The sequence below is a fragment of the Odoribacter sp. N54.MGS-14 genome (assembly GCF_000980295.1).
GTDB classification, from domain to species: Bacteria; Bacteroidota; Bacteroidia; order Bacteroidales; family Marinifilaceae; genus Odoribacter; species Odoribacter splanchnicus.
The window spans coordinates 1-57,671 of record NZ_LARL01000006.1; the positions used below are offsets into that span (position 1 = coordinate 1).

General features: G+C 39.7%; 47 protein-coding genes and 2 tRNA genes (1 of these 49 running past the window's edge). 27 read left to right on the top strand and 22 right to left on the bottom strand.

Annotated elements, in window-relative coordinates; genetic code table 11:
* Positions 1 to 182 precede the first annotated feature (182 nt).
* The 6 genes from WS42_RS02255 to WS42_RS02280 form a co-directional block, all read right to left on the bottom strand.
* Positions 183 to 1,163 carry an HlyD family secretion protein gene (locus WS42_RS02255; protein ID WP_022159799.1) on the bottom strand — a complete coding sequence of 327 codons (981 nt, stop codon included), beginning with the start codon at positions 1,161 to 1,163 and terminating at the stop codon, positions 183 to 185.
* Positions 1,164 to 1,185: 22 nt separating this feature from the next.
* Entirely contained in the window at positions 1,186 to 2,622 is a 1,437-nt protein-coding gene (locus WS42_RS02260) for a TolC family protein (RefSeq protein WP_046450707.1), read from the bottom strand.
* 82 nt (positions 2,623 to 2,704) lie between these two features.
* Positions 2,705 to 3,307: a TetR/AcrR family transcriptional regulator gene (locus WS42_RS02265; protein ID WP_013612959.1), complete on the bottom strand. Its 603-nt coding sequence runs from the start codon at positions 3,305 to 3,307 to the stop codon at positions 2,705 to 2,707.
* Positions 3,304 to 3,903 carry a TetR/AcrR family transcriptional regulator gene (locus WS42_RS02270; protein WP_041556879.1) on the bottom strand — a complete coding sequence of 200 codons (600 nt, stop codon included), beginning with the start codon at positions 3,901 to 3,903 and terminating at the stop codon, positions 3,304 to 3,306. Before WS42_RS02270 ends, WS42_RS02265 begins: the two co-directional genes overlap by 4 nt.
* Before the next feature lie 270 nt (positions 3,904 to 4,173).
* Positions 4,174 to 4,584 carry a hypothetical protein gene (locus WS42_RS02275; protein ID WP_013612957.1) on the bottom strand — a complete coding sequence of 137 codons (411 nt, stop codon included), beginning with the start codon at positions 4,582 to 4,584 and terminating at the stop codon, positions 4,174 to 4,176.
* 72 nt (positions 4,585 to 4,656) lie between these two features.
* Entirely contained in the window at positions 4,657 to 5,820 is a 1,164-nt protein-coding gene (locus WS42_RS02280; RefSeq protein ID WP_013612956.1) for a dicarboxylate/amino acid:cation symporter, read from the bottom strand.
* A gap of 189 nt (positions 5,821 to 6,009) precedes the next feature.
* Here WS42_RS02280 and WS42_RS02285 point away from each other — a divergent pair, with 189 nt between their 5' ends.
* A complete protein-coding gene (locus tag WS42_RS02285; protein WP_022159801.1) occupies positions 6,010 to 6,927 on the top strand; it encodes a DMT family transporter in 918 nt (305 codons plus the stop codon).
* Positions 6,928 to 6,991: 64 nt separating this feature from the next.
* Here the strand turns inward: WS42_RS02285 and WS42_RS02290 are convergent, their stop codons facing one another.
* Entirely contained in the window at positions 6,992 to 7,471 is a 480-nt protein-coding gene (locus tag WS42_RS02290) for a Dps family protein (RefSeq protein ID WP_013612943.1), read from the bottom strand.
* Between the two features lie 326 nt (positions 7,472 to 7,797).
* On the opposite strand from WS42_RS02290, the gene WS42_RS02295 reads away from it, so the two are divergent.
* From WS42_RS02295 to WS42_RS02310, 4 genes are all read left to right on the top strand, one after another.
* Positions 7,798 to 9,096 (top strand): M18 family aminopeptidase, encoded by a 1,299-nt coding sequence (locus tag WS42_RS02295; protein WP_013612942.1) that lies wholly within the window; start codon positions 7,798 to 7,800, stop codon positions 9,094 to 9,096.
* Positions 9,097 to 9,255: 159 nt separating this feature from the next.
* Entirely contained in the window at positions 9,256 to 10,026 is a 771-nt protein-coding gene (locus WS42_RS02300) for an exodeoxyribonuclease III (RefSeq protein ID WP_022159802.1), read from the top strand.
* 3 nt (positions 10,027 to 10,029) lie between these two features.
* Positions 10,030 to 11,019, top strand: a complete 990-nt coding sequence (locus WS42_RS02305) for a Gfo/Idh/MocA family protein (protein ID WP_022159803.1) — start codon at positions 10,030 to 10,032, stop codon at positions 11,017 to 11,019.
* Positions 11,020 to 11,024: 5 nt separating this feature from the next.
* Positions 11,025 to 12,143 carry a DUF362 domain-containing protein gene (locus WS42_RS02310; RefSeq protein ID WP_022159804.1) on the top strand — a complete coding sequence of 373 codons (1,119 nt, stop codon included), beginning with the start codon at positions 11,025 to 11,027 and terminating at the stop codon, positions 12,141 to 12,143.
* A gap of 147 nt (positions 12,144 to 12,290) precedes the next feature.
* Here the strand turns inward: WS42_RS02310 and WS42_RS02315 are convergent.
* Both WS42_RS02315 and WS42_RS02320 read right to left on the bottom strand, forming a co-directional pair.
* Positions 12,291 to 12,365, bottom strand: a tRNA-Val gene (locus WS42_RS02315).
* A gap of 79 nt (positions 12,366 to 12,444) precedes the next feature.
* Positions 12,445 to 12,849: an acyl-CoA thioesterase gene (locus WS42_RS02320; RefSeq protein WP_013612938.1), complete on the bottom strand. Its 405-nt coding sequence runs from the start codon at positions 12,847 to 12,849 to the stop codon at positions 12,445 to 12,447.
* A gap of 163 nt (positions 12,850 to 13,012) precedes the next feature.
* Between WS42_RS02320 and ahpC the strand changes: the two genes are divergently transcribed.
* Both ahpC and ahpF read left to right on the top strand, forming a co-directional pair.
* Entirely contained in the window at positions 13,013 to 13,579 is a 567-nt protein-coding gene (gene ahpC, locus WS42_RS02325) for an alkyl hydroperoxide reductase subunit C (RefSeq protein ID WP_022159805.1), read from the top strand.
* Between the two features lie 96 nt (positions 13,580 to 13,675).
* On the top strand, positions 13,676 to 15,229 hold the full coding sequence (ahpF, locus tag WS42_RS02330; RefSeq protein ID WP_022159806.1) for an alkyl hydroperoxide reductase subunit F: 1,554 nt from the start codon (positions 13,676 to 13,678) through the stop codon (positions 15,227 to 15,229).
* Positions 15,230 to 15,514: 285 nt separating this feature from the next.
* Here ahpF and WS42_RS02335 read toward each other — a convergent pair whose 3' ends face one another.
* Complete coding sequence (locus WS42_RS02335; protein WP_046450708.1) at positions 15,515 to 17,074, bottom strand: alpha-amylase family glycosyl hydrolase; 1,560 nt, start codon at positions 17,072 to 17,074, stop codon at positions 15,515 to 15,517.
* Between the two features lie 38 nt (positions 17,075 to 17,112).
* Positions 17,113 to 18,129, bottom strand: a complete 1,017-nt coding sequence (locus tag WS42_RS02340; protein ID WP_013612934.1) for a LacI family DNA-binding transcriptional regulator — start codon at positions 18,127 to 18,129, stop codon at positions 17,113 to 17,115.
* Positions 18,130 to 18,625: 496 nt separating this feature from the next.
* Here WS42_RS02340 and WS42_RS02345 point away from each other — a divergent pair, with 496 nt between their 5' ends.
* From WS42_RS02345 to WS42_RS02370, 6 genes are all read left to right on the top strand, one after another.
* On the top strand, positions 18,626 to 19,306 hold the full coding sequence (locus tag WS42_RS02345; RefSeq protein ID WP_013612933.1) for a leucine-rich repeat domain-containing protein: 681 nt from the start codon (positions 18,626 to 18,628) through the stop codon (positions 19,304 to 19,306).
* A gap of 99 nt (positions 19,307 to 19,405) precedes the next feature.
* A complete protein-coding gene (locus WS42_RS02350) occupies positions 19,406 to 20,125 on the top strand; it encodes a YebC/PmpR family DNA-binding transcriptional regulator (protein WP_013612932.1) in 720 nt (239 codons plus the stop codon).
* 83 nt (positions 20,126 to 20,208) lie between these two features.
* A tRNA-Lys gene (locus WS42_RS02355) sits at positions 20,209 to 20,281 on the top strand.
* A 249-nt stretch (positions 20,282 to 20,530) separates the two neighbouring features.
* Positions 20,531 to 21,196: a recombinase family protein gene (locus tag WS42_RS02360; protein WP_046450709.1), complete on the top strand. Its 666-nt coding sequence runs from the start codon at positions 20,531 to 20,533 to the stop codon at positions 21,194 to 21,196.
* A gap of 330 nt (positions 21,197 to 21,526) precedes the next feature.
* Entirely contained in the window at positions 21,527 to 22,834 is a 1,308-nt protein-coding gene (locus tag WS42_RS02365) for an outer membrane beta-barrel protein (protein ID WP_041556870.1), read from the top strand.
* A gap of 12 nt (positions 22,835 to 22,846) precedes the next feature.
* Complete coding sequence (locus WS42_RS02370; protein WP_046450710.1) at positions 22,847 to 24,844, top strand: leucine-rich repeat protein; 1,998 nt, start codon at positions 22,847 to 22,849, stop codon at positions 24,842 to 24,844.
* A 152-nt stretch (positions 24,845 to 24,996) separates the two neighbouring features.
* Here the strand turns inward: WS42_RS02370 and radA are convergent, their stop codons facing one another.
* The 4 genes from radA to carA form a co-directional block, all read right to left on the bottom strand.
* Complete coding sequence (radA, locus tag WS42_RS02375) at positions 24,997 to 26,358, bottom strand: DNA repair protein RadA (RefSeq protein WP_046450711.1); 1,362 nt, start codon at positions 26,356 to 26,358, stop codon at positions 24,997 to 24,999.
* Positions 26,359 to 26,375: 17 nt separating this feature from the next.
* Entirely contained in the window at positions 26,376 to 28,712 is a 2,337-nt protein-coding gene (locus WS42_RS02380) for a transglycosylase domain-containing protein (protein ID WP_046450712.1), read from the bottom strand.
* Positions 28,713 to 29,452: 740 nt separating this feature from the next.
* On the bottom strand, positions 29,453 to 32,668 hold the full coding sequence (carB, locus tag WS42_RS02395) for a carbamoyl-phosphate synthase (glutamine-hydrolyzing) large subunit (RefSeq protein WP_046450714.1): 3,216 nt from the start codon (positions 32,666 to 32,668) through the stop codon (positions 29,453 to 29,455).
* Positions 32,669 to 32,705: 37 nt separating this feature from the next.
* Positions 32,706 to 33,788, bottom strand: a complete 1,083-nt coding sequence (gene carA / locus WS42_RS02400; RefSeq protein WP_046450715.1) for a glutamine-hydrolyzing carbamoyl-phosphate synthase small subunit — start codon at positions 33,786 to 33,788, stop codon at positions 32,706 to 32,708.
* A 189-nt stretch (positions 33,789 to 33,977) separates the two neighbouring features.
* On the opposite strand from carA, the gene argR reads away from it, so the two are divergent.
* From argR to uvrC, 14 genes are all read left to right on the top strand, one after another.
* A complete protein-coding gene (gene argR / locus WS42_RS02405; protein WP_013612914.1) occupies positions 33,978 to 34,457 on the top strand; it encodes an arginine repressor in 480 nt (159 codons plus the stop codon).
* Between the two features lie 251 nt (positions 34,458 to 34,708).
* Positions 34,709 to 35,548: a pantoate--beta-alanine ligase gene (panC, locus tag WS42_RS02410; protein ID WP_046450716.1), complete on the top strand. Its 840-nt coding sequence runs from the start codon at positions 34,709 to 34,711 to the stop codon at positions 35,546 to 35,548.
* Positions 35,549 to 35,575: 27 nt separating this feature from the next.
* On the top strand, positions 35,576 to 35,926 hold the full coding sequence (gene panD, locus WS42_RS02415; protein WP_013612912.1) for an aspartate 1-decarboxylase: 351 nt from the start codon (positions 35,576 to 35,578) through the stop codon (positions 35,924 to 35,926).
* A gap of 34 nt (positions 35,927 to 35,960) precedes the next feature.
* Entirely contained in the window at positions 35,961 to 36,446 is a 486-nt protein-coding gene (gene rfaE2 / locus WS42_RS02420; RefSeq protein ID WP_013612911.1) for a D-glycero-beta-D-manno-heptose 1-phosphate adenylyltransferase, read from the top strand.
* Positions 36,447 to 37,034: 588 nt separating this feature from the next.
* Positions 37,035 to 37,469: a dUTP diphosphatase gene (gene dut / locus WS42_RS02425; RefSeq protein ID WP_013612910.1), complete on the top strand. Its 435-nt coding sequence runs from the start codon at positions 37,035 to 37,037 to the stop codon at positions 37,467 to 37,469.
* A gap of 25 nt (positions 37,470 to 37,494) precedes the next feature.
* Positions 37,495 to 39,219 carry a tetratricopeptide repeat protein gene (locus tag WS42_RS02430; protein ID WP_046404402.1) on the top strand — a complete coding sequence of 575 codons (1,725 nt, stop codon included), beginning with the start codon at positions 37,495 to 37,497 and terminating at the stop codon, positions 39,217 to 39,219.
* A 20-nt stretch (positions 39,220 to 39,239) separates the two neighbouring features.
* Positions 39,240 to 40,097: a lipoprotein insertase outer membrane protein LolB1 gene (gene lolB1, locus WS42_RS02435; protein ID WP_046404403.1), complete on the top strand. Its 858-nt coding sequence runs from the start codon at positions 39,240 to 39,242 to the stop codon at positions 40,095 to 40,097.
* A gap of 3 nt (positions 40,098 to 40,100) precedes the next feature.
* A complete protein-coding gene (locus WS42_RS02440) occupies positions 40,101 to 41,294 on the top strand; it encodes a murein hydrolase activator EnvC family protein (RefSeq protein WP_013612907.1) in 1,194 nt (397 codons plus the stop codon).
* 626 nt (positions 41,295 to 41,920) lie between these two features.
* Positions 41,921 to 44,614 (top strand): coiled-coil domain-containing protein, encoded by a 2,694-nt coding sequence (locus WS42_RS02445; protein WP_286728156.1) that lies wholly within the window; start codon positions 41,921 to 41,923, stop codon positions 44,612 to 44,614.
* Positions 44,607 to 45,005 carry an ATP-binding protein gene (locus WS42_RS02450; protein WP_013612905.1) on the top strand — a complete coding sequence of 133 codons (399 nt, stop codon included), beginning with the start codon at positions 44,607 to 44,609 and terminating at the stop codon, positions 45,003 to 45,005. Before WS42_RS02445 ends, WS42_RS02450 begins: the two co-directional genes overlap by 8 nt.
* A gap of 74 nt (positions 45,006 to 45,079) precedes the next feature.
* Positions 45,080 to 45,511, top strand: a complete 432-nt coding sequence (ybeY, locus tag WS42_RS02455) for an rRNA maturation RNase YbeY (RefSeq protein ID WP_087382079.1) — start codon at positions 45,080 to 45,082, stop codon at positions 45,509 to 45,511.
* Between the two features lies 1 nt (position 45,512).
* Positions 45,513 to 47,396, top strand: a complete 1,884-nt coding sequence (gene mnmG / locus WS42_RS02460) for a tRNA uridine-5-carboxymethylaminomethyl(34) synthesis enzyme MnmG (RefSeq protein WP_013612903.1) — start codon at positions 45,513 to 45,515, stop codon at positions 47,394 to 47,396.
* 91 nt (positions 47,397 to 47,487) lie between these two features.
* Complete coding sequence (gene ade / locus WS42_RS02465; protein WP_046404481.1) at positions 47,488 to 49,116, top strand: adenine deaminase; 1,629 nt, start codon at positions 47,488 to 47,490, stop codon at positions 49,114 to 49,116.
* A 7-nt stretch (positions 49,117 to 49,123) separates the two neighbouring features.
* Positions 49,124 to 50,929 (top strand): excinuclease ABC subunit UvrC, encoded by a 1,806-nt coding sequence (uvrC, locus tag WS42_RS02470; RefSeq protein ID WP_013612901.1) that lies wholly within the window; start codon positions 49,124 to 49,126, stop codon positions 50,927 to 50,929.
* Positions 50,930 to 51,118: 189 nt separating this feature from the next.
* On the opposite strand, the gene WS42_RS02475 is transcribed toward uvrC, so the two are convergent.
* The 7 genes from WS42_RS02475 to polA all read right to left on the bottom strand — a co-directional run.
* Complete coding sequence (locus WS42_RS02475) at positions 51,119 to 52,774, bottom strand: S41 family peptidase (RefSeq protein ID WP_013612900.1); 1,656 nt, start codon at positions 52,772 to 52,774, stop codon at positions 51,119 to 51,121.
* 125 nt (positions 52,775 to 52,899) lie between these two features.
* Positions 52,900 to 53,130, bottom strand: a complete 231-nt coding sequence (gene yidD, locus WS42_RS15245; RefSeq protein WP_013612899.1) for a membrane protein insertion efficiency factor YidD — start codon at positions 53,128 to 53,130, stop codon at positions 52,900 to 52,902.
* Between the two features lie 18 nt (positions 53,131 to 53,148).
* Positions 53,149 to 53,532 carry a ribonuclease P protein component gene (gene rnpA, locus WS42_RS02480; protein ID WP_022160858.1) on the bottom strand — a complete coding sequence of 128 codons (384 nt, stop codon included), beginning with the start codon at positions 53,530 to 53,532 and terminating at the stop codon, positions 53,149 to 53,151.
* A 74-nt stretch (positions 53,533 to 53,606) separates the two neighbouring features.
* Positions 53,607 to 54,368, bottom strand: coding sequence for a uroporphyrinogen-III synthase (locus WS42_RS02485; RefSeq protein WP_013612897.1), 762 nt, complete (start codon positions 54,366 to 54,368; stop codon positions 53,607 to 53,609).
* A gap of 31 nt (positions 54,369 to 54,399) precedes the next feature.
* A complete protein-coding gene (locus WS42_RS02490; protein ID WP_118102599.1) occupies positions 54,400 to 55,188 on the bottom strand; it encodes a DUF4271 domain-containing protein in 789 nt (262 codons plus the stop codon).
* Entirely contained in the window at positions 55,121 to 56,185 is a 1,065-nt protein-coding gene (locus WS42_RS02495; RefSeq protein WP_046404407.1) for a PorP/SprF family type IX secretion system membrane protein, read from the bottom strand. The genes WS42_RS02490 and WS42_RS02495 overlap by 68 nt, the downstream gene beginning before the upstream one ends.
* An 86-nt stretch (positions 56,186 to 56,271) precedes the next feature.
* Positions 56,272 to 57,671, bottom strand: the 3' portion of a protein-coding gene (polA, locus tag WS42_RS02500; RefSeq protein WP_022160853.1) for a DNA polymerase I. It continues 1,291 nt past the right edge of the window; 1,400 of the gene's 2,691 nt are visible here — the last part of the coding sequence; its start codon lies beyond the right edge, outside the window; it ends in the stop codon at positions 56,272 to 56,274.

A 57,671-nucleotide genomic window follows, 5' to 3' on the forward strand; every position in this document is an offset into this window, starting at 1 on the left:
TCTTATTTTCTGCAAATTTACGCTCTTGGAACCATATAAACAACTGTACTACAATATTTTAATTTATAGAACTCCTCTAAAACAAAATGCCGGAGCTAAAATCAGAATAAACCAATAAATCCGCCGGGAAGCCAGACGTCTGAATTCCCGTTTCATTAAAGCCGATAACAAACCGAGCGTACTCATAATTTTTTCAAAACACTCATTCCCGGACGCAGTCCATCTACTTTGTCCACCGGTTTTGCCTTTACCCGGAAAGTTTTTACATCATACTGCCCTGTCGTTTTGGTAGCCCGCCAGGCAGCGTAACTTCCCATATCCTTCAGATAAGTGACTTTCAATTCCACTTCGCGATTATCCAAAGCAGGCACAAAAGCTTTAAATGTTTCTCCTACCCTGAAATCGTTCAGCTGGTCTTCACGCACATTAAAAGATACCCACATGTCCGATAAATCCAAAATATCCATCACCGGTGCCCCTGTACCGACCAATTCTCCGACCTTCGGATACCGCTCGGAAATTTCTCCGTCTATCGGAGAGATCAAATAAGTCTCTTTGACATAAGCCTCCACTTCTGCGACAGCCCCTTTCGCCCGGTTCAGTTGAGCCTCTGCAGCTTGTTTATCTTCTCTTTGTGCACCATTGCGTGCCATCTCGTATTGGGCTTTAGCAGCCTGTTCGGTAGCCATCATAGCTTTGTAATTAGCTTCGGCCTCATCTTTCTTCTGGGCCGGCACAACCTCACTCTCATAAAGTTTCAGGATCCGGTCGTATGTTTTTTTCGCTACCTCGGCAGCGGCTTTTGCTTTTTGCCAGGTTTGGTAAGTCATTACGATCTGTTCGGAGCGGGTACCTCTTTCAGCCTTTTCGTTCAGAGCCTGGGCAGCAGCCTCCGCCGCTTCGGCCTGACTATATTTGGCCAGCACCTCAGGACTATCCAGGATAGCCACCGTATCCCCCCGGCTCACCTGTTCTCCTTCATTAAAACGGAATATTTCGATCCGCCCCGGCACTTTTCCGGAAATACGTACTTCCGTTGCCTCAGCCTCTCCCTGAATATACTCAGGTTTCGGCTCCCAAAACAGAAAACCGAAAATTGCCACCAAAAGCACCAAAACAATGATTCCGGTAAAAGTCACCAATTTTCCATTCATCTTTTCCATACTATCTTTTCGTTTATAATTTCTATTCTTTGCCTAATATACCATACGCTTTTTGCAAATACACTTCACACAATTTCATTTCTATCTGTGTATCGATCAAATCGGTATGAGCAGCCAACCAAGCCGTTTGGGCTTCCAACACATTGGATACCGGGATCGTCCCTTCCTGAAATCCCAGGTTGGCATACTTCAAATTCTCATCGGCCTTCACCTGATTTTTTTCAGCCACTTCCATCTTCCGGGCAGCTTCTTTGACCTTCAACCGGGCCTGGCTTACCTGTAACTCTATCTTTTCGCGGGCTTCCTGTAATTTAAAATTCATCAGACTGGTCTCCGCCCTGGCACTACGCACCGTTTTCCGGGAAGCCCCCCAATGGAATATAGGTGCTTTAACGCCGATACCGACACTCCACATCCCGTCGAATCCGGTACTTATCCCATCGAAGAAAGAAGGGGTCATGGCAAAATAATTAGCCATAAAAGCCACTGTCGGCAGATAAGCCGAACGGGCAATCTTTTCTTTCTTCCGGTAAATATCCGTTGCCAGCGTCAGGCTACTGATCTCCGGACGGTTATCATATACCTGCTCGATATTCAACCACTTCGGTTCGGCCTGAGGCAAAACATTCAATAATTCTTCTTGCAGGGTATAAACCGAATCTACAGCTAATCCACAGATTTGGTTCAGATTCATACGAGCCAGACTCAAACCGTCCTCCACCCGCAACAGAGCCATCTCTGCCTGGTTCAGTTTTACCTTCACCGAGAGCATATCCGCCTTAGTCGATACGCCGGTTCGGTACATCACTTCGATATCATGTTCGAATTTCTGTAAAGTCTCGACAAATTTAACGGCTAATTTCTGTCGGTTGACCAGAGATACGATTTGCCAATAAGCTTCGTCGGTTTCCTGGATAATATTTTGCAATTCCTGTTCTCTCCCGCTCTCGGCCAATTTCTCGGACAACCCTGCCAGTTGGTTATAGGCTCTGATCTTACCCCCCATATAAATCGGTTGTGTCAGTCCTACCTGCAAAAGAGCCATATTTCTATCATCCACGGTCATCGCCTCTTTGGGCAACAGAGCATAATCTTTAGGGACATATTGGCCGTTATTCATCACAGGTTTTCCGTCTGCTCCGATCATAATCTGATCTTTACCGAGCGTCCATTTACCGTCTTGTCCGATCGTACCGACAGGCAAATGGGCATCTTCGGATAATAAATTGATCTCTTTCTGATTGCGCATATAAGTCCCCATCGCATCCAAAGCAGGCAAATATTTGGTAAAAGCCTCTTCTTTTTTAGCTTTTGCTGCGTTTATCTGCTCATCGGCCATTTTCAACTTTTTGTTATTTTCCAGAGCCAACAGCCTGCACTCTTCCAAGCTCATCACTTTTTGCCCATATACACCGGCAATCGTTCCTAACATTAATATTCCACAAATCAACTTCTTCATACGATCGGTTATTGAATAATAAATTCTATCTATTATAACGTAATTTGTTTTATACTTTTCGGTATGTATTTCAATAAAAAAATTATTCTCCGACAGCCAGAGAATAAAGTTGTTCATATTGTGATCTCACCGCCGACAATGCATAAGATATATCCTGATGCATGATCAGATAGTTTATCACACCGACGCTAATATTCAGCAAATTCTTTGCCAAAATAGAGGTATCCACATCATTTCTCAATTCTCCGGCCCGTTTGGCATTCAATATCAACTGTTCTAACTTAGAAAGTCGCAACATTTTCGAAGCCAAAACCACTTTTTTAAATTCGGGGAATAGGGCGATCACTTCCACGATCAACGAAAGGCAAAGAATTTCAGGAATTTCACTACTGAATGTCCGTGCTGAATAATTATGTATCCCGGTCAATTTCTGAATAGTGAGGTCGACATATTCCCGCAATGTCGAAATATGCCCGAATTCTTCGGTTCTTTTTGAGTTCAGCAAGGCATAATAAGAATACAATCCCTCCTTCAGTACTTCTTCTTTATTGGTGAAATGATAATAAAAAGTACCGCGGGTAATTTTCGCAGCCCGTTCTATATCACTCAGCCGCACAGCCTTAAACCCTTTTTTCAAGAAGAGCAGAAAAGCGGTTTCTATGATTTGCCGACGGGTATTATTCATTTTTTTATCAATAAATAATATTGTTCAAACTGCATACGCATATCCGAAAACATAAAGTGCAAATTATCGGTACCCAACTCGATATTCAACATACTGGTCGACACCGACATCAGGTTACGCGCCAATACCGAGGTATCGAGCGAACCTTTGATCTCTCCCTGCTGTTTCGCCTTCAAGATCATATATTCCCAACGGGACAAACGATCTTTAGACAACTCGTCAATCCATTTACGATATTCCGGGAAGAGAGGGGCTACTTCCAAAACCAACTGAAAAAAAGCGATATCTATAATAAAAAAGTCGAACATCTGTTGTAATTGTTCAGCTCTTCGTTCTTTCCGGGCCACTACGATATCTATGTAGGCCTTCAATGAACCGACTTCCAAAAACTCTTCTTCGCTTATCTCACTGACTACGGACAAATACTTTTCGATACCGGCTTTCAGTATTTCTTCTTTATTCCGAAAATAATAATAAAACGCACCTTTCGTCAAACCGGTAGCTTTCTCCAAATCTTTCAGCGAACAAGCTTTATATCCTCTGTTCAGAAATTGGAAAAAAGATTTATTCACTATTTCATCTTTCAAATCCGGCATATTTTTATACTTTTCGGTATGCAAAAATAGTAAATAATTAACAAAATTACAACAATAAATATCAGGATTAATATTTATTTTCAAAATCGACCGATTGAAGGTTCAACTACGGAATGTAGTTTATAAAAAAATTCGAAGCGGTTTTTCTGAATGGTACAGGCCGTCGTGTTTATCTGCTTGGGATTATACAGGTAGTTACGAAGATTCGGTATACGTTGTACAACAATTATTTACCGACAGAACCATTGGATACGGACAATAATCCGTTCCCTACAACGCGATAGCCTCATCTAAGGTTATTTCTTCCTCTTCGAGCACATCTTTTCCGCGTTTCAACAGATAATCAAAAGTTACCATGACCCTTTCTCCGGGTAGAAGCTGTAACAAACGGGCGGGTTTGATATTTTTGATATTTTCCAGTTTCTCTGCAAACTTTTCTTCAGCCAAACGGTCGTTTTCGGCCCGGGTTTCTTCAGAGAAACTAACTTCACCTACAAATCCCTGTTGTTGCAAAGAATCCAATAAAATAGTATTCATCTCGACAACACTTCCTTTGTCATTTGTCACAGTAGCTTTCAGCCCGGCCACATCGAACGAGTAGCTGGAATCCACATCATCTTCACTACACCCCACACAAAATAGCATCGCTCCCCATACGATCAGTATATACTTCAAGTTCATATTATTTTGATTTTCCGCTGCAAAGATATAGAAATAATTCAGAGGCAAAAAATCCGGTATTCACAAAGGTATCTATTTCCCGGAATTAATCCGGTCTACAATAACTGCAATAGCCCCGTCACCGGTAACATTAGTCGCCGTACCGAAACTATCCATAGCAATATAAAGTGCGATCATCAATCCCTGGGCAGTTTCATCGAATCCCAACATCGACTGTAACAATCCCAAGGCTGCCATAATAGCACCTCCCGGCACACCCGGTGCTGCCACCATAGCAATCCCGAGCATCATAATAAATCCGGCGAATTGGGCAAAATTTATTTCCATACCACTCATCAACATGATGGCCATCGAACAAGCGACGATTTTCATGGTACTCCCCGACAGATGAATCGTAGCACACAACGGGATAACGAAACCGGCCAAGTCAGGACGTACGCCATTCCGTATCGTTTGCTCCAGGGTTACAGGAATCGTTGCCGCCGAAGATTGGGTGCCTAAAGCAGTCATATAAGCAGGTAACATATTGCGGAACAAACGGAGGGGATTCTTTTTACCGACCATACCGGCGATAAAAAACTGAATAAACAACAAGACTACGGTCATCACAAAAATAACGACAATAATCTTCAGAAATACATTCATCACTCCGGCAACCTGCCCGGAATTGGTCATATTCAGGAAAATACCGAAAATATAGAGAGGTAAAACAGGGATAATCACGGCAGTAATCACCTGATTGATAATGTCTTTAAAATCATCCATAACCGACTTCAACCGGTTGCCGTCGATCACCGACATTCCTAAACCTAACGTAAAAGCCAATATCAGAGCCGACATAACTCCCATGACAGCAGGCATTTCAACAGTGAAATACGGTTGTAAGGCAACGGTATTATCCGCCACAGCCGACAGCTTATCGGAGGTATTTAACAACCAGGGATAAGAAAGATCACAGGTAAAATAAGTAAAAAAGCCTGAAAACAAAGTAAAACCATAAGCCAGCAAAGCGGTTATCAGCAACAAACGTCCGGCTCCTTTCCCCAGATCGGCGATTCCGGGAGCCACCAAGCCTAATATCAATAACGGAATAATAAAATTCAGGAAATTACCGAACAAAGAATTAACAGTCAAAAAAATCCGGACAATCCAACCGGGAAAGAAAAGTCCGCACACAATACCTAAAGCAATAGCAATAATAATACGAGGCAATAGACCTAATTTCATCTTTTTCATAGACAATCATTTTCTAATATTAGTATTTACCCACAATAATTCAAACGTTTCCGGAACCACAATGTTACAACAAAAAAATGAGTCTGTAAAGTTTAAGAACTTTATTAAGTCAGTAAAATTACTAATAGCGAGAAATAAGATTATTCGGCCGATTTATCTTATATTTACCGCAGAAAACAAAAAAACAAGATGACAAAAGACAAATGGCTGGGACATGGAGCAATACTGGCTACGAATCTGATTTTCGGCTTAAATACGCCCATAGCGAAAACCATTGTCCCGGAATGGATCAGTCCGTATGCTCTTACCTTTGTAAGGATGGTTTTTGCTACCCTTGTTTTTTGGGGTATCGGCTTACTGGCTCCGAAAGAAGAAGTCGGAAAACGGGATCTATGGACGATCTTTTGGGGTGCCTTATTCGGTCTGGTAGGGGCACAAGTATCTTTTGCCAATGCCCTTCTGTACACCTCCCCGGTCAATATTACCATCATTGCAGCCATGACCCCGCTCGCGGTTATGCTGATCGCAGCCCTGATATTAAAAGAGCCCGTCACATTCAAAAAAGCTGCCGGAGTTTTGATCGGAGCATCGGGTGCCTTACTGATCATTTTTCAATCGTCGGCTATAAATACCGATTCATCCGGCAATTGGATAGGTAACCTACTTTGCATCGTTAATGTAATCACTTATGCCATCTATTTAGTCATCACCCGTCCTATCTCACAACGTTATTCCGCCATCACTCTGATGAAATGGATGTTTTTATTTTCAGCCCTTATCTCTTTTCCTCCCGGTATTTCCGATCTGCCGGAAGCTAAAGTCTTCGGCACAGAAAGCAACCCATTCGTTATCCTGAAACTGAGTTATATAGTCATTATGGCAACCGGCATCGCTTACTTCCTGGTTCCTATGGCTTTGAAACGAATTCGTCCCACTACAGCCAGTATGTACAACAATTTACAGCCGATCATCGCTTCCATTATAGCGATTCTTATCGGACAAGATGTATTCAGCTGGGACAAACCGATCGCCGCTTTACTGGTATTTACAGGTGTGTACCTTGTGACACAAAGCAAAGCGAAAGAAGAAGTAAAAGGTATAAAATAAAAAGTAAAAGGTGGAAAATCGATCTCTCCACCTTTTACTTTTTATTTTATACCTTTTACCTTACTCATTTCTGATTCAGATAGGCATCGAGCATCCACAACAGCTTTTCCTGACTTGAAACATAAGAAGAAAACACATCCTGAGTCCCATCGTCCCCAATCTCTGCAGCGACACTCAAAATTTCACGTTCCTGTTTCAACAATACCTGCACATCCTCTACAACAGCCCGCAAACAAGCATCTCCGTCAGTAACATTTTCTTTAGCTTTCAAAGTAGCCACTTTAGTATAAGCTGCATAAGAATGCAAAGGTACACCACCTAAAGTAAGAATACGTTCAGCAATTTCATCTACCTTTTCGATAGCATCGTTGTACAACTCTTCAAATTTAGCATGCAGAACGAAGAAACGGTTACCTCTGACGTTCCAATGAAATCCACGCAGATTCTGATAATAAATCTGATAGTTGGCTAACAACTCATTTAAAAGGTTTACTACTTGTTGAGCATTCTCTGAATCCAATCCGATTAAATTTTTCGTTTTCATAATTCTTATTTTTAATTGATTTCTACTATTTCTTATTTCTTCGATACAAATATATAACCGCTTAAATTATAAATCAAATCAATAATATTTACAGTATAATTTAAATAATCTATAATTATTCATAATCAATACATTAAACACAATAAAACCACTAAAACAAATCCATTTTTTTCAAACCACAAAAAAATCGGCGTTTCCATTCAAAATGTTTCCCGGAAGGAGCAGGTTATTTAAAATATTCTTTCTAATTTAAGGTCGGTAAAAAATGATCATCCACCGATGGTATATTTGTCGCTAATAAATTGTTATAAATAAATCTATAAATTATGGAAAAACAAGCCGCTTTGGATCTGCTCGAATTTATACACGAGAGTCCGACCAACTTCCATGCTGTCCTCAGCATCAAACAACGCCTTCAGGCTCATGGTTTCAAACAGCTTTTTTCAGGAGAAGCCTGGCATATCGAACACGGGGGTAAATATTTCGTGACCAAGAATCATTCTTCTTTATATGCTTTTATTCCGGGCAACGGTAATTTGGCAGAAGAAGGCTTTAAACTGATTTGTGCACATAGTGATTCTCCGACTTTCCGGATCAAACCCCATGCAGAAATGCCGGTGGAAGGGAAATACCTGAAACTGAACACAGAAGTTTACGGAGGCCCGATCATGTATACCTGGTTCGACCGGCCTCTGTCTATGGCCGGACGGGTCATGGTCAAGAGTGACAAACCCCTTAAACCGGCCACTCAATTCATCAATTTCGACCGGCCGTTGCTTGAAATACCCCATATCGCCATCCATTTCAACCGGGCAGTAAACGATCAGGGTAATCCGCTCAGCAAGCAAAGAGATATGCTTCCTGTCATAGCCATGATCAACGAGACTTTCGAAAAAGACAATTTCCTTCTGAAGCTTATTGCTCAGGAAATGAATATTCCGGCAGAAGATATCCTGGATTTCGACCTCACCTTATATGAATATGGTAAAGGAACTTTATTCGGACTAAACAACGAATTTATCTCTTCCGGCCGGTTGGACGACCTGGCTATGGTTCATGCAGGCCTGACGGCTCTTCTCGATTCCAAGCCATGTAATAAGACCAAAGTGTTAGCCATCTTCGACAACGAAGAAGTAGGCAGCGGCACCAAACAAGGTGCAGCATCACCGATACTGCGGACTATTCTGGAACGGGTAGCTTTCAACCAAGGTTATAAAATCGAAGAGCTCTACCGGGCCATACACAATTCTTTTATGATCTCGGCCGATATGGCTCATGCCTTGCATCCTAATTATCCCGAAAAACACGATCCGACCAACCATCCGATCATGAACCAGGGACCGGTAATCAAAATCAACGCAAACCAAAAATATATAACTGACGGTGATTCGGCAGCTGTATTCGCTACAATTTGTAAGATGGCCGGTGTACCTTATCAGACTTTTGTCAATCATTCGGATATGGCAGGAGGTTCTACCTTAGGAAATATCCTCCTGACGCAAATGGAAATGCGCGGAGTAGATATAGGTAACCCCATGTGGGCCATGCACTCTGTTCGTGAAACAGCCGGTGTGCTCGATCAGGATTATGTGATCAAAGCGTTTACGACTTTCTATAACATTTAAAATCAGGGACTACCTGAGGAGCTATCCCCACAAATCAAAAAGTCTGATTTGTGGGGATCAGTGTTTTAACCGGCAAGATCAAATTTTAATTTCACAATTGATTCTTCGGACGATTCTATTACCAATATTTTTTTAATTTTGTAATAAAGAAAATCAATTATGAAAATTATCACTTATAACGTCAATGGCCTGCGTAGTGCTTTATCGAAAGGATTTACGGACTGGCTGGCAGAAGAGCTACCGGATATTGTCTGTTTACAGGAAACGAAAGCCCAACCGGATCAAATCCCCACACTTGAATTCGAAGCTTTAGGTTATCGTTCTTTCTTTTTCTCAGCCGAGAAAAAAGGCTACAGTGGGGTAGCCATCCTGACCAAAATCACCCCCGATCATCTGGAATACGGAATGGGGATGCAGGAATACGATCGGGAAGGACGTTTCTTGCGGGCCGATTACGGCGACCTTTCTATTGTCAGTGTCTACCATCCTTCAGGCACCACCGGAGAGGAAAGACAAGCTTTTAAAATGAAATGGCTCGAAGACTTCCGGCATTATGTTATGAAACTCAGCAAAACCCGTAAAAAACTGATCCTTTGCGGGGATTATAACATCTGCCATCGTCCGATCGACATTCACGATCCGGTACGGAATGCCAACAGTAGTGGTTTCCTACCCGAAGAACGGGAATGGATGAGCCTGTTCCTGGAATCAGGATTTACCGATACTTTCCGGTATTTTCATCCCGAAGAACCTCATCAATACACCTGGTGGAGTTTCCGGGCGAATGCGCGGAACAACAATAAAGGCTGGCGTATCGACTACTGCATGGTCAGCCCGGAAGTCATCCCTCTGCTAAAAGATGCCCATATTCTACCCCAGGTAAAACACTCGGATCACTGTCCGGCAGTCGTTGAATTGAAAGTACTCTAAAGTATGAGAAAAGTACGTTTCGGAATAATAGGTACCAATTTTATTACCGACTGGATTCTTGAAGCAGCCCGCGAAGAGTTGCGTTTCGAAGCCACGGCCGTTTGTTCGCGAAGCAGGGAAACGGGCCAGGCTTTTGCCCTTAAGCACAGCATACCACACCTCTTCACTTCGCCCGAAGAAATGGCAGCCAGTTCTTTGATCGATGCCGTATATATCGCTGTCCCTAATTCTTTACATGCGGCTTTAAGTATTCTTTTCATGCAACAAGGGAAACACGTCCTTTGCGAAAAGCCCCTGGCTTCTAATGCAAAAGAAGCCAGGGAAATGATCCGGGTAGCCCGGCAAAATGGCGTTACTTTGATGGAAGCCATGAAATCGACTCTTACCCCTAACTTCCGGCAACTTCGCCGGCATTTAGCGGAAGCAGGATGCTTAAGACGCTATTTTGCCAGCTATTGTCAATATTCTTCGCGTTATGACAAATTAAAAGCGGGAATTGTATTGAATGCTTTTAATCCCGAACTTTCGAACGGGGCTATGATGGATTTAGGAGTTTACACCGTATATCCCCTGGTCGTCCTTTTCGGCCGCCCTAAACGTATTAGCGCCACAGGATTGAAACTTTCGACAGGAGTAGACGGCCAAGGGGCTGTAAACTTCGAATACGAAAACCTGAATGCTACCGTTCTGTATTCAAAGATTGCAGATTCCTTTTTACCTGCAGAAATCCAGGGAGAAAAAGGAACTTTTATTTTAGATCGTATTCAAACCATCCGTGAAGTAAAATTTATCCCCAAAGGGGGACAAATCCAGGATCTTTCGGTCCTGGCCTCACACAACGAATATTATTATGAAATAGCGGAATTTATCGATCTGATAGAAAGAAGGCTATGCGAATCGACGATCAATAGTCATGATCATTCGCTCGCCACGCTTGAAATCATCGATGAAGTACGCAAACAATCAGGGATCATTTATCCTGCCGACAAATAACCATCATGAACAAAGCCAAAGTATATTTCACCAACCTGAGGACCACCCCCAACAGCAATCTGTTGGATAAAATGGAGCGTTTGGTCAGAAAAGCAGGTATTGCCGATATTTCATTCGAACAGCAGTTTACAGCAATAAAGATTCATTTCGGAGAACCCGGAAATCTAGCCTACATACGGCCCAATTATGCCGCCCGCCTGGTACAAGTTTTACGTTCTTTAGGTGCCAAACCTTTCCTGACAGATTGTAACACGCTTTATTCCGGACGCCGGGCCAACGCCGTAGACCATCTGCAAAGTGCTATGGAAAACGGTTTCAATCCGATTTCCGCTCAATGCCAGGTAATCATTGCCGACGGACTTAAAGGGACGGAGTACAGGGAAATAGAAATCGGGGGAGAATATTGTCAGGCTCCGAAAATCGGAGCAGCGATTGCCGACGCGGATATCATCGTCACGATGAACCATTTTAAAGGACATGAACAGGCTGGATTCGGCGGAGCATTGAAAAACCTCGGCATGGGATGTGCCAGTGTAGGAGGGAAACTCGAACTTCATTCTGCTTCCCAACCCGTTATCGATAGCCAAAACTGTAAGAAATGCGGTATCTGCATCAAACATTGTGCCCACGAAGCCATCCACTTCGATGCACAACATATTGCAGAAATAGATTATTCACGTTGTGTCGGTTGTGGTCAATGCGTGGCACTTTGTCAATACGATGCCGCCGTGATGGGCGAAAGCGACACTTCCGAACGCCTGAATTATAAAATAGCAGAATACACACAGGCCGTACTAAAGGACAAACCTCATTTCCACATCAGCTTTATCATGAACGTATCCCCCGAATGTGATTGCTGGAATCACAATGATGCTGCTATTATTCCGGATCTGGGAATTTTGGCTTCGTTCGATCCGGTTGCGCTCGATAAAGCCTGTGCCGACCTGGTCATTGCAGCCCCTGTCATCGGAGGGAATAAACTCTCGGAAGCTCATCCCCATGAACACCTGCAAGGGACGGATAAATTCCATCTGATCCATCCCGATACCAATTGGCTGGCCGGACTTCAACACGCAGAAAAAATAGGGGTCGGGACACTCGATTATGAACTGATCTCCGTATGACCCGTTACGGTCGGACTGTAAAAAACGCCGAGGGATTATTCGGGACTTTGCCCCTTATGACATGAAAAAAACAGATTTTCCGATCGATCCCATCGCACCTCTTTAGCTACGGGAAAAAAGAAAGGAAGCCTTTTTGACTTCCTTTTGTGGGCGCTGAGGGATTCGAACCCCCGACCCTCTGGGTGTAAACCAGATGCTCTGAACCAACTGAGCTAAGCGCCCGTGCGATCTTGTTCGATTGCGGGTACAAAAGTAGTAGTTTTTTCTTTCACTCCAAACAAAATGCTGTTTTTTTTCAAAATTATTTCAAATAATCGGCAAAGATTTCATCGAATAATTCCCCCCGGGTCAATTTCCCATCCTTTACACAAATCGATTCCACCCGGCCACGGGCACATAACTTATCATCCGACAGCCGATAAATATCTTCTAAAAACACCAGCTTAGCCCCTTCCCGGGATATATTCAATTTAACAGAAAAACGATTCCCGCTGATCAAAGACACTTTATAGTCGATCTCGACCCGGGCCACCATCGCATCGATACCTTGCTGATGTAATTCCCCGAAATTAGCACCGGCATGCTCCAAAAACTCATGACGGGCATGCTCCATATAATGCTGATAATTGGCATTATTCACCACCCCCTGCAAATCACACTCATAATCCCGGACTTTCATCTCCAATTCAAAAATATACTTTCTCATAACTTTCATTTAAAATCACAACAAAGATAAGGGTTCTTTTTCACTCATTCGGTTTATCTATATAAGCATAGAAACTATCGATCAAAAATATTTTATTTATCGACATAATTGATATATTTTTGTATCGAAAAGAAAAAACAATAACAATTTAAAAATAAAGATTATGCAAACAATTATCAATTCTCAGCTTCCTGAATTCAGTGTACAGGCATTTCAAAACGGTCAATTCAAAACAGTAACCGACAAAGATGTAAAGGGTAAATGGGGAATCTTCTTCTTCTATCCAGCCGACTTCACTTTTGTTTGTCCGACCGAATTGGTCGATATGGCTGAAAAGTACGAACAATTTCAGTCCATGGGTGTGGAGATCTACTCTGTAAGCACAGACTCTCACTTTGTACACAAAGCATGGCACGATGCTTCTGAAAGCATCCGTAAAATCAAATATCCGATGTTGGCAGACCCGACAGGAGCTTTAAGCCGTGCGTTCGGAGTCATGATCGAGGAAGAAGGAATGGCTTACCGGGGAACTTTTGTTGTGAATCCGGAAGGCCAGATCAAAGTTGTAGAAATTCATGACAATAACATCGGGAGGGACGCGAACGAACTTTTAAGAAAAGTTGAAGCGGCTCAATTCGTAGCCACTCATACCGGTGAAGTTTGCCCGGCTAAATGGAAAAAAGGTGAAGCGACCTTAAAGCCCAGTATCGACTTAGTCGGTAAAATTTAATCCCGGACTAATTTCAGGGTTTCAATGGTCCGACCGGTTGCTGAAAAGTCTGCCTGCCATTGAAATCCTTTATCATCTTCTGAAAAAATATACGCTATGTTAGAAACAGCATTAAAAGACCAGTTACGCACCATTTTTGCACCGCTGGATTCCCGATACACTTTTTTAATCCGGCTTAATCCCCGACACGAAAACCGGAATGAATTGATCGAACTATTAGAGGATGTCGCCTCTTGTTCAGAAAAAATCAATTACCGGCTGGAAGAAGGAGAGGGGCTGGAATTTGAATTGCTGAAAAATGAACAAAAAACGAGGATCAAATTCCGGGGCATACCGAACGGTCACGAATTCACTTCTTTACTATTGGCCATCCTCAACAGCGACGGCAAAGGGAAAAACATACCCGACGGGAGCTTACAGAAACGTATAGCAGCCTTGAAGGGACCGATCCGGTTAACTACCTATGTATCCTTAACATGTACGAATTGTCCGGATGTTGTACAGGCCTTGAATCTGATGGCTATCCTGAACGACAACATAGAACACGAAATGGTAGACGGAGCGATAAATCAAGCCGAAGTAGAGGCTCTGCATATACAGGGAGTGCCTTCGGTATATGCCGACGGTAAGCTCATACACGTCGGACGGGGAGAATTCGGAGAACTCCTTGAAAAATTGGAGGCGACCTACGGTTCGGAGAATACCGGCCAGGAAATCCCGGAAAAGAAATACGACGTCCTGATCGTAGGAGGTGGTCCGGCAGGCTCTTCGGCAGCCATCTACTCGGCCAGAAAAGGACTGAAAGTAGCCATCATTGCCGAGCGTATCGGAGGCCAGGTGAAAGAAACCGTGGGTATCGAAAATCTGATTTCTATTCCTTACACAACAGGTAGTCAGCTTGCCGATAATCTGCGTACCCATCTTCAACATTATCCGATCGATCTGTTCGAACATCGGAAAGTGGAAAAAATGGAGCATACCGGAAAAGAAAAAATTCTTTCGGTAACCGGAGGAGAAAAATTTGTCGCCCCGGCTATCATTATCGCTACCGGAGCTAGTTGGCGGCGTTTGAATGTACCTGGCGAAACAGACTATATCGGTAAAGGAGTAGCTTTTTGCCCCCACTGTGATGGTCCTTTTTATAAAGGAAAACACGTGGCTGTCATCGGAGGAGGTAATTCAGGAATCGAAGCAGCGATCGATTTGGCGGGAATTTGTTCTAAAGTAACTGTTTTTGAATTCCTGGAAGAGTTAAAAGCCGATCAGGTATTACAGGAAAAAGCGAAAAGTCTGCCTAATGTAGAAATTCTGGTCAACTCCCAAACAACCGAAGTGGTGGGAGACAAAGAAAAAGTGACAGGTATTCGCACAAAAGACAGGACAACGGGTAATGAACGCTTGTTCCCTCTGGACGGTATTTTCGTACAAATCGGACTAGCAGCCAATAGCAGTGCTTTTAAAGAAATTGTCGCGACCAATCGTCTGGGAGAAATCATCATCGATGCCCATTGCCGGACCGACATTCCGGGTATCTATGCAGCCGGCGATGTTTCCACCGTCCCCTATAAACAAATTATTATCTCAATGGGAGAAGGAGCCAAAGCAGCACTCTCAGCTTTCGAAGACCGTATTAAAGGGGTATTGGATTAACATCACTTTATTTTTGATTCGGTTCGTTTCTCAGGAAGCCTGAAAAACGAACCTTATCCGTTTTCTAAAATATACACAAAAACAACAATACCCAAGTTGCTAATCCTGTCAACTTTCACTAAGTCGATGTTATTATTTATACATAGAGAAGCTGAACAAAAGGGAACTTCAAGACATAGCCCAATCGAACACCAGCACATATTGTCAGGAAATAAAAAGAACCTCGCCAAAGAAAAAGCATCTATAAAATCGATGAACTTTATAAACTTTCGCCCAGGTGACTATTCAATTATAAATAATCTCGACTCCATAGGCGGGGACATCCAGAATTATTTTCGAATTATCATAGCTAAAACGGTTACCGAATAGGGAAGAGAAGTTTTCCTCCCGTTTCATCTCCGGTAAATCGAGCTTTAAAGAGACCGTTTCTTTGCCTTTGTTGAAAACTATGAGGACATTTTTACCGAAAAAAGAACGGATATAAGCGTAAATTTGCTTTTCCACCCGAAGGGGGATAAAATCCCCATAGAGTAAAGCCATATGTTCACCTCGCAATTGATTTAAAGCACTCAGCTTCGACTTCACGTTCAGCTGTTCGTCGGTCCATTCCTCCCCCTGCCCAAGTATTCCTTCCTTTTTCGGCCAACCGATTTCATCCCCTTCCCCAATCATAGGAATCCCCGGAATCGTCACATTAAAAGCCAGAAATTGGACTAATTTCCGATAGACCGTATCCTGTCGCTCACTCTGTACAGGCAAAAGGGAAAATTCATCGGTACGGGTGACAAAACGCGGAGCTTCGCCGTTACCCGAATAATGAATCCCTAAATAGTCATTCTCCGCATCCTGAAAAGTAGCATTCAATGCCTGTGCTAAAATTTCAAAACCCGTATTCGACCTGGCAAAAACCGCAGTGGCTTTATCAAAAACAAAACGGTCTAATCCGGCAAGACTGTCCGTTACGACAACGGTCAGCCGGCACCGCCGAGCTTCCAGCTCCAACTTTCGAAGATCGGCAGACAAACTATCAGCCGAAGCTTTCGGAAACAAATAGAGCGTATTTATCCCCAAGTCTTTGAAATAACCTTCTACCATTTTTTGACCGATAGCAGCAACCTCTATATTCGAATAAGCCGGGTTCATCGAATCGGCTATGAACCCGGTATCCGGCGTGGCCAACTCTTTCACTTCCAAACCATAAATAACTGTAGTCCTCTTATCTGTATTGTTCAATTGCCCGACTTCGGTAATCAATTTGCCTCGTCTAAGAGGGATAATAATCGCATTTGAAATACTGAAACTATCTCTCGCCCAAATCCTCAACTCTCCATACTTCAACTGACGGGCAGCTTCGGGCAACACGATACCTACCCTCTTTTCCGTACAGGAAAGGAAATTTTCTGCCAGTTTATAATTTTGAAAATAAACAGCCCAGTCTATTACCGGAGAGGTACTCTGTAAAAAAAACGTATCTCCCCTTACTTCATCGGTACCGATATAAAAACCGGCATCCGGATTCGGCCGCATCACCGGAATCTGATAATCATATCCCTCGTAACGGATGTTCATCCCGGATAATAACACACCTGAATCCCCGGCAATTACTCCTAACGTAGAGGCCGTTTTGTCCCAATACAACTTTACACCGGCAAGCGGAGTAATTTTTTTAATTTTTTCAGGATATAAGAAATAATCCTTCAGATCGACCCAAGTGGTATCGGACTTCAGAAAAACGGGCGAAGCCAAATGGGACAGGCCCGGTTGATCGGGAATTCGCAATTCTTTTGTCCTGCAACACACGATACAGGATAAAATTATAAAAGGAATCAATATTCTCATCAACATTCGTAAATCATTAACTTATCAAAGATATAATAAATTTATTACCGATCGACAGACAGAGTAGAATCCCGTACAATTAATTCGGGTTTCAACAACCGGGTCACTGTCGGGACCTCCTCTTTATCCTCGATGCGGCGAATCAACAAACCGGCAGCAATATTCCCTACCCGATACCCATCTTTATTCACGGTAGTCAAAGCGGGAAAGGTTACTTCTGTCGATGGTTCGTTACCATATCCGCATACAGCAACTTCTTCCGGCACCCTGCATTTCATCTGCCGAAGTACACTCAATACATGCACGGCAAAGGCATCGTTAGCGGCAAAAATACCATCGACTCCGGAATGCAACACCAATTGCCGGGTAATTCTATAAACTTCCGACACATCCTCACATTCGACGATCAGTTTTTCATCGGTGAACAAATGCCGGTCTTTCAACGCCTGCAAATATCCTTTTTCTCTTTTCTGCGCCCAAAGATAACGGCGGGGCAAAGCGATATGTGCAATCTTCCGGCATCCACCGTCAATCATATGTCTGACCACCGTACAGGCTCCTTTATAATCATCTTCGAGTACCCGGTCGGTATCCAGATTGGGAGCTATACGATCGAAAAACACCATCGGAATCCCCTCATGCTGCAATTTCACAAAATGATCCAGGTCATTCGTCGTCCTGGCAGGCGCAACTACCAAGCCATCGATCCCGGATTTCTGGAGAAACTGACAGATCTTTACCTCTTGTTCATAATCCTCTCCATTTTCAAACACAATCACCTTATACCCAGATGAATATGCAGAACGAATCACACTACTCACAGCACAGGCATAAAAATAATTTCCTAAAAAAGGAACCAGCATAGCGATCGAGTTAGATCTTTTATTTCTCAGACTCAATGCCAACGCACTAGGTTTATAGTGCAATTCTTGTGCCAAAGCCCTCACCCTTTCCTGAGTAGCCCGGCTAATATCCGGATGCCCCTTCAGTGCACGCGAAACGGTAGAAGGAGCCAACCCAAGTATTTCAGCCAATTTTTTTAAGGATACAGAAACTGCCATATCGACTTTTTATTTTTTAACGCCTGTAAGTATGAAAAGTTTCAGCAAGCGATTTCTGTTATTTTCTGAAATAAAAACGATTATAACACAAAAGTTCTCGGAAGTTTAATATAGTTTTGATACGAAATAACTAGCTAAATCAAGATATATATTTTACATTAAACAAATAAAACAGTGTATGTACGCGTAATTATGAATTTATGAATAAAGACTAAAAGCAAAACAACAGTCCATAAAAATGCAGAAATAGGTTACAGACGATTATTTAATTCTTATTTTTTATTATGTTTGTCACATTCCTTAGAGAAGGGAAATATAGAATTTAGTCGTTATTTTATTCTTGTCAGAGAAACCGCCAATTTTGAACAAAAGCAAGAATAAAATGTAATGTTCATGCATAAGCGTGGGCTGTTGTGTTTTGCTTTTAGGTGCTTGGCGGTACCCTTCTGACAGACACTCGGAACACGCTTTTTTTTAGAACTAAACTACGATTAAAATGAATATTAGTGCGGAAGAATTCCACATCCACTTTATCAGCTATGCAAATATCCCCTTTAAGGCAGGAATATATGCCAGTGATCTGTCTATAGACTGGGGAGACGGAACAAGTTCAATTCTGAAAGAAAAACAATACTTCAACATCGTCCATCACTATCAGCAAGAAGGACTGTTTCATATCAAAATTTCAGGCCACCGGATTTCAAATCTGAATGTCAGCCGGTTAAATTTAGTCGATTTACAACTCGAACATTGTCCTTCTTTGGAATATCTGAACTGTTCGATCAATGAATTGAAGGAACTGGATCTTTCCTCATGTCCGGCATTGGAAGAGTTGCATTGCAATTCCAATAATTTACAAACCCTGGATCTCAGTTCCAATCCAAAGTTGATGCAATTGAATGTTTCCTATAATCTTTTGGAAACCCTTGACCTTTCTTTATGCCCTAAGCTTCAATCTTTGTATTGTTCATTCAATCACCTGACTTCCGTTTGTTTGAACCATTGCAGGGATATTCTTTATATAGACTTGTGTAATAACTTATTAAATAAAGAAAAATTAGATCTGTTATTCAGCCAATTACCCCACCGGACGAAACGGGCCATGATCTATTATCTGGAAAACCCAGGCAGTGAATTTTCTGATTATCATCTTCTCAAACTAAAAAACTGGGATTAACAGATACTTTTTAGTTTTTAGTTTTCACTTTTTGACCGAAATAATATAACTTTGCGCCTCATAAATATCAACAAAATAAGGAATTAAATAAAATATATTATGGGAAGAGCGTTTGAATACCGCAAAGCACGCAAATTGAAAAGATGGGGTAATATGGCCCGTACGTTTACCAGAATCGGAAAAGAAATCGATATTGCCGTAAAAGCCGGTGGCCCCGACCCAGCAAACAATACCCGTCTTCGTATTCTGATTCAGAATGCCAAGGCTGAAAATATGCCTAAAGAAAATGTAGAACGGGCTATCAAACGAGCAATCTCTAAAGATACTTCTGATTACAAGGAAATCACTTATGAAGGATATGCACCTTATGGCATTGCCATCGTTGTAGAAGCAGCTACAGACAACAACACGCGGACCGTAGCGAATGTACGCCATGCCTTTACCAAGTTCGGGGGTTCGCTAGGAACGACCGGCTCACTCGACTTTATGTTCGACCGGAAGTGTGTATTCAAAATTAACAAACCGGAAAATTTCGATCCGGATGAATTCGAACTGGAAATGATCGACTACGGAGTAGATGAAATCTTCGAAGACGAAGATGGAGTAATCAATCTCTATGGCTCGTTCGATGCTTACGGAAATATCCAAAAATACCTGGAAGAAAATAAATACGATATCGTCAGCGGAGAATTCACCCGTATCCCTACCGATACGAAAGAATTGACCCCTGAACAAAGAGCAGAAGTTGATAAAATTCTGGACAAACTGGATGAAGATGATGACGTAACCAACGTTTACCACAACATCAAAGAAGATTAATTCCGTTTATTCTTGCAGAATTAAAAATATTGTTGCATATTTGCACCCGCAAAACGGAATTTATCCGTATGCGACAAAATGATGACTTCGTAGCTCAGCTGGTAGAGCAATTGACTCTTAATCAATGGGCCGAGGGTTCGAGCCCCTCCGAGGTCACTGAGAATAAACCACCTACTTTCGTAGGTGGTTTTCTTTTTATGCTTGTTTTTCTACTATTTAAGCAAGTTGTTTTAACTAACAATCATGTCCCGGAACGATTCAGGAAACGGCCGAATTATAATGATGACTCCAGCCAACCAATAACCCGGATTTCTTATATCCGGCACTAATGTATCCCGAAACCCGTAGCATACGACTAATTTTACCGGACGAGGTGATGTTGCCTCAGTTAAAATTATTAATATCATGATAATAGGTTATCTACGTGTCAGCACGGAAAAACAACATCCGGCCAACCAGCAGGATGAAATCAGGCGTTTTGCCGAAAGTAAACAACTCATCGTCAATCATTGGGTCACAGAAGTTGCCAGCGGCAAAAAGAGCGAACGCGACCGCAAACTGGGCGTACTGTTACGCCGACTTAAACGAGACGACACACTGATCGTCACGGAAATTTCGCGTCTGAGCCGGACGCTCACGGATATCATGGCGATTATGGGCAAATGTCTGGAAAGGGGAATAAATCTTTATACGACCAAGGAAGGCTACTCGTTCGACAACACGATCAACAGCAAAGTTCTGTGTTTCGCTTTCGGACTGGTGGCGGAGATCGAACGTAACCTTATCTCTATGCGTACACGCGAAGCGTTGGCACTACGGCGTGCGGAGGGAATGGTTTTGGGACGGCGCCACAGTAGCTATACCAAGATGAACGTACTGATCAAGAATCGACAGGTCGTTATTACGATGCTTAATAAGGGGAAGTCCATAAGCGATATTTGCAAACATTTCGATCTTTCGCGCGATACATTTGCCAAATTCAGGATGAAATACCCATCTGTCCAGAAGGCGCTGGACAAAAAAGAACAACTTAGAATCAGTCGATTTAAAAACAAACAAATCAATGCTTAAGAAATGACGGAAATTCGGGTATATCACCGGATTCCCGCTCGATTTGACAGAAAGCCGCCATAACTATCCTCCTTTATGTGTTTATACGTTGATTAAAACGTTGGTTTTCAACTACAAATTTATATCGTTTTTAGTATATGTACAAGATTAATATATAATATTTTTATAATCAAAGAATTATGATTGCCCATATGTGCCGTTATATGGTTTTATACCATGTATTATTCGTCCGAGGCGTTCAGAGGAACGTTTAAACAAGATAGATACAAAGGATAACATCCAAGTTTATCGTTGGTTAGAAGTATTAATCCGATGATATTTGAATGTCGAATGAAAAAAATCTTATTCTTTCTATTTACCTGTGCATTGACCATTGGAAGCGTGCAGGCACAGGAAGCGGCGGATTCTATAAAAATCTATTATCGCCGCGGGTACCGTAATGTCGATCCTTCATTCCGGGACAATCGGTCACAGCTGGAGTATTTCTTAAATTCGATCGGCGCGACATTAAAAAACGACCGTGTAGAAAAGATCGTCATCCGTTCATATGCCTCTCCCGACGGAGCGGTGCAGGCAAACGAACAATTGGCGGCCCGGCGGGCGGAAGAGCTGAAAGCCTATCTTGTCCGCGAAGGAAACGTTCCTCCCCATCTGATCGAACATCACGCCGAAGGTGTCGCATGGAACATGCTACGGGAGCAAGTCGTAGCATCCGACATGGCAGGACGTAACGAAGTATTGGACATTCTCGACCATACTCCGCTATGGATTTACGATGACAAGGGACACATCGTCGACGGCCGTAAAAAGCAGTTGATGGATTTGCAGAAAGGTAAACCGTATAATTATATGTTGGAGCATTTCTTTCCCGATCTGCGCAACAGCGTCAATATCACGCTCTATCTGCATGTCGTAGAGAAAAACTGCGAAAAACAAGCTGAAGCGGCTCCATCATACAAAGCCGAAAACACCGAGTCTTTACAAACTATCCTGGCCAAAGCACCTGCGGATAAGGAAATAGCCCCTCCTGCAACATCGACACCGACAACCGTCGATGTAAAGCCGGTACGTTCGTATCCGGCAAATACCGTCGGTGTACACGCTGGATACTGTACCTCGTGGATCACCTCTTACGGACTGACCTCATCGGCAAAACCGGGTTACGAAATCGGCGTAACCGACCGGGTCAGGCTCAGCCGGCAACTGCCGTTCTACCTGCGAACAGGAGTGAGCTTTATAAACAAAGGATACGAAGTCAACGGATTCGACGACAGTCGTACCACGATGAATTACATACAGATCCCTGTGGGTATCGACTACACCGTCGCGTTAGGAAAACACTTTGCATTTATACCGTTCGCAGGATTATATTACGCAGTCGGTATAGGCGGGAAACGTGAGGTTGAAGATGAAAAAATCTCCATCTTTAAAAAGGAAGGTGGATTTTCACGCCACGACATGGGCGTTTCGTGCGGGGTCGATGCTGCGTTCGGTCGCTTCATTATCGGAGCGGATTACCATACAGGACTTATCGATATCGACAAAACCGACACGATGTACGGGGAAGATAACCACAAAGTAGGATACAAACATGTCAGGAACCACTGTTTCATCGTTAGAATGGGAATTAATTTTTAATCTGGAAATGTCATGAAGAAGATAATAACTTGTATGATTTTTGGCTTATTGTCGTTGATTTCCTGTACGGAGTACGACGAAATCGCCATATGGAACAAGAGCGAGTATATAGATTCGCGTCTGGCCGCGCTCGAAGAGTTGTGCAGCCGGATGAACACCAATATAACCTCCCTTCAACTGATCGTAGAAGCATTGCAGGGCAACGATTACGTGACCGGTGTAACCCCGGTAGTAGAAAACGGGAAAACGATCGGCTACACGATCACCTTCATCAAAAGCGGTCCTGTAACGATATACCACGGAAAAGACGGCCAGCAAGGTACGGCGCCGGTGATCGGGATCAAACAGGATGGCGGCATCTATTATTGGACGTTCGACGGTGAATGGCTGACGGACGACCGTGGGGATCGGGTCATGGCACAAGGTATGGCCGGCAAATCGGCCTACGAACTGGCAGTCGAGAAAGGCTACCGGGGCACGCTCGAAGCATGGCTTGCATCGCTCAACGGAAGTAATGGCAACGACGGCAAATCGGCCTATGAACTGGCGGTCGAAAATGGTTATCGGGGCACCGAAGAAGAATGGCTGGAATCCCTCAAAGGCGATAACGGCATCACCCCTAAGTTGGAGATCAGGGAAGACGGTTATTGGTATATCTCTTACGACGGGGGACAAATGTGGACTAAACTGGATCGGGCTACGGGCGATCCCGGCCAAAACGGAGATTCGATGTTCAGCGATGTTGACAATTCCGATCCGGATTATCTCGTTCTGACACTGTCTGAAAACGGCGAACAGATAAAACTGCCTTACTACAAAGACAAATTCGACCTTTTGTTCGTCTCGGGAACCGACAAAGTGAAAGAGATGACGGTTTACTGTAGCGCAGGTACAACGGCAGTAGTAAACTACGAATTGACGAATCCTTTGAACGCACAAATTTCCATCGCATGCATTTCGCACAGCGGATACAAGGTCACGGTAGATAAAACCGGTAAGAAAATCTCTGTTTCCGCTCCCGACGATCCGGCAGCGATCAGCGAACCGGAAAGCGGGATACTGGTATTCGCTTCAGACGACGAACGCACCATAATGCGAAAACTGGTTGTCAAACAGATGAAGTATATCGAATATACGGCACACCAACAACTTGGGTGGAATAATGGTGCATATGGCCCTCGTTTCGGGGGTAAAAACTGCACGTTTCTTGACGAGCAATGTACATACGACAAAAATACCAAAGAGGGTAAATGGGCTTATACCGGAACGGTCGAACGGGTGAACGACGGTGCATTCCTCTATGAAGACCAAATAATAAGCATTGTCTTACCTTCAGGGATCGAGATAATAGAGGGTGTCGCTTTTCAGCAGAGCAGCATAGAAACAATTGAATTACCGAATACTTTAAAATCAATTGGAAATACTTGTTTCGGGTATTCAAAACTGACCCGAATTACCATATCGAAAAGTGTTGTCTCATTGGATAGGGCTGTATTTAGTAAATGCGCCGAATTGATTTCGGCCGATATTCAGGCCAATATTGAAGAATTACCCTCCAATACATTTGAGCAATGCTCTAAATTACAAAATATCAAATTGCCGGAATCACTAAAAAGAATATCTAATAATACTTTTATAAATTGTTCTCTCTTGGAAGAGATCACAATTCCCGATGCAGTTACCGTGATTGATGATAAAGCTTTCAGTCAATGTTCATCATTGAAAAAAGTAATTCTCGGAACACAACTCGAAAGAATCGGTACAAACGCATTCAATCAATGTTCTGCATTGGAAACGATCTTATGTCCGGATGAGACTCCGGCTACCTTGGGGAAAGGTGCTTTTCCCGTAGCAGACGGCTGGACAGTCACCAATGCCAGCTATAAAATATATGTTCCTGATGAACAACTCGAAACATACAGACAAGCTTGGCCGGATTATTGGGCTGCCCCCAGTAATTTCCAAATAACGAAAGTCATATATGGGATAAGCTCGATGCCTACGCAATAGGTATAATGACATTTAATAAATATCCCTCGGATCGTTTGATCCGAGGGATATTTATTAGGACAGGTCTTCGGTAGATCTGCAATTTTTGTAAAACATTTCGCTTATTCCCGTTTCAGGGCAGATGATCGCTGTGAGCAATGAACTTTCCCGAATCACCCGAACAGACTGCGGCAGATGTCCGCTATTCTGGAAACGAATGCCACTTCGATATGAGTCGCTTTGCGGGTAAATCCTTTTTTATTTCCCAAAGGCACAAAGATTCGTTTAAAACCTAGTTTTTCGGCTTCCGATATCCGCTGTTCGATACGACTGACAGCCCGAATCTCACCTGACAGCCCGACCTCTCCGGCAAAAACCGTATCTGCCGGAAGAGCTGCATCGATATTCGACGACAAAACAGCCATGACTACGGCTAAATCCAGTGCCGGATCACTCACCCGGATACCACCGGCAATATTCAAGAAAACATCTTTAGCAGCCAATTTAAAACCGACCCGTTTTTCGAGCACTGCCAATAGCATATTCAACCGACGCGAATCAAAACCCGTAGCAGAGCGCTGAGGCACTCCGTAAGCGGCTGTCGACACCAAAGACTGTACTTCCAATAAAATCGGTCTCACGCCCTCCACAGTAGCAGAAACCGCTATTCCACTCAATTCCTGATCATGATTGGACAAAAGTAGTTCGGAAGGATTGGTGACCTGCCTCAATCCTGATTGCAACATTTCATAAATCCCGATTTCGGAAGTCGAACCGAACCGATTCTTCATCGAACGTAAAATACGGTACATATATTGCTGATCACCTTCAAATTGCAGGACAGTATCCACCATGTGTTCCAGTATCTTGGGACCGGCCAATTGGCCGTCTTTCGTAATATGGCCGATCAATATAGTAGAAATCGTATTTTCTTTGCTAAAACGGAGTAAGGTATTGGTACATTCACGAATCTGAGACAGACTACCGGGAATAGAGTCTACAGCTTCGGTAGCTAAAGTCTGTATCGAATCGATAATCAATAAATCGGGCAGAATAGCACGTGCATGCTGCAAGACCATTTCCAAAGAATTTCCGGAAAGGAACAAACATTCGTCGTTTTCGGCTCCTAAACGCTGAGCTCTCATCTTTATTTGCGAAATACTTTCTTCACCGGATACATACAACACTTTTCCACAACGGTTATGAAGAGCGAACTGCAATACTAAAGTCGATTTACCGATACCCGGTTCACCACCTAACAGAATCATCGATCCCGGAACCATACCTCCTCCCAATACCCGGTTCAGCTCGTTATCTCCGGTATCCATCCGGACATCTGCATTCACTTTGATCTCGGACAAACGCAACGCTTTGGAGGAAGGATTGCCTATTATTGCATTCCCCCGGCTTTTCGAAGTTACCTCGACTTCTTCCACAAAACTATTCCATTCGCCGCAAACATTACAACGCCCGGTCCACTTAGCCTCTTTCGCCCCGCAATTCTGGCACACATATACTGTTTTCGACTTTACCATATCAACTTACAATCCGGTTAATAAAATTCCTCCTCATCTTCCCGGAGGCTTTTATTCATCTCTTTCGCCTCTGCCTCGGAAATCGTCTCATCGCAATCCAGGCGCTTGCTGATTCCGGCGGGACGGTCGAAAGGACGGCCGGACATCTTCAGCCCGGAATCGGCGTAAGCTTTCTGCAAAAATTTAGCCCAAATAGGCAAGGCCATATTAGCTCCCTGTCCATTAGCCAAATTCTGGAAATGGATGGAACGATCCTCTGCTCCAACCCAAACACCACCGACCAAGTCGGGAGTAACACCTATAAACCAACCATCAGCATGCTGCTGAGTGGTACCGGTTTTTCCTCCCATTGGATTCGTCAGTTTATATTTATAACGCAAACGAACACCCGTCCCGCTATTCACTACGCCTTCCAGCAAATTACACATCAGATAAGCCGTATTCTCAGTAATGACTTCGCGGGATTCGGGACGGAATTCCTGAAGTACGTTCCCGTACTTATCTTCAATCCGGCAGACAGGCAGCGGAGAATTGTATACACCCTTATTCGCAAAAATCGAGTAAGCTGCCACCATTTCTTTTACCGTAATTTCAGCAGTACCTAAAAATACAGAAGGTACCGGATCGATAAAACTGGTAATCCCCATCTTATGGGCCATTTGAGCAACAGCTTCGGGAGTAAATTGTTTCAATACCCAAGCCGAAATATTATTCTCCGAATTGGCCAATCCCCAACGTAAAGTAACCATTTCTCCCTGACGTTTCGTACCTCCCCGTGCCGACCAGGGTTCACCTGTCGGAAGGATAAAGGTTTGGGGAATATTCGGCACTTTATCACAAGGCCCGAGACCTTCCTGCATAGCCAGGGTATATAAGATCGGTTTGATGGTAGAACCGACCTGTCGCTTTCCGGCACTCACCATATCGTACATAAAATAACGGTAATCCGGTCCGCCGACATAAGCTTTGATATAACCTGTCTGAGGCTGCATAACCATAAATCCCGAGCGGAAAAATGATTTATAATGTTTGATAGAATCCAAAGGTGTCATCACTGTATCCCGGATACCGCTCCAGGTAAATACCTGCATTTCCAAAGGTTGATCGAACGTCTTCCGGATTTCGTCGAAACTCATCCCTTGCTTACTCAGTACCCGATAACGCTCGGACTGACGGATAGAACGGTCCAGCACCTCTTCAATCTCGGCAGGTGTCATGTCGTTAGAAAAAGGAGGACGGAGTTTTTTCACTTTTTCTTTATCGAATAAAGGCTGCAAATCCTGAGAAAGATGCTCGCGTACAGCTTCTTCAGCATATTTCTGCATTCTGGAATCCAAGGTCGTATAGATTTTCAATCCATCGGAATACAAATCATAATGCGAACCGTCTACTTTTACATTCTTTTTACACCACCCATACAAAGGATTGGTTTCCCAGACAATCGAATCCAGCCTGAACTGTGATAAATCTCTGTAACGTTTTCTATCGGGCTTATTCGCAGTCATAAACAAACGAAGATATTCCCGGAAATAAGTTGCTAATCCTTCTTTATGATCGACCCGTTTAAAATTCAATCCCAAGGGTAACTTCTTTAAAGAATCACACTCTTCGCGGGTGATTTTATCGTATTTATACATTTGAGATAAAACGACATTCCGGCGGTTTAAAGTAAGCTCAGGACGACGGACCGGATTATAGTAAGAAGAATTCTTAGCCATCCCGATCAACATAGCCGCCTGTTCGACTTTCAACGAATCCAAGGGAACCTGGAAATAAATATCTGCAGCCGAGCTGATTCCTACAGCCAGATTCAGAAAATCATATTTGTTGAGATACATGGTCAGAATTTCTTCTTTCGTATAGCTTTTTTCCAAACGTACTGCAATCACCCATTCCCGGAATTTACGAATCGCCAATTCAAACACATTCAAATCAGATTCACGGGGAAAAAGCATTTTCGCCAATTGCTGACTGATGGTACTTCCACCTCCAGCCGAAGTATTAGCCGTAAGTAATCCCTTAGCTACCCGGAACAATCCCCTCACATCGACTCCGCTATGATCGTAAAAACGGACATCTTCGGTAGCGATCAACGCATCGATCACAGATTGTGGAATTTCCCGGTATTCGATATATTTCCGGTTTTCCTTCTCAAAATAACGGTTCATGATAGGCCCGTCGGCAAAATAAACTTCGGAAGCAAACCGATTATTGGGATTCTCCAATTCTTCGAATGTAGGCATAAATCCTAATTTCCCGGCCGATATCAACCAAAAGAAAACAAAAACCCCGATAATGCCTACCAGCACTACCGACCAAAAGATCACAAAGAATTTCCAATATTTTTTAAACATACTCTTCCATCAAAATTTATCGGCACCGCTTTTATTGTTTAGAAGCTCTCGATTTGTTTAGAAAACATTGTTCTTCTCGAAAAAGCGAGAAACTCTGTTAGGAGAAACCTACAGCTTTTGTATTCAATTTGACAATGAATGCTCTTAACAGAAAATCCCAAGGATTTTCTCCCAACAGAATCGAATGTTCTCTCCACAATTCCAAAGGAATTCTCAACAATAAAAACGGTATCGTTTTTATTATGTGCCAAAGATAATGAAAATCAGATAAAAAAAAACGGTCAGCGTCTTGTTTGATCACCGATCGTTTTCGGGCTTACCGTCAAATTAATGTCGTCGGTTTGACTAATCGGAGGCAGGAAACCCAACCTGTTTTTATCAAAATCCATAGCACAGAAAACAGAATAAAAAATAGAATATTCACAAAATAAAGAACTCGGCAATGATTTATTACTGTATTTGCTTTTAAATCATTACTCGTTGAAAAAACAAGAAACCATCAAATTATTATTCAATAAATTACCGGATAACTTATCTTATACTCAGAAAAAATATAAAATTCAGAATCTCCTAACCAAGCTGAGAAAACAAGGTAAAATTCTAAAATAAGAATCAGAGAACTTTATCTTAGCGGTGGTTAGTCCGATTTAAATGCTGAATATATCTGCATTATTGAAAATAAAAGCTTTTATAATTCAATAAAAAAATGAATTATAAAAGCTTTTCAAACCAAACGCAAATTATTTATACTCGTCCCAGCTTTTGATCGCTATATCTTGCCGGTCGACTTTACAGATGGCATAAATGAAAGCACTGGCCAGACGAGCATTGGTAATCAGAGGGATATTATAATCCACGGCAGCCCGACGAATTTTATAACCGTTATCCAATTCCCGTTTTGTATGATTCTTCGGAATGTTAATCACCATATCTATTTTTTTATTCCGCAGGTAGTCCATAATATTCGGTTCTTTCTCTTCGTCGGGCCAATGAAGGATGGTGACACGAATACCGTTTTCCTCAAAGAACTTAGCCGTGCCTGCTGTTGCAAAAATATGATATCCTTTGGCAATGAGCATTTTTGTAGAATTGAGTAATTCCACTTTTGAACGGCTGGGGCCCGAAGAAATCAGAATATTCTTTTCAGGAATCCGGTTACCTACAGAAATCATACTCTTTAAGATAGCTTCGTAATAGTTTTCACCGATACATCCCACCTCTCCGGTAGACGACATATCCACTCCTAACACCGGATCGGCCTTTAACAAACGGGCAAACGAAAATTGAGAAGCTTTGACTCCGACATAATCCAAATCGAAAACCGATTTATTCAATTCGGCTACATGTTCACCCAACATAATCCGGGTTGCCATTTCGATAAAGTTATATTTCAAAACTTTCGATACGAACGGAAAACTCCGCGAAGCACGCAGGTTACATTCGATCACTTTGATATCGTTGTCTTTGGCCAGGAATTGCATATTGAAAGGCCCGGAAATATTCAGTTCTTTCGCAATAGCACGGGCAATCCTTTTAATCCGCCGCATGGTTTCCACGTATAGTTTTTGTGCCGGAAAGACAATCGTAGCATCTCCGGAATGTACGCCGGCAAACTCTACGTGTTCACTAATGGCATAGGCTTTTATTTCTCCATGCTGAGCTACAGCGTCTATCTCTACTTCTTTAGCCTGTTCGATAAATTCGGTCACCACAACCGGATGATCTTTAGATACTTCAGCAGCTAGTTCGAGAAAATGAACCAATTCTTCCCTATTGGATACAACATTCATTGCAGCTCCGGAAAGGACATATGAAGGACGAATCAACAAAGGAAATCCGACCTCATCGACAAACGTATAAATATCCTCCAGACTAGTCAATTCTTTCCAGCGGGGTTGATCGATACCCAGATGATCACACATCGTGGAAAATTTCTGACGGTCTTCGGCCCGGTCGATAGATTCTGCCGATGTACCTAAAATATTGACATGCTGACCGTTCAGACGCATCGCCAGGTTATTCGGAATTTGTCCACCGGTAGAAACAATCACTCCCCTCGGTTCTTCCAGCTCTACAATATCCATCACACGCTCGAAAGACAATTCGTCGAAATAAAGACGATCGCAGGTATCGTAATCCGTACTCACCGTCTCCGGATTATAATTAATCATCACAGAACGGTATCCCATCTTATTGATCGTATTCAAAGCACTGACCCCACACCAGTCGAATTCTACGCTACTACCGATCCGATAGGCTCCGGAACCCAGTACAATGACCGACCGGCCGTCATGTTCATACTGAATATCGTTTTCCGTCCCATTATAGGTCACATACAGGTAATTAGTCATTGCCGGATATTCTCCGGCCAACGTATCTATCTGTTTAACACAAGGTAAAATTCCCAATCCTTTCCGATATTCACGCACTTCCAGCATTTTTTGATGAGCAGTCAGCCGATCGTCTTTGATTGTCAGACGTCCGATCTGAAAATCTGAAAATCCCATTTGTTTTGCTTTCCGAAGCAGAACAGAACTCACTCCTGTAATGGTCGAATATTTATTCAGCTCATTTTTCAGATAATGGATATTTTGTAACCTCTCCAAAAACCATTTATCGATACGTGTCATCTCATGTATTTTATCCACATCGTATCCTCTGTCGAAAGCTTCGGCGATAGCAAAAACCCGTTTATCCGTGGGATTCACCAATTCTTCATCGATATCCGGGATTTCAATCTTATTTCCGGCAAATCCGTGCATACCTTGTCCCACCATCCGGAGTCCTTTTTGTATCGCTTCTTCAAAAGTACGTCCGATAGCCATGATTTCTCCGACGCTCTTCATAGAGGATCCGATCAGCTTGGACACTCCTTCGAACTTATTCAAATCCCAGCGCGGAATTTTACAAACGACATAATCCAAAGCCGGTTCGAAACAAGCGGTAGTCACTTTTGTAACAGAATTTTTAATCTCATGTAAACCGTATCCCAATCCTAATTTGGCAGCCACGAAAGCCAGGGGATAACCCGTCGCTTTCGAGGCCAAAGCACTGGAACGGGACAAACGGGCATTCACCTCGATCACCCGGTAATCTTCAGAGTTCGGATCCAGGGTATACTGAACATTACATTCTCCGACAATTCCGATGTGACGAATAATCTTGATAGCGATAGCCCGAAGTTTATGATATTCACTGTTACTCAAAGTCTGAGAAGGAGCCACTACGATACTTTCACCGGTATGAATTCCCAGTGGATCGAAATTTTCCATATTGCATACGGTGATACAGTTATCGTACTGATCACGGACAACTTCATATTCTACTTCTTTCCAACCTTTCAAAGATTCTTCGATCAACACCTGAGGCGAATAAGAGAAAGCACTGGCAGCCAATTTACGAAGTTCTCCTTCATCGGAACAAAAGCCTGAACCCAAACCTCCTAAAGTGTAGGCAGCACGTACAATAATCGGGAAACCGAGTTCTTTCGAAGCAGCGATGGCTTCTTCCATGCTATTGGCAGCAATACTACGAGGGGTTTTTACATCTATTTCGCGTAATTTATTGGCAAAAATCTCCCGGTCCTCCGTATCGATAATCGCCTGCACAGGAGTACCCAATACCTGCACATCATATTTTTCAAGGATGCCTTTCTGATACAATTCGACACCACAATTCAATGCAGTCTGCCCCCCGAAAGAAAGCAAAATACCATCAGGCCGTTCTTTTTTGATGACTTCTTCTACATATTCAGGAGTAACCGGTAAATAATAAATTTTATCGGCCACCCCTTCCGAAGTCTGCACAGTAGCAATATTCGGATTAATCAGCACACTGTATTTTCCCTCTTCACGGATGGCTTTCAAAGCCTGGGATCCAGAATAGTCGAATTCACCGGCTTGACCGATTTTCAATGCTCCCGAACCCAATAATAATATTTTATTTATTTCCTTCATGTCGATTTTAATCTTAGCTGGTTTTACCTGAAATGTTTTACTTATTACCTTTTCCCATGTTCTCGATAAACTTATCGAACAGATATTCTGTATCTACAGGCCCACTGGAAGCTTCGGGGTGGAACTGTGCCGAAAAAAAAGGTTTGGTTTTGTGGCGTATCCCCTCGTTAGTACCGTCATTGACATTCACAAAAAGAGGTTCCCAATCTATCGGTAATGTTTTATCATCGATAGCAAATCCATGATTTTGTGAAGTAATATAACAACGGTTGCTTCCGGGCTGCATCACCGGTTGATTATGACTGCGGTGACCGTATTTTAATTTATAAGTCACAGCACCGGCAGCTCTTGCCATCAACTGATTGCCTAAACAAATCCCCATAATCGGTCTATCACCGGTCAAAATTTTTTTAATATGCTTGATGGTTATATCACATTTAGCAGGGTCACCGGGACCGTTGGACAAAAAATATCCGTCACACTCTTCCTGAGTAAAATCATAATCCCAGGGAACCCGTTTAATGGTCACATCCCGTTTCAAAAGACAACGAATAATGTTATACTTCACCCCACAATCCACTAAGATCACTTTATATTTTCCATGTCCGTACTCCACTACTTCCTTCGTAGAAACTTCGGCCACAATATTATGTTCATTGGGATCATAAAAAGGAATCGAAATATTATCGAATTCTATTCTTCCCAACATAGCTCCATGTTCACGCAATTTCTTTGTCAATGCCCGTGTATCTATACCAAAAAGTCCCGGTACCTGTTGTTCTTTCAACCACTGTCCGAGACTTTTTTGCGAATTCCAATGACTATATGCAAATGAATAATCGGAAATGATAATCGCTGTACAATGAATTTTATCCGATTCGAAAAATTTTGAAACCCCGTTTTCCTCATCATCCACCGGAACTCCGTAATTGCCGATCATAGGATAGGTAGGAACCAAAATCTGACCTTTGTAGGAGGGATCCGTCAAACTTTCCGGATAACCGGTCATCGCCGTGTAGAACACTACTTCACCGGAAACCGACTTCTCATATCCAAATGAAGTTCCTTCATAAACAGTTCCGTCCTGCAGAACTAAACGCGCTTTCTTTAAATTTTGCATATCTATTTAAATGAACTAATTTATCAAACGTCCAAATTGGCGCAAAGGTAAAAAAACTTTCATATCACTACAAGAATATTTATGCATTTTTTATGCATTTATATTCACATATTCAAAATCGATATCATTTCAAATTCTGAATTTAATCTCTATCTTTGCCTTATGACCATTATTTAACGATATCATTTTATGAGAAATAAAACCAAAAGACTTTTAACTATACGCAAACTGATCGAATCGGAACTCATTTCTTCACAAGAAGAATTATTGTTCCGTTTGAAAGAAATGAACGTCGAAGCTACCCAAAGCACTTTATCCCGGGACTTGAAATTTATGAAAGTTGCCAAAATCCCGCATAAAGAAAAAGGGTATATTTATGTAATTCCTGAAAGTATTCAAAATGAACAACGGGAAGAAAAAGTTTCGGCTATTATCACCGACACCATACTAAGTATCGATTTTTCGGGCAATATGGCTGTTATCAAAACTTTGCCCGGATATGCCAATGCAGTAACCGTCCTCATAGACAGTGAAAATTACTTTGAAATTCTGGGAACTATTGCAGGAGACGATACTATTTTTATCGTTATGCGCGAAGGAGTCAGCCGAAGCGAATTAATCGAAGCATTGACTTCCGTCCATCCGGCTATCCATACCTTATATAAATAAATATTTTCTGAATAAAAAGTTCCATAAATCCTGTCCGAAGGACACCTCTATACTTTTATAAACTTTATAAACTCTATAGTATGCTGTACAACCGAATATTTTATCCGTTTTAACTCTCAATACATTAGATAAGTCCGGAAATAGCAGATTTCTTTTTTTCCTTAAACCTTAATAAAATAATTTAAGCTAGTTCATTTCCTAATTATAAAAATAGTTCGTAAACTTGCATCCCGTATTTTTAACGAAGTATCATGCAAGTTTTAAACACTAAAAATGAACTAATTAGCCTTCTGGAAAATCTCCGTAAAGAAGGAAAAAAAATCGGATTTGTTCCCACAATGGGAGCTTTACATGAAGGACATTTATCCCTCGTAAAAGAAAGTAAACACAATAGTGATATCACTGTAGTCAGTATATTTGTCAACCCAACACAATTCAATGATCAGGAAGATCTGAAAAGATATCCCCGAACACTGGACAAAGATATCGAATTACTGAAAACAGTAGATTGTGATATCGCATTCGCACCTTCTGTTGAAGAAATTTATCCGGAACCGGATACCCGAAAATTCGATTTCGGATATATAGAAACAGTGATGGAAGGAGCGAAAAGACCGGGTCACTTCAATGGAGTAGGTCAGGTAGTGAGTCGTTTATTCGATATTGTTCAACCCGATAAAGCATTCTTCGGAATGAAAGATTTCCAGCAAATCGCTATTATCAAAAATATGGTGAAACAATTAAAATACAACATCGAAATCATTCCGTGTCCGATTATCCGGGAAGAAAATGGACTAGCCAAAAGTTCACGTAACACATTGCTCGATGAAGAATACAAAAAAAATGCTCCTCACATATACGCTACTTTAAAAAAAGCTCGTAACTTAGCTTCACAAATGAATGTCAGTGAATTGAAAAAATGGATTGCTGACGAAATCAACAATAATCCATACCTGGAAACAGAGTATGTCGAAATTGTCGACGATACCACTCTAAAAGTTGTGGAAAACTGGTCAGAAGAAGGAACTAAAGTAGCTTGTATAGCTGTATATGCCGGAAAAATCCGACTGATAGATAACATTGTATTCTAATTTTAAATCCATTTTAAAATTATCATCATGTTTATAGAAGTAGTCAAATCTAAAATCCACAAAGCAACCGTCACTGAAGCTAACCTTCAATATGTAGGTAGCATAACGATCGATGTAGCTTTAATGGAAGCCGCTAATATTATCGAGAATGAAAAAGTTCAGATCGTCAATGTAAACAACGGAGAAAGATTAGAAACTTATGTCATTAAAGGCGAAAGAAACTCAGGTGTCGTATGTCTGAACGGCCCGGCGGCCCGGAAATGTGCAGTAGGAGATGTGGTCATCATTATTTCCTATGCATCGATGGACTTCGAAGAAGCTAAAAAACATACGCCAACCTTGGTATTTCCGGACACCAATACCAATCGATTGATATGATCTGGGAATAAATCCCAGATTAAAATAATTGTAAATGAATTACTTATCATTCATAGAAAATAAAATTGTCAGAGAAAAAGAAACTCTGATCCATACTTTGAGTCAATGGAGATTTAAAGAAGAAAAAATTGTTTTCACGAATGGTTGTTTCGATATTCTGCACCGGGGACATATCGAATATCTCGCCCAAGCTGCCGGTCTTGGCCAAAAATTAGTTATAGGATTGAATACCGATGCGTCGGTCAAAAGATTAAAAGGTGATAAACGTCCTGTCAATAACCAGGAAGCCCGGGCTCTCTTACTTGCTTCACTTCTTTTTACAGACAAAATTATTTTCTTCGACGAAGATACTCCTCTGGAACTGATCCGGTTTATTCAACCCGATATTTTAGTAAAAGGAAGTGATTATAAACCCGAAGAAATTGTAGGTTACGACATCGTAAAAGCAAAAGGAGGGGAAATTATAACAATAGATCTTACTCCCGGTTTTTCTACCACTTCTATTCTGCAAAAGCTATAATTGATCAGCGTAATTATATTTTCTGATCGAATCAATTCCCGGAGATTGTTGCTTAGAAAAATATTGTTGAAAAGTTATTAATCGGCTGTTGAAAACTACTTAAAGAAACTCATATCTTTATTTGGATATCTCGTTTTCAACTCTTATTCGATATTTCACCCGAATAACCAAGAAAAGAATTCATTTTTATCTCAAAACATTTATACAAATTACTAACAGTTTTCCACAGTTCAAAATCTATTTTTTTTCTGTGAAATAGGTTACTGACAATTGTTAATAACTCATATAAATTATTGAATAAAAACATATTATATTACAATATCATGTTAGAAACACAGTTCCAATTTTTAAGAACGATAAAATCAAATAAATCGATCAACATTTTTGAAGACAACTAACAGTCTATTATAATCATCATTTTTTTTATAAAAGAATAAAAATATAATAATGAATATATGATTGTTGAAAAACGTCTTTGTGTAACTTTGCAAAACACTTTATTCAAATTTTTATGGAAAGCTATTTCCTTTGAAAAATAAAAAGTAGTAAGTTTGAAGATTGTATTAAAATAGGAATAATCTAAGATAAATGGAAATCAAAATTGTAAATCGTTCAAAACATCCGCTACCTGAATATAAAACAAAAGCTTCGGCTGGTATGGATATTAGGGCTAATCTGGAAGAAATCGTCACGTTGAAACCTTTGGAAAGAAAATTGATCCCAACAGGTTTATTTATCGAATTACCCGAGGGATATGAAGCACAAATCCGTCCCCGTAGCGGGTTGGCTTTAAATGAAGGTTTAGGACTATTGAACAGTCCGGGAACTTTAGATGCCGATTATCGTGGTGAACTAGGAGTTATCGTGGTGAATCTCTCTAATAATATGATAACGATCGAAGACGGAGAAAGAATTTGTCAGATGGTCATTAACAAGGTAGAACAAGCCGAATGGATAGAAGTAAATGAACTATCGGACAGCGAACGGGGAGACGGAGGATTCGGTCATACAGGAAAAAAATAATTATAAAATTAAAGAATAGAAAAATATGGTAAGATGGATTGCTTTCATACTTTTTTTTCTTTTTATTTTACCTGCTTTTGCCGATAAAAAAAAGAAAACGGAGAACATACAGGAGCTAGATGAGAAAACCAGATTAGAATTTGACTATTCTTTTATGGAAGGGGTCAGGAGTAAAATTACCGGGGATTATCAGGCTGCTATCGGATGGTTCGATAATTGCCTTAAAATTCTTCCTTCCAGTTCAGTTGCAAAATATGAAATAGCCGGTATTTTGACTGCAGGTGAAGATTATAACGGTGCTTTGCAATTAGCTCGTGAGGCTGTGGCCGGAAATCCGGATAATATGTGGTATAAAATATTGTTAGCCAATATTTTGCAAAAGAAAGCAATGATCGAAGAGGCTTGTAATGTATATGCCGATATCATTGCTAAATATCCGAATAAAGAAGAATTTTATTTGATCGAAGCGGAGTTATATATCTCTGTCGAGAAATGGCAGAAAGCGATCGAGGTATTCGACCGTTATGAACAACAGAACGGCATAACCGAACCTGTATCTATCGAAAAAATTAAGTTGTATACTAAACTCGATGATGTTAAGAAAGCATCCAACGAATTGTTAAAGTTGATTCGGAAGTTCCCGGATAAGAGCGAATACCTTAGTTTATTAGCCGAACTTTATTTCAATTATAATCAGGATAAAAAAGGATTACAAATTCTGGATCGTATATTGAAGGCCGAGCCTGATAACGGTTTTGTTCATTTCTATTTGGCTGATTATTATCGGAGTAAGAAAGAATTGAAAGAAGCCGATAGACATACGAAAGAAGCTTTGGTCAGTGATAAAATCGAGAATGGATATAAAATACAATATATTCTGAAGTTGATTCTGAATCCTGATACGACATTGACAAGCGATAGTCAGTTGGATAATTATATGAATCTATTGATGCAAAAATATAGCGACGATTTGTCGGTAAGGGCTTTACATTCGGATTTTCTGAAAAAAGATCATAAATTGGCTGAAGCACGGAATGAATTGGAGTATATTCTTTCGAAGGACAAAAATAATTATTTGATTTGGGAAGAATTGCTGCTGATGTGTAACGAGATGGGAGATACCACTTGTATGTATCGGCATGGAATAGAAGCTATAAAGTATTTTCCGGAACAACCTTTACCCTATGCTTTATCGGGAATCGCTTTGATGATGCAAAAACAATTCGCCGAAGCTTTGCCTTTGTTCGAAAAAGGCGTTGAGTTGACAGACGATAAGCCCGAATTAAGATCCCAGTTTTATTCTTATTTAGCTGATTGTTATTACAATTTGGATAGCGTGGAGAGGGCATTCAAGATGTTCGACGAAGTATTGAAAATTAATCCGAACGATATATTGGTATTGAATAATTATGCTTATTATCTCTCTTTGCGGAATGAAAGACTGGCTTTAGCGGAAAAAATGAGTTCACAGGCTGTCGCTATGGAGTCCGATAATGCAACTTACCTGGATACTTATGCCTGGGTGTTGTATAAACGGGGAGAATATTCTCAAGCCAGGTATTATATTAAATTAGCTATAGAAAAGGATAAGGATCCTTCCGGTGTGCTTTATGAACATTATGGTGATATCCTGTATCGGAGTGGAGAACACCAGGAAGCTTTGAAGATGTGGAAAAAAGCAGCTGAAATGGGAGGTGGGGTTTCGGAAGAATTGAATGATAAGATACAATCCGGTAAATTATCCGATTAAAAGACGATGAATTGAATGAAATGAGACTGGGTGGACATATATTTTTGTTGATAATCGTAGTTGTTTCAATAGTGTCTTGCCGTTCTGCTAAACAGATAGCGGTAAAAAAGAATATTCCTTCTATAACGGAAGGCCGGCTATTGAAAAATATCGAAAATAATGAATTGGAATATTCTACTTTGTTTGCTAAAAAGATGGATATTTCCTATAAAGACGGGAAAGGATCCAATAGTTTAAAGGCTTCTCTGAAAATTAAGCGGGATAGTTTTATTCAGGCTAATGTTACAGCACCATTAGGAATCGGAGTAGCACGTATTTTATTGACTAAAGACAGTATCAAATTTGTAGACACTTATCATAAGAACTTCTTTGTAGCCGATTATGATTATTTTTATGATAAGTTCGATGTCCGGGTAAGTTTCGATTGTGTCGAGAAGATCATCACGAATGCTTTTTTTGATTTTCAGGATTGTGCAGGTTTAGGTAAGGAAAAGAAATATAAATTGGATAAGACAGAATTGGGATATGAACTTTCTACTGTAGAAGAAAGGGCAATTAGCCGTAAGATCAAAAAATTCTATAAGAAAAAACGAAAGAATAAAGATTTTATGCTGGTTTTGCAGCGGATTTTAATAGATCCTGAGTATTTCCGGCCTGTAAAAGTATCTGTAGAAGATCTGGATGAAGATATGTCTGTGAGTGTGAATTATGGAGCATTTAAACAGTTTTCGGAAAAGAATTTTCCGGAAAAGATTGTCTTCCAATTAGCGGTTGGAAATAATAAAACCAGTCTGGAATTAAAATTTTTGAAAATAGATTTCGACGTACCTTTGGAACCGAATTTTAAAATTTCTCCTAAATTTAAAAGAATAGAATAATTCATGATCTACAAGTTTTTAGGTATATTGTTAGTTTTGTTTTTTTCGCTTGAGATAAATGTCTCAGCTCAATCGATCAGTGATATTAAAAAACAAAAAGCTAAGACTGAAAAGGAGATCGCTTATTTAAATTCATTGTTGAAGGAAGCCGAAAAGAACAAGTCTGTTTCTACTCAGAAATTGAATATTTTAAGGCAGAAGATTCAACAGAGTAAAAAACTATTAAGTTCTTTAAATCAGGAAGTAGGACTTATTCAGAATAATATTTCTGCCAATGAGCAGCGTATTAAAGAACTGGAAGAGAACAAAAAGTCGATGCTCGATCTTTATGCGAAATTGGTGTATGGTAGCTGGAAAAAACGGAATAAAACAGATAAATTGATGTTTATTTTTTCTTCAGCAGATTTTAATCAGGCTTATAATCGGTTTAAATACTTTCAACAGATTCAGGAATATTCTAAACGTCAATTACATATGATTCAGGCGGTAAACGATTCTTTGGATGTTAAAAACAAAGAATTGAAGGATTTGTTTGCACAAAAGAATACTGCTTTGAATGAAATCGGTGTACAGAGTAAAGAATTAGAATCCGAACAATTGAAAGAAAATCAATATATTGCTCAGATTCAGAAAAAAGAGAAAGATTTTCGGAAAAAATTGCAAGCCGAAATGCAAAAACGTCAGAGGTTGGCTAAACAGTTGGATAAATTGATAGCCAATCAAATCAAGAAATCCGGTAGCACTACTTCGACTTATAAACTGACTCCTGAAGAACAATTGGTATCGAACGATTTTGCTAAAAATAAGGGAAAGTTACCCTGGCCGGTGACTGAAGGATTCATTTCTGAGAAATTCGGTGTATTTAATCATTCGATACATAAATTGGTTGAAGTAGCCAGTCGGGGGATTGGAATTACAACTTCAAAAAATGCTGAAGTGCGTTCCGTTTTTCAAGGAGTGGTTAGTGTGGCTATGTATATGAATGATATCGACAGTTATGTAGTTATTATACGTCATGGAAGTTATTTTACTGTCTATATTAATTTGCAGGAGGTAAAAGTAAATCAAGGAGATGTTGTTAAAACGAAGCAGGTGATCGGAAAAGTTGCTCATGACGAAGAAAAAGGGAGTGTTTTGAATTTTGAAGTTTTTAAGGATACAGAGAAATTGAATCCGGAGCTTTGGTTAGCTAAATAATTGTGATGGAATCTGTGTATGAGAATCTGAAGAATCATTTTAGAAGGAAATTGTCCTGTTTCAGATTAGAGTTATTAGGATTTGATCTGTTGAAGGGTGTAGCGGTTGTGCTTTTTACTTTTTTACTTTTTTTATTCTTCTATGCCGTACTTCTTTCTTTTTTCAGACTTTTACCCGATTTTAAATATGTTCTTTATCTGATTTTATTTTTACTCTTAGGAGTAAAGTTTTTCTTTTTTATCCTTTTACCGTTCATTCGGTTTTTCTTGTCTTTTCGATTATCCAGGGATATTCTTATAAAACAAATCTCGTCTGTTATACCCCGTCAGGTCGACGATATTTTTATATCTGTGTATAATTTGGCTTTTCGGGATAAATTGGTTATCGGACAAACAGTGTTAAAACAAGCGGCTTTTAATCAAAAATATCGACAGCTGACCGCATCCCGTTCTTTTTTGTCTTTTCCCAGAATATTGTATCTTAAATTATCGGTTATTGTTGTTTTTCTTTTTGTTCTTTTTTTCTTTACCGGTTTTGAATGGTATGATTATTATTCGGATTTAAAAGATTACAGACAGGTTTCGGGTCCTTCGAATGAGGTAGGTTTTCACATTTTAAATCGAAGTTTGGAAGTAGAATATGGTAAGACCTTTCAGGTGCAATTGAGTCTTTCCATTCCCGATGCAACTGTAAAACCTGTTTTTATTTGTTATGGCGGAGGAGAATTTTTAATGACTTCCGTTGATTCAATTTTTACGTATGATTTCGAACTGGTTAATAATGATTTGAAATTTTATTTTAAAACGCAGGATCAAACTAGCGATTCTTATCTTTTGAGGGTGTTGCCGACTCCTTCTATCGACGGTTATCGAGTGGTAGCTATTCCTCCTGCTTATACAGGAAAGGAGCCCGAAATTTTAACCAATACAGTCGATTTGCAAGTGTTGTACGGTTCGGTTTTACAATTTGAATTGACCTATTCTAATTTGGATTCTTTATTTTTTGAAGATAAAGAACAAAGTATTTCTATTCCTTTGAAGTCGGTATCTAAGACCGATTTTTCCAGACAGATAAAAGCTTCGGGAGAATATATATTGTCCGGTAGTAATGCTTATTTTTCTCATCGTCAATTGTTGAATTTCAATATTATATGCATTTCTGATTTATACCCTGGAATTCAAATTACGGAGATTCAGGATTCTTTGAAAAATTCTCTTCATTATTTTTATGGGGTGATTACCGATGATTATGGATTTTCAGATCTATGCTTCAATTATTCCCTGGGAACAGACAGGACTGTCGTTGTACCGGTATCTTTTATGAAGAATTTGAATACACAGGAATTTTATTTTAGTTTTGATTTTGCTGAATTTGCCGGTACCGATAAAACGGAAATAAATTATTATTTTGAGGTTTTTGATAACGATAATCTCTCCGGTCCGAAGAGTACCCGTTCTTCCCGGCTGATTTACCGGATTCCTGATTTGAATACTATTTTTGATTATAACCGGGAAGTTAGTCAATCGGTCAACAATGATCTGAAGAAAGCTGAGAAAATAGCAGGTGAAATTGTTACCGGTATCCAGGATTTACGGGAAAAATTATTGGATAATACGACTGATGATTGGGAAAAGCAACAGTTGTCGAAGGAGGTTGTCCGGAAAAAAGAGCAGTTGGATCGATTATTGGAAGCTGTAAAAGAAAATAATCAGAAGAAATCGGATTTGAATCGAAGTTTTACTGTTCAGGACAGTTTATTGATCGATAAGCAAAAGAAGATTCAGGATTTACTGGACCGTTTGATGGATAGTGAAATAAAACAGTTGTTGGATGAATTTTCAAAGCTTTCCGAAGAATTTTCGAAAGATAAATTTAAAAATTTGGACGAAAGAATGGAATTTACTTTCGATCAGGTCAGTGAAGAATTGGATCGGAATATTGAATTGTTGAAACGGTTTCAAATCGAAGAGAGGCATGATTTGATTTCTAAACAAATCGATCGATTGAAATCGGATCAGGCCCGTTTAGAGCGTTTACTGGAAAACAAATCGTTCGATCGGGATTCTGCTTATTCCCGGAACAAAAGCATATTGAATGATTTGAGAGCGATAGAAAATAATTATGAAGAGTTGATTACAGAGAATTCAACCTTGTCAGAACCTTTCGATTTGAAAGATTTTAAGACCGATTTCGATCGATTGTCTTGGAAAATGCAGCAACAAAGGCAAAATATATCCGGGAATAAGAAAGATAAAAAGTTGTCAGAAGAGATTGAAGATGATCTTTTCGAACTTTCAAAAAGAATGAAACAACAACAAGAACGAAATTTTGTTAATAAATCCTTGCCTCAGAATGATATTGAATTGATAATTCAAAATATTTTAATAATTTCGCTATCACAGGAAGAATTGTTACAGCAATTTTCTGATGTACAAGCTCAAAGTTTGAAATATAATGAGTTAGGCCGTATTCAGGATTTAAAAAGACAGGAATATAAGATAATAAAAGATAGTTTATCTGTCTTGGCTAAGTCGAATTTGATGCTAGCTTCTCTTTTGGACCGAAAGTTTTATGATCTTGAAGTAAAATTCGGATTATTACCGGGTTACATTCAGGACAATAGACGCAGCGATTTATTAAGGGAGCAGCATTATATTATTAATTATTTGAATGATATTGCTTTATCTTTGACCGATGCATTACAAAAAGCTAAGGAAGAAGTAAATCGATCCGGTAAACGACGAGGAGAAAAAAATTCCGATAAAAAAAGACAAAGAAATTCATCAGGTGATAGTGGATATCCTAAAATGAAGCAATTTCAACGTAATCTGAAGAAGCAATTGGAAGATTTAGTTTCTCAAATGAAAAATGGTGAAAAAGGTAAACCTTTACATCAAAGAATCAGTAATATGATCAGAGAGAACGAACTCTTCAGAAAGAGTTTGAATGAATTTATTTCAGAAGCTGGTTCGATGTCAAGCAGAGAAAAACAATTATTGAATGAGATCAACCAATTGATCGATCAAAATATTAGAGATATGGCTAATTATTCGGTTTCCGGTCAATTAATTAATCGGAATAACTTAATTTATAATAAATTATTAATGTCAGAAAAAGCATCAAAAGAGAAAGAGGATTTTGAAGATAAACGTAAATCTGAATCGGCCACTCAGACTCGGTTTCATCGGCCTGAGCAGATGTTTGAATTTCAAAAGAAATCGGCTTTCATTAAAACGGATATTCAAAAGTCTGATTTGAAGTTAAATACTTATTTTAAATCAATGTACAACCATTACTATATAAAGCTTGGGAATGAATAAATTATCAATTTCAATTTCGTCAGAAATCAGTAATATTGTCAAAGTTGAGAATTTTGTAGAAACTTTTACTGATTATTTTGCTTTACCGTCTGTATTGTATGGTAAGATCAGCTTATCGGTTATCGAAGCGGTTAATAATGCTATTTTATCCGGAAATAAACGCCAACCGGATAAAATGGTGAGTTTAGTAGCTGAGAAAACAGATAAACAATTTAAGGTGACAGTCAGTGATGAAGGAGAGGGGTTCGATTATGAAGTTATACCGGATCCGACTTTACCGGATAATATCAATAAAATAACCGGTCGTGGGCTATATCTGATGAAAACTTTGTCCGATGAGTTAATATTTGAAAACGGAGGTTCTACGGTGACTTTGGTTTTTAATTTGTAGTGAATGTGTGTGTCAGCGTTTTTATTTTGTGGGAAAGATTTCCTGGGTTATAATAACGTTTTTAAGCTATTTCAATGAAAGAAATTTTGTTTTATAGAGAAGGAAAAGCAGACTATCCTTCTTTTTTTTCTGATAAGCTGATATGTAAATGGATCGAGGTGATTGCCGGACATTATAATAAATCGGTAGGTGCTATCAATTTTATTTTTTGTGACGATGATTATATACTTGCTGTAAATCGTCAATATTTGAAACACGATTATTATACTGATGTTATTACTTTCGACTATTGCGAAGGAGATGTACTTTCGGGCGATGTATTCATTAGTTTGGATACAGTGAAATCGAATTCCGAAATGTTTTCTACTTTTTTTGAAAATGAGTTCTGTAGGGTGATTTGTCATTCAGTTCTTCATTTAATCGGATTTAAAGATAAAACGGATGTCGATAGTAAGGAAATGCGTAAAAATGAAAATATTTGCTTAGATCTTCTTAAAACGCTTTAAAATGGCAAATCTTTTACCGGATTATGATGTAATTGTTGTCGGCGCCGGACATGCGGGTTGTGAAGCTGCCTGTGCAGCAGCTCATTTAGGATCTCATACCTTATTGATCACCCTGGATATGAATAAGATAGCTCAGATGTCTTGTAATCCAGCGATAGGAGGTATTGCTAAAGGTCAGATAGTGAGAGAAATAGATGCTTTGGGAGGTTTGACCGGTATAGTGACTGATCAGAGCTCGATTCAATTCAGAATGCTGAATCGTTCGAAAGGTCCTGCCATGTGGAGTCCTCGTTCACAATGCGACCGGATGAAATTTTCTGCTAATTGGAGGTATCAGCTCGAGCATACGGATGGTTTGGATATGTGGCAGGATGATGTAGTAGAGTTGGTAGTGAAAGATGGGCAGGTTTACGGGGTTAAGACAGCCTTGGGGGTCGTTTTTAATGCGAAACGGGTGATTTTAACCAACGGAACTTTTTTAAACGGCCTAATGCATATAGGTCGGGTAAGTTTCGAAGGAGGCCGTATTTCCGAGCCGGCTTCTCACGGTTTAACAGCTCAATTGTGTAGCTTGGGATTCGAAACGGGGCGGATGAAGACCGGTACTCCTGTCCGTATAGACGGAAAAAGTATCGATTTTTCTAAATTGACCGAACAAGGCGGGGATAATGATTTTCATTGTTTTTCTTATTTGCATTATGATTATAGGAATACTCTGATCCAAAGGCCTTGTTATATGGCTTATACTAACGAAGCTGTACATCATGCTTTGAGGCAGGGGTTTACCGATAGTCCTTTATTCAACGGCACTATACAGAGCGTTGGTCCTCGTTATTGTCCCAGCATAGAGACTAAATTGAATACTTTTGCCGATAGGACCAGTCATCATTTATTTTTGGAACCGGAGGGAGAAACTACTACAGAGTTTTATTTAAACGGTTTTTCTTCTTCATTGCCCTGGGATGTACAATTGACCGGTTTGCGTTTGATTGAAGGTTTCGAGAATGTAAGAATTTTCCGGCCGGGTTATGCGATAGAATATGATTATTTTCCTCCTACACAGCTTTATCATACTTTAGAGACTAAATTGATTCAAGGACTTTATTTTGCCGGTCAGATCAATGGAACGACAGGTTATGAGGAAGCAGCAGCACAAGGATTGATGGCCGGGATCAATGCCCATTTATCTTTACATTCTTCAGTTGAATTTGTATTGAATCGGGATGAAGCATATATTGGGGTACTCATAGACGATTTAGTGACGAAAGGAGTGGATGAACCTTATCGTATGTTTACTTCCCGGGCAGAATATCGTATTTTATTGAGACAAGATGATGCGGATATGCGTTTGACACCTAAGGGATTTCAGATTGGTTTAGTTACTAATAATAGACATAAGATATATTTGGATAAAATAGAGAAGAGAGATTTGTTAATTGATTTTATTAAGAATTTTAGTGTTAAACCTGATGAAATCAATTCTTTTCTACTTTCATTGAATACAGCACCTATCCGACAAGGAATGAAGTTGGTGGATATTCTTAGTCGTCCTCAAGTGGGATTATTGGCTTTGATTGATGTTTTACCTTCGTTGAATAATTTTATCGGGGAATTTGTTTTGCGTGATGAAATCATTGAAGCTGCTGAAATTTCTATAAAATATTCGGGATATATCGAGCGGGAACGAATGTTAGCCGATAAATTATCCCGTTTAGAGAATCTAGTCATTGCTGGAAAATTTAATTACGAAGAACTCACGAATTTGTCTATTGAAGCTCGTCAAAAATTGTCAAAGATTCAACCTAGAACAATAGGTCAGGCTTCTCGTATAAGTGGTGTGTCGCCAGCTGATATTAATGTTCTTTTGATATTGATGGGACGGTAAAGAGGCGAATGTTTCACGTGGAACATAAAAAAGGTGCGAAGGGTGAAATATGTGTTTTATAAAATATTTTTATAAAAGAATTTTTGAACCGATGAAAAAAATTGAAGGTAATATTATTGATATCTATAATAACCGGATTTTTCCCGGAACAATTTGTATAGACCATGGAATAATTACCGATATTTTAGAAAATTCCAATTCTTATCAAAATTTCATAGCGCCTGGTTTTATAGATGCTCATGTACATATTGAAAGTTCGATGCTGGTGCCTGAAGAATTTTCAAAACTGGCTATTTCGAAAGGGACAGTAGCCGTTATTAATGATCCTCATGAAATAGCCAATGTTTTAGGAATAGAAGGTATTCGGTTTATGATAGAAAATAGTTGGAAAGCACCCATCAAAATTTTCTTTTCAGTGCCTTCTTGTGTTCCCGCTACTTCTTTTGATTATTCAGGAGCTGAAATAAATTCTGATCATATCGAGGAATTATTACAAAACTATTCGTTTGTTTCTCTATCGGAAATGATGAATATATCCGGAGTATTACAAAAAGATGCTGAAGTATGGCGTAAATTGAAATTAGCTGAAAAATATAATATACCGATCGATGGGCATGCTCCGGGGATAATAGGGGAAGTTTTGAAACAATATGTAAGTGCAGGTATTTCTACTGATCATGAATCTGTATCTTTATCCGAAGCTTTGGAAAAAATTTCTTTAGGAATGAAAATTCTAATTCGGGAAGGAAGTGCAGCTAAAAATTACGAGGCTTTAAAATCCTTGATAAATAGTCATCCTTATTCTTTGATGTTTTGTACAGATGATTCTCATCCCGGAGATTTGATTCATTGCGGGCACATCGATAAGATAGTTCGAAGAGCTATTGCTGATGGTTTCGATTTATTTCAGGTTTTGAGAATAGCTTCTCTTCATCCTATACAACATTATCACTTACCGATAGGTACACTTCGGATAGGAGATCCTGCTGATTTTTGTATATTTGAAGACTTAAAATCATTTTCAGTATCGGAAGTTTACATACAGGGTGAACTTAAATATTCTAGTTCTTGGTCTATGCCGGATATTAAAGCTGAAGTTTCTGATTTTTCGAATTTGAATCAATTCAATCGGAAATTACTCCAGCTTTCCGATTTGAGAAAACCCATAACATCCGATATCGTTTCTATCAAGGTGTATGATGGGGAATTAATTACAGATAAAGTAATTTTTTCAAATCATGATTCATTCGATAATTTTGAATCTGATTTGGATAGAGATATACTCAAGATTATTTATCTGAATCGTTATGAGAATAAACCTCCTCAGATTGCTTTTATACATGGAATAGGTCTGAAAAAAGGTGCTTTTGCAAGTAGTATATCGCATGATTCCCATAATATCATTGCAGTAGGATGTAATGATCAGGATTTATTGATTGCTCTTAATTCTATTATTTCAGCAAAAGGAGGACTTTCAGTGGCATCTGAGGGAGAAGTTGACATTTTATCTTTACCTATTGCCGGTATTATGACTGATGAAAATGGTGAAAAGGTAGCTATGATTTGGAATAAATTAATTCAAATTTTGCATCATAATGGGTGTATACTCGATTCACCTTTTATGACTCTTTCTTTTATGGCTCTGATTGTGATACCTGAATTGAAAATAGGTGAAAGAGGATTGTTCGAATATAGTAAATTTAAGTTTTTAGCAGATTGAATTTGTTATGGCTTTATATGATGACCATTTGAAAAAAAAGATTAGTGAATTACCTTCTTCACCTGGAGTATATCAATATTTCGATTCTTCTGGAGTAATTATATATATTGGAAAGGCTAAAAATTTAAAAAATAGGGTATTATCTTATTTAAATCAAAGTAATCAGTCAAATAAAACCCGGATTTTGGTCAATAAAATCACGGATTTACGGTATATTGTTGTAAATAGTGAGCAAGATGCATTACTTTTAGAAAATAATCTGATCAAAAAATATAAGCCGCGTTATAATATTTTATTGAAAGACGATAAATCTTATCCCTGGATTTGTATTAAGAAAGAACCTTATCCCCGGGTGTTTCTTACCCGCCGTTTTGTACACGACGGATCGGAATATTTCGGTCCTTATACTTCGGGAAAATTTGCCCATGTACTGATTTCTTTAATTAAATCTTTATTCAAATTACGGACTTGTAAGCTTGCATTAAATACGAAGGCTGTCTATAACAACCGTTTTAAAGTTTGTTTGGAATATCATATCGGTAATTGTCTCGGGCCTTGTATTGGTAAAATACAGGAAGAAGAATACGATGAATTTATCAGCCAGGTGAGGAATATTTTGAAAGGTAATTTGTCTTCTGTCATTCAGGTTATGACCAGGAAGATGAATTCGTATGCGGAATCACTGCATTTTGAGGAGGCCAATCGAATGAAAGAAGCACTTGAAGCCATTAAAAATTATCAATCTAAATCGACTATTGTCCGTACTACGATTCACGATACAGATGTTTTTTCTTATTTGGAAGATGAGAAATATGCTTATGTTAATTTTTTGAGAATTGTTCATGGTGCTGTTATACAAGTACATACAGTTGAATTAGAAAAGAAGATCGAAGAAGATAAGGAAGCTTTGCTTGCTTTCGCTATCTATGAGATCCGCCAATTGGTGAATAGTAATTCGAAAGAAATTATTGTTCCTTTTTATCCGGATGTTCAATTGGAAGGAGTGCAATATGTGATACCTCAACGAGGTGACAAGAAACAATTATTGGATTTGTCCGAAAGAAATGTATCCTATTTTAGATTGGATAGAGAACGGCAGAGGAATCTAAAGAAAGAAGATTCGAGTTTTAATATATTGAAAACCATTAAGTTAGAACTAAAACTGCCTACATTACCACATCGTATGGAGTGTTTCGATAATTCGAATATTCAAGGGACTAATCCAGTGGCTTCCTGTGTAGTTTTTATCGATGGTAAACCGGCTAAAAAAGAATATCGAAAGTTCCACGTGAAAACAGTCGTCGGGGCGGACGATTTTGCTTCTATGGAAGAAATTATTTTCCGGAGATATAAAAGAGTATTGGATGAAGGTCTGGAATTACCGGATCTGATCGTGATCGATGGAGGAAAAGGACAGTTACATTCGGCTGTAAATAGTTTGAAAAAATTAGATCTATATGGGAAAGTACCGATTTTAGGATTGGCAAAACAAATGGAAGAAATTTATTTTCCTGAAGATAAGGATCCTTATCTGTTGGCTAAAAATTCGATGGCTTTAAAAACGTTGATGCATATCCGGGACGAAGCCCATCGATTTGGTATTACATTTCATCGTAAATTGAGAGAAAAATCACAGATTAACAGTATATTAGGTGATATTAAGGGTATCGGAGAAGCAACTGAAACTATATTATTGCATGAGTTTAAGTCAGTTAGTAATATCAAACAAAAGTCTATTGAAGAACTGGCTAAGGTGATCGGGAAGAAGAAAGCACAACTTATTCATGAGTATTTTCATCAAGAAACCGAATAATAAGAGTTTATCCGAAAGAGTGCCGAGGTAAATCAGCTGCTTTAAAGCTTAATATGTATTGTTTTAATACTGATTGGCGAATCTGTAGTTCCGATCGTAAATATAAGTTGTAAACTTTAGATTCGCCAATCGGTCTTTAAGGCAGTCACAAAAAATAGAAAAATTTTCTATAAACAGCCTTTTATTTAGTTATTTGACAGGTTTCAGGGTATTTCGATATACTTCTTTATCGTTTAATACTTCAACCGCTTTAGCTACTTCTTGATCATGCTGGACTTTATATTCTATTACCCCTTGCAGATAATAGTAACGTTGAATGAATTGTTCTGTTAAAAACGAAGTGATCTCATCTTTAAAGAGGTCCATATCGCGGTCGATAGAATGGGTGAAATCATTTTCCAAAGCGGCAATTTGTTCTTTGGCGGTGTCATAATACTTTTCGGCTTTGGCTGCTTCGATCAATTTATTCAATATCTGTTGTGATTCGGTTTCATAACTGAATTTCTTTTCTTTCAGATAGGTTTTGAATTCGTTGTATATTTCATCTGTAATTTTAAATTCATTGATAGGGGCAATATTGGGGTGCCGAAGGGCATAACTATTGATAAAATCAAATGTTAGATCTTGTAAAACAAGTTCTTGAGTGATTCTTGCATAATCTTCCGGAGTAATTTTAATATCCGGACTGATTCCGCCACCGTCATACACTTTTCTTCCGGATTGGGTTTTAAATTCTGAAATCAAAGAATCGGGCACTTTTCCGACACTTCCGTCAGGGTTCCGGTGGGAATAATCCAAGGCCTGAATACATCTTCCGCTAGGAATATAATATTTTGCGGTGGTAACTTTTAATTTCGTATTGTAGGCCAGATCGCGGACTGTTTGAACCAATCCCTTTCCGTAGGAACGTTCGCCTATTAGAACAGCTCTATCGAGATCCTGAAGAGCACCCGATACGATTTCAGAGGCCGATGCTGAACCCCGGTCGATCAATACTACTAAAGGCATATCGGGTACGATGGGATTATTTTTGGCTGTATATTCTTTATCCCATTGTTTTACTTTCCCTTTGGTGTCGACTATTTTGGAATTTTTCGGAACGAAGAAATTCACTATTTCAACGGCTTGATCCAGAAGACCTCCTGAATTTCCTCTTAGGTCCAGAATTAAAGAAGAGGCTCCTTTGTTCTTTAGTGAGATAATTGCCGAACGGACATCTGCAGCAGATTTATCGGTAAAACTGGTTAGATAGATATATCCGGTCGTATCGTTAACCATACCGGAATAAGGGACGCTCGGTAGTTGGATTTTTTCTCGTATAGCTTTCTTTTCTAGTGGTTTAGTCTCAAATTCACGCTGAACTTTTATGGTGATTTCTTTTCCCGGTTGTCCTTTTAATAAAGTACTTACCTCTTCCGTATTTTTACCTTTCACCGAAATTCCGTCGATAGCCAGGATGATATCTCCGGGAAGTAATCCGGCTTTATCTGCAGGAGAATCTTTATAAGGCTCCCGGATAATGACCTGATCTCCTTTTTTACTGATGACGGAACCGATACCGGCATATTCTCCGGTAGTCATCAGTTTTACATCTTCCATTTCGGATTCCGGATAATAAACAGTATATGGATCCAAAGATTTTAACATGGCTTTTATTCCTGTAGTGACCAGGTCACCGGGATTGACTTCATCGACATAAAACATATTTACGTCTCTGAACAGAGTGGCATAAATATTCAGCTGCTTACTGATTTCAAAGCTTTTATCATCGTTTCTCAGTGCGGTCAATCCGAGAGTGATCGAGATGAATGCTATGCCAACAAGTAGAATTCTTTTTGTTTTCATTTATATTTTAAATTTTTGTTTGTGATACAACACCTGATTTTTAATTAACGAAAATACGATATATAATTGATAATTGAAAATGGTAAATTGAAAATTAGCAAATCCTTAAGATGGATTGTTATTTTTTAAGGCACAGGATCATAGCCGCTGCCTCCCCAGGGATGACAGCGGAGTAGTCTTTTTATAGCCAGCCATAATCCCTTAAAAGGTCCGTGTTTTCGGATAGCTTCGATCGCATACTGGGAACAAGTGGGTACAAAACGGCAGGTGGGTGGCTTTAAAGGGGAGATACAGTATTGATAAAACCGAATCGGTAAAAGTAATAAGTGACTGATTATGCATTTAATAAGTGTCATACGATCGTTTTACCGGGATCAGGAAACAGAGGATAGTAAAGATGGAATCTTCTTCAGTACACTTTTTATGGCCTTTTCGGTTTTAGAAAAAACCGGAAGATTTTGATCGAGGTAGATAAATAGAATATCTACTGTATGTCCGGGGATTATATGCTGATAGAATTCGGGTTTGTTTAAACGGTAAGCTTCACGGGTCAGCCGTTTTACCCGGTTACGTTTAACAGCCCTTTTAAATTTCTTTTTACTCACGCTGATCGCTATCCTGGCAGGATATTCTCCGGGTATAGACGAATCTTTGAGTACGACCCGGAACGGGTATTTTACAAAGCTGATCTCAGAAGTCAATAGTTCTTCGAAAAGAATTTTACTACATAGACGTTCGGCTTTGCTGAGTGAGTACATAAATGCAGGTTGGTAACTTATAGGGAAGCTAATCACAAAAAGTCAAACTTTTTGTGATTAGCTTCATTTTTGAATTATTTTGTTTTGTTTTCTTTGTTATAACGCTTTATAAACTCTTCGATAGCCATTGTCATGGAAGGACATTGGGGTGTCGGAGCTTTTATATCCAGCCGTAATCCTGCTTCTTCGACTGCAACTGCAGTTGCAGGTCCGAAAGCTGCTATAACTGTGGTATCCTGAACGAAGTCCGGGAAATTCTGGAATAAAGATTTTATACCGGATGGGGTATAAAAAGCTATGATATCGTATTCTTTCAAATTTTTGATATCGCTCAGATCGCTGGAAACCGTTTTATAAAGAATAGCTTTCGTGTATTTCAGATTCAACTGATCCAGTAATCCGGGAATATTTTCTTTGTGGATATCGGAAAGAGGTACAAGAAAATTTTCTGTTTTATGTTTCAGTAAAATTTTAGTCATATCATCCACTTTCTTATCCCCATAGAAAATTTTTCTTTTACGGTAGACGATGTATTTTTGTAAATAAAAAGCCGTTGCTTCCGAAATACAAAAATATTTCATCGTGTCCGGTACCGTTATTCTTAACTCTCCGCAGATTCTGAAAAAGTGATCTATAGCTGTACGGCTGGTAAAAATAATAGCAGTGTGATCAAGAATATTGATCCGTTCCTGTCTGAATTCTTTAGCTGTAACTCCTTCAACCTTAATAAAAGGACGAAATTCCAGTTTTAAACCGTATTTTTCCGCTAGTTCAGAATAGGGAGATTTTTCTGTAGTTGGTTGCGGTTGCGATACGAGTATCTTTTTTATCTTCAAAGCAGTAAAGTTTTAAATTAATACCCTGATGTTATTCTACCATCTTGTAAAGCACAAGAAGTGGCATGATTTCGAGGGCACAAAGGTACAAAATCATATACAAAATTGAAACCCTATGCGTGATTAATATTTCAATCCATCTTATAATTTTAACAATCATAAGTAAAATTGCACCGAATATAACTATCTTTAATAGAGGAATAACAGCAAAAGATTTCACGAAAAAGATTGCAATTACAAAAGGTGAAATCAAAAGTCCTGACAAAATATTGTAAGTCCATAAATTTACGATGACTTCGTCGGCCATATTTTTAGCGTTAAAAGTCCATCCGAATAACCGGACAATCAAGAGAAGAAGAAAATGATAAAGAAATAAGCCGATGAAAAGATATAATGTAAATAAATTGATAAAATTTCCTTCGATGATATAGACGATACCGATAGAAATGATGGAGAAGGACAAACATAAGGATAGAATATAACAGATCAGATTGGAAGATATTCCTTCATTCAAAATAATTTCAGCTTTCTTCCTTTTCAATAATGTATTCAATAGATTGTAAAACAGATCTTTACCTCTTAATCTTACAAATGCAAAAATAATCAGGAAACCGACTGTGAATAGTACGTTTCCGAACAGATCTTTATTGTGTTCCAACTGTGTCGAAGGTAAAAATCGACCAGCAGGCATATAGATTTCAAATGTGTCTGTTTCAGTTTGATGTAATGGTAGAATAGACAGGCTATCTTGTTCAGAATGAAAATATGTTATATCGGTATTTGGCATTGAATCTGTAGGTGATGTTGAAACTGATTTCATGGGATCCTTCTGTTGATTTTACTAAATTTCCAAGAGACATATCGTAGGAATAAGCCAGACGATATTCAAATTTTTTATTGGCAGAATTCAACTTGAGTCCAAGTTTGAAAATGATCGCTTTATAATTTTCTTTATCGCTGTTCAGGAGCTGAGAACTATACCATACTCCACCGAATAAGGGATCGGTGGTGATATCCGAACCGACGATAAAGTTATCGAATGAGGAGGGAGATAATAATCGATCTCCTCGGTTTTCATATAATAATCCCGGACAAACATATAAACTACTTTTTTTGTCGAGGCTATAAAGGGAGGTTCTGATAAAACTATTCCATTGTAAACTCAGTTTGATCGGAATCCGGGCATTTTCTTCGATAAAATTGTCTTTGGGGCGGGTGAAATGATTGACGGAAAATCCGATGAAATTATGCATAAATTCACGGTAATGACGTTCCCAGGGAACATAGATCATAAAACCTGTACTGAAATCCCAATAATTTTGTTTTTCATTGACAATGTCCAAAGCCGGTAACGGTAGAATGTTACCGTATATTTCATGAAGATTCCCGGAATAAATGTATTTGTTCGGATTCAGCCTTTCGTCATAATAAGAACCTTTCACTCCTAATTGAAAGTAGATATTTTTTTCTTTGTTGAAATACCCTCTCCAGGAGTAGGATAGTCCGATACTGTTCGATTTTATAAAACCACCCCCTTCATCACTTGAAATAACGGATAATCCGAATCCATAATTATTGTATGTTTTTAAATCGGCGGAAAAAAAAATCGTTGAAAAATTACCCGGAAATTTGGGCCAGAGTTTCCGATAGGTCAATTGTCCGTTGAATTCACCTTCATTCAAACCAACGAAGGAAGGATTATAATAAATCCGATTCTCCCAAAATTGAGAAAAGGAATAATCCTGAGCGAAGCTAGCCGGAGTATATATGAAAAATATAAAATAGAACAGGATTCTATTTTTAATAAATACTCGCATATTGGTTTGATTGAAATTTATTGCAATAATATAAAAAAATCGGGATTAATTTACATTTATTAAATTGAAACAAGTTTTTTTACAGGTCAATGTGCTTCATACCAATTGTTTCCGAATCCTGTACTAACCGTTAGAGGCACAGAGAGTTTTATTACATGCTCCATACAATTCGTCACCAGGCTTTTCAGGAGATATTGTTCGGATTTATGGCATTTGAAATTGAGTTCGTCATGAACTTGAATGATCATTCTGGACATCAATCCTTCTTCCTGAATGCGTTTTTGGATACAGATCATAGCCATTTTTATAATATCGGCAGCCGATCCCTGTATCGGAGCATTGATGGCATTTCGTTCCGCCATCCCTCTGACTACGGCATTCCGGGAGTTTATGTCCCGGAGATAACGTCTGCGGCCCATAATTGTTTCGACAAATTCTTTTTTTCTGGCTTTTTCGACGGATTCTTCCATGTATTTTTTCACGCCTGGATAAAGATCGAAATAACCGTCGATCAATTCTTTGCCTTCTTTGCGGCTGATGTGGAGTCTTTCGGCCAAGCCCCAGGCAGATATACCGTATATGATACCGAAATTAGCTGTTTTAGCCCGGCGGCGCATTTCAGGAGTTACTTCCTCTAAGGTGACATGATAAATTTTTGAAGCTGTAGCGGTATGTACATCTATACCGTGATTGAAAGCATGAATCAATTCTTTATCCTGACTTAAATGAGCCATCAACCGTAATTCGACCTGGGAATAGTCGGCTGAGAAAAACAAATAGTCGTCATTACCGGTAACGAAAGCCTTACGGATTTTCCGGCCTTCTTCTGTGCGGATAGGGATATTTTGCAGATTCGGGTTCAGGCTGCTTAAACGACCGGTTGCCGCTTCTGCCTGATTGAAATGAGTGTGTATTTTTCCTGTCCCCGGGTCGATAAAACTGGGAAGTGCTTCTGCATATGTCGTCAAAAGTTTTTTTAATCCCCGGTAATCCAGTATTTTATTGATAATGGGATGTTCGTCTTCTAATTTTACAAGCACTTGTTCTGAAGTACTGTATTGACCGGATTTTGTCTTTTTGTGATTACTGTCGATTTTCAGTTTATCGAAGAGTACTTCACCCAATTGCTTGGGGGAACTGATGTTGAATTCCTGATGAGCTAATTCATAGATTTCTTTTTCAATGATATCGATCCGTTCTTTTAGTTCGCTTGAAATGGACTGAAGTTCGTTACAATCGATGCTTACTCCTTCGTATTCCATGTCGGCGAGTACAAAAACCAGTGGCATTTCGATGTTGTTATAGAGTGCCAGTAAGCCGGTCTGTTGCAGATCGTCACAGAGTTTTTCACGAAGCTGGAAGATAACATCGGTTTTCTCTGCAAAATCGTTATCTTCCGTCCCTGCTTCTTCATCGAACTGGAGCGTGAGTTGCTGATCTTCTTTTTTACTTCCCGAGAGTTTATAATTGAGGTATTCCAAAGCAA

Excerpts from the sequence above, each read along its gene's own strand:
- radA (WP_046450711.1), bottom strand. The coding sequence starts at position 26,358 with ATGGTAAAGTCGAAAACAGTATATGTGTGCCAGAATTGCGGGGCGAAA.
- WS42_RS02440 (WP_013612907.1), top strand. The coding sequence starts at position 40,101 with ATGATCTACAAGTTTTTAGGTATATTGTTAGTTTTGTTTTTTTCGCTT.
- WS42_RS02430 (WP_046404402.1), top strand. The coding sequence starts at position 37,495 with ATGGTAAGATGGATTGCTTTCATACTTTTTTTTCTTTTTATTTTACCT.
- WS42_RS02495 (WP_046404407.1), bottom strand. The coding sequence starts at position 56,185 with ATGCGAGTATTTATTAAAAATAGAATCCTGTTCTATTTTATATTTTTC.
- argR (WP_013612914.1), top strand. The coding sequence starts at position 33,978 with ATGAGAAATAAAACCAAAAGACTTTTAACTATACGCAAACTGATCGAA.
- ahpC (WP_022159805.1), top strand. The coding sequence starts at position 13,013 with ATGCAAACAATTATCAATTCTCAGCTTCCTGAATTCAGTGTACAGGCA.
- ybeY (WP_087382079.1), top strand. The coding sequence starts at position 45,080 with ATGAAAGAAATTTTGTTTTATAGAGAAGGAAAAGCAGACTATCCTTCT.
- WS42_RS02320 (WP_013612938.1), bottom strand. The coding sequence starts at position 12,849 with ATGAGAAAGTATATTTTTGAATTGGAGATGAAAGTCCGGGATTATGAG.
- rfaE2 (WP_013612911.1), top strand. The coding sequence starts at position 35,961 with ATGAATTACTTATCATTCATAGAAAATAAAATTGTCAGAGAAAAAGAA.
- WS42_RS02305 (WP_022159803.1), top strand. The coding sequence starts at position 10,030 with ATGAGAAAAGTACGTTTCGGAATAATAGGTACCAATTTTATTACCGAC.
- dut (WP_013612910.1), top strand. The coding sequence starts at position 37,035 with ATGGAAATCAAAATTGTAAATCGTTCAAAACATCCGCTACCTGAATAT.
- WS42_RS02490 (WP_118102599.1), bottom strand. The coding sequence starts at position 55,188 with ATGAAATCAGTTTCAACATCACCTACAGATTCAATGCCAAATACCGAT.
- lolB1 (WP_046404403.1), top strand. The coding sequence starts at position 39,240 with ATGAGACTGGGTGGACATATATTTTTGTTGATAATCGTAGTTGTTTCA.
- WS42_RS02345 (WP_013612933.1), top strand. The coding sequence starts at position 18,626 with ATGAATATTAGTGCGGAAGAATTCCACATCCACTTTATCAGCTATGCA.
- mnmG (WP_013612903.1), top strand. The coding sequence starts at position 45,513 with ATGGCAAATCTTTTACCGGATTATGATGTAATTGTTGTCGGCGCCGGA.
- WS42_RS02365 (WP_041556870.1), top strand. The coding sequence starts at position 21,527 with ATGAAAAAAATCTTATTCTTTCTATTTACCTGTGCATTGACCATTGGA.
- WS42_RS02310 (WP_022159804.1), top strand. The coding sequence starts at position 11,025 with ATGAACAAAGCCAAAGTATATTTCACCAACCTGAGGACCACCCCCAAC.
- WS42_RS02360 (WP_046450709.1), top strand. The coding sequence starts at position 20,531 with ATGATAATAGGTTATCTACGTGTCAGCACGGAAAAACAACATCCGGCC.
- WS42_RS02295 (WP_013612942.1), top strand. The coding sequence starts at position 7,798 with ATGGAAAAACAAGCCGCTTTGGATCTGCTCGAATTTATACACGAGAGT.
- rnpA (WP_022160858.1), bottom strand. The coding sequence starts at position 53,532 with ATGTACTCACTCAGCAAAGCCGAACGTCTATGTAGTAAAATTCTTTTC.
- ahpF (WP_022159806.1), top strand. The coding sequence starts at position 13,676 with ATGTTAGAAACAGCATTAAAAGACCAGTTACGCACCATTTTTGCACCG.
- WS42_RS02255 (WP_022159799.1), bottom strand. The coding sequence starts at position 1,163 with ATGGAAAAGATGAATGGAAAATTGGTGACTTTTACCGGAATCATTGTT.
- WS42_RS02260 (WP_046450707.1), bottom strand. The coding sequence starts at position 2,622 with ATGAAGAAGTTGATTTGTGGAATATTAATGTTAGGAACGATTGCCGGT.
- WS42_RS02370 (WP_046450710.1), top strand. The coding sequence starts at position 22,847 with ATGAAGAAGATAATAACTTGTATGATTTTTGGCTTATTGTCGTTGATT.
- WS42_RS02275 (WP_013612957.1), bottom strand. The coding sequence starts at position 4,584 with ATGAACTTGAAGTATATACTGATCGTATGGGGAGCGATGCTATTTTGT.
- panD (WP_013612912.1), top strand. The coding sequence starts at position 35,576 with ATGTTTATAGAAGTAGTCAAATCTAAAATCCACAAAGCAACCGTCACT.
- carB (WP_046450714.1), bottom strand. The coding sequence starts at position 32,668 with ATGAAGGAAATAAATAAAATATTATTATTGGGTTCGGGAGCATTGAAA.
- WS42_RS02350 (WP_013612932.1), top strand. The coding sequence starts at position 19,406 with ATGGGAAGAGCGTTTGAATACCGCAAAGCACGCAAATTGAAAAGATGG.
- WS42_RS02340 (WP_013612934.1), bottom strand. The coding sequence starts at position 18,129 with ATGGCAGTTTCTGTATCCTTAAAAAAATTGGCTGAAATACTTGGGTTG.
- WS42_RS02280 (WP_013612956.1), bottom strand. The coding sequence starts at position 5,820 with ATGAAAAAGATGAAATTAGGTCTATTGCCTCGTATTATTATTGCTATT.
- uvrC (WP_013612901.1), top strand. The coding sequence starts at position 49,124 with ATGGCTTTATATGATGACCATTTGAAAAAAAAGATTAGTGAATTACCT.
- panC (WP_046450716.1), top strand. The coding sequence starts at position 34,709 with ATGCAAGTTTTAAACACTAAAAATGAACTAATTAGCCTTCTGGAAAAT.
- WS42_RS02285 (WP_022159801.1), top strand. The coding sequence starts at position 6,010 with ATGACAAAAGACAAATGGCTGGGACATGGAGCAATACTGGCTACGAAT.
- WS42_RS02290 (WP_013612943.1), bottom strand. The coding sequence starts at position 7,471 with ATGAAAACGAAAAATTTAATCGGATTGGATTCAGAGAATGCTCAACAA.
- yidD (WP_013612899.1), bottom strand. The coding sequence starts at position 53,130 with ATGACACTTATTAAATGCATAATCAGTCACTTATTACTTTTACCGATT.
- WS42_RS02335 (WP_046450708.1), bottom strand. The coding sequence starts at position 17,074 with ATGTTGATGAGAATATTGATTCCTTTTATAATTTTATCCTGTATCGTG.
- ade (WP_046404481.1), top strand. The coding sequence starts at position 47,488 with ATGAAAAAAATTGAAGGTAATATTATTGATATCTATAATAACCGGATT.
- carA (WP_046450715.1), bottom strand. The coding sequence starts at position 33,788 with ATGCAAAATTTAAAGAAAGCGCGTTTAGTTCTGCAGGACGGAACTGTT.
- WS42_RS02265 (WP_013612959.1), bottom strand. The coding sequence starts at position 3,307 with ATGAATAATACCCGTCGGCAAATCATAGAAACCGCTTTTCTGCTCTTC.
- WS42_RS02450 (WP_013612905.1), top strand. The coding sequence starts at position 44,607 with ATGAATAAATTATCAATTTCAATTTCGTCAGAAATCAGTAATATTGTC.
- WS42_RS02300 (WP_022159802.1), top strand. The coding sequence starts at position 9,256 with ATGAAAATTATCACTTATAACGTCAATGGCCTGCGTAGTGCTTTATCG.
- WS42_RS02380 (WP_046450712.1), bottom strand. The coding sequence starts at position 28,712 with ATGTTTAAAAAATATTGGAAATTCTTTGTGATCTTTTGGTCGGTAGTG.
- WS42_RS02270 (WP_041556879.1), bottom strand. The coding sequence starts at position 3,903 with ATGCCGGATTTGAAAGATGAAATAGTGAATAAATCTTTTTTCCAATTT.
- WS42_RS02475 (WP_013612900.1), bottom strand. The coding sequence starts at position 52,774 with ATGAAAACAAAAAGAATTCTACTTGTTGGCATAGCATTCATCTCGATC.